This is a genomic window from Gemmiger formicilis (assembly GCF_024462815.1).
Lineage (GTDB): Bacteria > Bacillota > Clostridia > Oscillospirales > Ruminococcaceae > Gemmiger.
On the sequence record NZ_JANGCG010000001.1, the window covers coordinates 341,374 to 399,044 of the forward strand.

Annotated in this window: 54 protein-coding genes and 2 tRNA genes (2 of these 56 only partly in view); 1 reads left to right on the top strand and 55 read right to left on the bottom strand. The window is 57.7% G+C overall.

Annotated elements, in window-relative coordinates; genetic code table 11:
* The 4 genes in view from NE623_RS01670 to alaS are tightly spaced (at most 52 nt apart) and all read right to left on the bottom strand, a layout consistent with a single transcriptional unit that may run on beyond the window.
* On the bottom strand, positions 1-172 hold the start of the coding sequence (locus NE623_RS01670) for a ComEC/Rec2 family competence protein (RefSeq protein WP_256270938.1). It extends 1,898 nt beyond the left edge of the window; only the first 172 of its 2,070 coding nucleotides appear in the window; it begins with the start codon at positions 170-172; its stop codon lies beyond the left edge, outside the window.
* Positions 173-175: 3 nt separating this feature from the next.
* Positions 176-715, bottom strand: a complete 540-nt coding sequence (locus NE623_RS01675; protein ID WP_256270937.1) for a phosphoribosyltransferase family protein — start codon at positions 713-715, stop codon at positions 176-178.
* A 52-nt stretch (positions 716-767) separates the two neighbouring features.
* Positions 768-1,112 (bottom strand): histidine triad nucleotide-binding protein, encoded by a 345-nt coding sequence (locus NE623_RS01680; RefSeq protein ID WP_256270936.1) that lies wholly within the window; start codon positions 1,110-1,112, stop codon positions 768-770.
* Positions 1,113-1,149: 37 nt separating this feature from the next.
* On the bottom strand, positions 1,150-3,810 hold the full coding sequence (alaS, locus tag NE623_RS01685; RefSeq protein WP_256270935.1) for an alanine--tRNA ligase: 2,661 nt from the start codon (positions 3,808-3,810) through the stop codon (positions 1,150-1,152).
* 390 nt (positions 3,811-4,200) lie between these two features.
* On the opposite strand from alaS, the gene NE623_RS01690 reads away from it, so the two are divergent.
* Positions 4,201-4,890, top strand: coding sequence for a DUF421 domain-containing protein (locus tag NE623_RS01690; protein WP_256270934.1), 690 nt, complete (start codon positions 4,201-4,203; stop codon positions 4,888-4,890).
* Between the two features lie 74 nt (positions 4,891-4,964).
* Here the strand turns inward: NE623_RS01690 and NE623_RS01695 are convergent.
* The 51 genes from NE623_RS01695 to NE623_RS01945 form a co-directional block, all read right to left on the bottom strand.
* Positions 4,965-5,041 (bottom strand) — tRNA-Pro (locus NE623_RS01695).
* A 148-nt stretch (positions 5,042-5,189) separates the two neighbouring features.
* Positions 5,190-5,265, bottom strand: a tRNA-Ala gene (locus tag NE623_RS01700).
* A 175-nt stretch (positions 5,266-5,440) separates the two neighbouring features.
* Positions 5,441-6,415, bottom strand: a complete 975-nt coding sequence (pfkA, locus tag NE623_RS01705) for a 6-phosphofructokinase (RefSeq protein ID WP_215691938.1) — start codon at positions 6,413-6,415, stop codon at positions 5,441-5,443.
* Between the two features lie 164 nt (positions 6,416-6,579).
* Positions 6,580-10,107: a DNA polymerase III subunit alpha gene (locus tag NE623_RS01710; protein ID WP_256270933.1), complete on the bottom strand. Its 3,528-nt coding sequence runs from the start codon at positions 10,105-10,107 to the stop codon at positions 6,580-6,582.
* Positions 10,100-11,032, bottom strand: a complete 933-nt coding sequence (whiA, locus tag NE623_RS01715) for a DNA-binding protein WhiA (protein ID WP_256270932.1) — start codon at positions 11,030-11,032, stop codon at positions 10,100-10,102. The genes NE623_RS01710 and whiA overlap by 8 nt, the downstream gene beginning before the upstream one ends.
* 16 nt (positions 11,033-11,048) lie before the next feature.
* On the bottom strand, positions 11,049-11,912 hold the full coding sequence (gene rapZ, locus NE623_RS01720; protein ID WP_256270931.1) for an RNase adapter RapZ: 864 nt from the start codon (positions 11,910-11,912) through the stop codon (positions 11,049-11,051).
* A gap of 16 nt (positions 11,913-11,928) precedes the next feature.
* Positions 11,929-12,855, bottom strand: a complete 927-nt coding sequence (gene murB, locus NE623_RS01725) for a UDP-N-acetylmuramate dehydrogenase (RefSeq protein ID WP_256270930.1) — start codon at positions 12,853-12,855, stop codon at positions 11,929-11,931.
* Positions 12,856-12,872: 17 nt separating this feature from the next.
* On the bottom strand, positions 12,873-13,829 hold the full coding sequence (locus NE623_RS01730; RefSeq protein ID WP_256270929.1) for an ROK family protein: 957 nt from the start codon (positions 13,827-13,829) through the stop codon (positions 12,873-12,875).
* Positions 13,826-14,575: a phosphatase gene (locus NE623_RS01735; protein WP_256270928.1), complete on the bottom strand. Its 750-nt coding sequence runs from the start codon at positions 14,573-14,575 to the stop codon at positions 13,826-13,828. The genes NE623_RS01730 and NE623_RS01735 overlap by 4 nt, the downstream gene beginning before the upstream one ends.
* Positions 14,576-14,593: 18 nt before the next feature.
* A complete protein-coding gene (gene hprK / locus NE623_RS01740) occupies positions 14,594-15,526 on the bottom strand; it encodes an HPr(Ser) kinase/phosphatase (RefSeq protein ID WP_256270927.1) in 933 nt (310 codons plus the stop codon).
* A gap of 134 nt (positions 15,527-15,660) precedes the next feature.
* On the bottom strand, positions 15,661-16,668 hold the full coding sequence (locus tag NE623_RS01745; protein WP_370866664.1) for an acyltransferase family protein: 1,008 nt from the start codon (positions 16,666-16,668) through the stop codon (positions 15,661-15,663).
* Between the two features lie 15 nt (positions 16,669-16,683).
* The gene (locus NE623_RS01750; RefSeq protein ID WP_256270926.1) at positions 16,684-18,090 is read right to left on the bottom strand and encodes a rhamnan synthesis F family protein; all 1,407 of its coding nucleotides are present in this window, start codon (positions 18,088-18,090) and stop codon (positions 16,684-16,686) included.
* A 7-nt stretch (positions 18,091-18,097) separates the two neighbouring features.
* Positions 18,098-20,041 carry a rhamnan synthesis F family protein gene (locus NE623_RS01755; RefSeq protein ID WP_256270925.1) on the bottom strand — a complete coding sequence of 648 codons (1,944 nt, stop codon included), beginning with the start codon at positions 20,039-20,041 and terminating at the stop codon, positions 18,098-18,100.
* Between the two features lie 12 nt (positions 20,042-20,053).
* Entirely contained in the window at positions 20,054-20,905 is an 852-nt protein-coding gene (locus NE623_RS01760) for an NAD-dependent epimerase/dehydratase family protein (RefSeq protein WP_256270924.1), read from the bottom strand.
* Positions 20,906-20,907: 2 nt separating this feature from the next.
* A complete protein-coding gene (locus NE623_RS01765) occupies positions 20,908-21,927 on the bottom strand; it encodes a glycosyltransferase family 2 protein (RefSeq protein ID WP_256270923.1) in 1,020 nt (339 codons plus the stop codon).
* 22 nt (positions 21,928-21,949) lie between these two features.
* Positions 21,950-23,659 carry an HAD family hydrolase gene (locus tag NE623_RS01770; RefSeq protein ID WP_256270922.1) on the bottom strand — a complete coding sequence of 570 codons (1,710 nt, stop codon included), beginning with the start codon at positions 23,657-23,659 and terminating at the stop codon, positions 21,950-21,952.
* Positions 23,656-24,546 (bottom strand): glycosyltransferase family 2 protein, encoded by an 891-nt coding sequence (locus tag NE623_RS01775; protein WP_256270921.1) that lies wholly within the window; start codon positions 24,544-24,546, stop codon positions 23,656-23,658. Before NE623_RS01775 ends, NE623_RS01770 begins: the two co-directional genes overlap by 4 nt.
* Positions 24,539-25,309, bottom strand: a complete 771-nt coding sequence (locus NE623_RS01780; RefSeq protein ID WP_256270920.1) for a DUF4422 domain-containing protein — start codon at positions 25,307-25,309, stop codon at positions 24,539-24,541. The genes NE623_RS01775 and NE623_RS01780 overlap by 8 nt, the downstream gene beginning before the upstream one ends.
* A 101-nt stretch (positions 25,310-25,410) precedes the next feature.
* The gene (locus tag NE623_RS01785; RefSeq protein ID WP_256270919.1) at positions 25,411-27,300 is read right to left on the bottom strand and encodes an ABC-F family ATP-binding cassette domain-containing protein; all 1,890 of its coding nucleotides are present in this window, start codon (positions 27,298-27,300) and stop codon (positions 25,411-25,413) included.
* 74 nt (positions 27,301-27,374) lie between these two features.
* Positions 27,375-28,130, bottom strand: a complete 756-nt coding sequence (locus tag NE623_RS01790) for a YjjG family noncanonical pyrimidine nucleotidase (protein ID WP_256270918.1) — start codon at positions 28,128-28,130, stop codon at positions 27,375-27,377.
* An 18-nt stretch (positions 28,131-28,148) separates the two neighbouring features.
* Entirely contained in the window at positions 28,149-29,837 is a 1,689-nt protein-coding gene (locus NE623_RS01795) for a GDSL-type esterase/lipase family protein (protein WP_256270917.1), read from the bottom strand.
* A gap of 181 nt (positions 29,838-30,018) precedes the next feature.
* The gene (locus NE623_RS01800) at positions 30,019-30,813 is read right to left on the bottom strand and encodes an ABC transporter ATP-binding protein (RefSeq protein ID WP_256270916.1); all 795 of its coding nucleotides are present in this window, start codon (positions 30,811-30,813) and stop codon (positions 30,019-30,021) included.
* Positions 30,806-31,753, bottom strand: coding sequence for an ABC transporter permease (locus tag NE623_RS01805; RefSeq protein WP_256270915.1), 948 nt, complete (start codon positions 31,751-31,753; stop codon positions 30,806-30,808). Before NE623_RS01805 ends, NE623_RS01800 begins: the two co-directional genes overlap by 8 nt.
* 96 nt (positions 31,754-31,849) lie before the next feature.
* Positions 31,850-32,884, bottom strand: coding sequence for an ABC transporter substrate-binding protein (locus NE623_RS01810; RefSeq protein WP_256270914.1), 1,035 nt, complete (start codon positions 32,882-32,884; stop codon positions 31,850-31,852).
* 242 nt (positions 32,885-33,126) lie between these two features.
* The gene (locus tag NE623_RS01815; protein ID WP_256270913.1) at positions 33,127-33,600 is read right to left on the bottom strand and encodes a PTS sugar transporter subunit IIA; all 474 of its coding nucleotides are present in this window, start codon (positions 33,598-33,600) and stop codon (positions 33,127-33,129) included.
* Positions 33,601-33,614: 14 nt separating this feature from the next.
* Entirely contained in the window at positions 33,615-34,442 is an 828-nt protein-coding gene (locus NE623_RS01820) for an HAD family hydrolase (RefSeq protein ID WP_256270912.1), read from the bottom strand.
* Entirely contained in the window at positions 34,439-35,371 is a 933-nt protein-coding gene (locus tag NE623_RS01825) for an RluA family pseudouridine synthase (protein ID WP_256270911.1), read from the bottom strand. Before NE623_RS01825 ends, NE623_RS01820 begins: the two co-directional genes overlap by 4 nt.
* Positions 35,358-35,855 (bottom strand): signal peptidase II, encoded by a 498-nt coding sequence (gene lspA / locus NE623_RS01830; RefSeq protein WP_256270910.1) that lies wholly within the window; start codon positions 35,853-35,855, stop codon positions 35,358-35,360. Before lspA ends, NE623_RS01825 begins: the two co-directional genes overlap by 14 nt.
* Positions 35,856-35,918: 63 nt before the next feature.
* The gene (gene ileS, locus NE623_RS01835) at positions 35,919-38,693 is read right to left on the bottom strand and encodes an isoleucine--tRNA ligase (protein WP_305146064.1); all 2,775 of its coding nucleotides are present in this window, start codon (positions 38,691-38,693) and stop codon (positions 35,919-35,921) included.
* 227 nt (positions 38,694-38,920) lie between these two features.
* On the bottom strand, positions 38,921-39,889 hold the full coding sequence (locus tag NE623_RS01840; RefSeq protein WP_256270909.1) for a DivIVA domain-containing protein: 969 nt from the start codon (positions 39,887-39,889) through the stop codon (positions 38,921-38,923).
* 71 nt (positions 39,890-39,960) lie between these two features.
* Positions 39,961-40,764, bottom strand: coding sequence for a YlmH/Sll1252 family protein (locus NE623_RS01845; RefSeq protein ID WP_256270908.1), 804 nt, complete (start codon positions 40,762-40,764; stop codon positions 39,961-39,963).
* A complete protein-coding gene (locus NE623_RS01850; RefSeq protein ID WP_256270907.1) occupies positions 40,751-41,200 on the bottom strand; it encodes a cell division protein SepF in 450 nt (149 codons plus the stop codon). The genes NE623_RS01845 and NE623_RS01850 overlap by 14 nt, the downstream gene beginning before the upstream one ends.
* Before the next feature lie 119 nt (positions 41,201-41,319).
* Positions 41,320-42,543, bottom strand: coding sequence for an HlyD family efflux transporter periplasmic adaptor subunit (locus NE623_RS01855; RefSeq protein WP_256270906.1), 1,224 nt, complete (start codon positions 42,541-42,543; stop codon positions 41,320-41,322).
* A gap of 15 nt (positions 42,544-42,558) precedes the next feature.
* Positions 42,559-43,500 (bottom strand): tRNA (adenosine(37)-N6)-dimethylallyltransferase MiaA, encoded by a 942-nt coding sequence (miaA, locus tag NE623_RS01860; protein WP_256270905.1) that lies wholly within the window; start codon positions 43,498-43,500, stop codon positions 42,559-42,561.
* Positions 43,484-45,559 carry a DNA mismatch repair endonuclease MutL gene (gene mutL / locus NE623_RS01865; protein ID WP_256270904.1) on the bottom strand — a complete coding sequence of 692 codons (2,076 nt, stop codon included), beginning with the start codon at positions 45,557-45,559 and terminating at the stop codon, positions 43,484-43,486. The genes miaA and mutL overlap by 17 nt, the downstream gene beginning before the upstream one ends.
* Before the next feature lie 14 nt (positions 45,560-45,573).
* Entirely contained in the window at positions 45,574-48,192 is a 2,619-nt protein-coding gene (gene mutS / locus NE623_RS01870) for a DNA mismatch repair protein MutS (RefSeq protein WP_256270903.1), read from the bottom strand.
* A 142-nt stretch (positions 48,193-48,334) separates the two neighbouring features.
* A complete protein-coding gene (locus tag NE623_RS01875; RefSeq protein WP_256270902.1) occupies positions 48,335-48,742 on the bottom strand; it encodes a YlbF family regulator in 408 nt (135 codons plus the stop codon).
* A gap of 51 nt (positions 48,743-48,793) precedes the next feature.
* Positions 48,794-50,161: a tRNA (N6-isopentenyl adenosine(37)-C2)-methylthiotransferase MiaB gene (miaB, locus tag NE623_RS01880; RefSeq protein ID WP_370866665.1), complete on the bottom strand. Its 1,368-nt coding sequence runs from the start codon at positions 50,159-50,161 to the stop codon at positions 48,794-48,796.
* Between the two features lie 70 nt (positions 50,162-50,231).
* Entirely contained in the window at positions 50,232-50,753 is a 522-nt protein-coding gene (locus NE623_RS01885; protein ID WP_256270900.1) for a hypothetical protein, read from the bottom strand.
* 14 nt (positions 50,754-50,767) lie between these two features.
* Complete coding sequence (locus tag NE623_RS01890) at positions 50,768-51,847, bottom strand: DNA polymerase III subunit beta (RefSeq protein WP_256270899.1); 1,080 nt, start codon at positions 51,845-51,847, stop codon at positions 50,768-50,770.
* Between the two features lie 16 nt (positions 51,848-51,863).
* Positions 51,864-54,023, bottom strand: a complete 2,160-nt coding sequence (locus NE623_RS01895) for a PcfJ domain-containing protein (RefSeq protein ID WP_256270898.1) — start codon at positions 54,021-54,023, stop codon at positions 51,864-51,866.
* Entirely contained in the window at positions 54,010-54,543 is a 534-nt protein-coding gene (locus tag NE623_RS01900; protein WP_256270897.1) for a DUF7666 domain-containing protein, read from the bottom strand. Before NE623_RS01900 ends, NE623_RS01895 begins: the two co-directional genes overlap by 14 nt.
* Positions 54,544-54,551: 8 nt before the next feature.
* Complete coding sequence (locus NE623_RS01905) at positions 54,552-55,160, bottom strand: hypothetical protein (protein ID WP_256270896.1); 609 nt, start codon at positions 55,158-55,160, stop codon at positions 54,552-54,554.
* Between the two features lie 159 nt (positions 55,161-55,319).
* Entirely contained in the window at positions 55,320-55,727 is a 408-nt protein-coding gene (locus NE623_RS01910; protein ID WP_256270895.1) for a hypothetical protein, read from the bottom strand.
* Positions 55,717-56,154, bottom strand: a complete 438-nt coding sequence (locus tag NE623_RS01915) for a DUF7659 family protein (RefSeq protein WP_256270894.1) — start codon at positions 56,152-56,154, stop codon at positions 55,717-55,719. Before NE623_RS01915 ends, NE623_RS01910 begins: the two co-directional genes overlap by 11 nt.
* 119 nt (positions 56,155-56,273) lie before the next feature.
* Complete coding sequence (locus NE623_RS01920) at positions 56,274-56,480, bottom strand: hypothetical protein (RefSeq protein WP_256270893.1); 207 nt, start codon at positions 56,478-56,480, stop codon at positions 56,274-56,276.
* A complete protein-coding gene (locus NE623_RS01925; RefSeq protein ID WP_256270892.1) occupies positions 56,477-56,692 on the bottom strand; it encodes a hypothetical protein in 216 nt (71 codons plus the stop codon). The genes NE623_RS01920 and NE623_RS01925 overlap by 4 nt, the downstream gene beginning before the upstream one ends.
* On the bottom strand, positions 56,689-57,102 hold the full coding sequence (locus NE623_RS01930; protein WP_256270891.1) for a hypothetical protein: 414 nt from the start codon (positions 57,100-57,102) through the stop codon (positions 56,689-56,691). Before NE623_RS01930 ends, NE623_RS01925 begins: the two co-directional genes overlap by 4 nt.
* On the bottom strand, positions 57,099-57,386 hold the full coding sequence (locus tag NE623_RS01935; protein ID WP_256270890.1) for a hypothetical protein: 288 nt from the start codon (positions 57,384-57,386) through the stop codon (positions 57,099-57,101). The genes NE623_RS01930 and NE623_RS01935 overlap by 4 nt, the downstream gene beginning before the upstream one ends.
* Before the next feature lie 7 nt (positions 57,387-57,393).
* Positions 57,394-57,585 carry a hypothetical protein gene (locus NE623_RS01940; protein ID WP_256270889.1) on the bottom strand — a complete coding sequence of 64 codons (192 nt, stop codon included), beginning with the start codon at positions 57,583-57,585 and terminating at the stop codon, positions 57,394-57,396.
* On the bottom strand, positions 57,582-57,671 hold the end of the coding sequence (locus NE623_RS01945) for a DUF7698 family protein (protein ID WP_256270888.1). The gene runs 660 nt beyond the window's last position; the window shows 90 of its 750 coding nt (coding positions 661-750); its start codon lies off the right edge, out of view; the stop codon is at positions 57,582-57,584. The genes NE623_RS01940 and NE623_RS01945 overlap by 4 nt, the downstream gene beginning before the upstream one ends.

The window sequence follows — 57,671 nt, forward strand, 5'->3', positions numbered from 1 at the left end:
CGCAAAGTGCCCCCAGCGCCGGGATTGCCATGTCCCTGTGCCTTGTATGGTTCCAAAAAACCAGCCATACCAAAAACGCCGCCGCGGGCACACAGACCAGCGGCGGCAGCTTGGCCGCAGCAAGCTCAGCCCCGGCAAAGCCGAGACCGAACCAACCGAGCTTTCGTTTCATTGCTTAGTGCAGGAACAGCGGCAGCGGCTCCAGAAAGAAGATGTCGGTGCGCTGGGCGGCGTCACCCTCAGCAAGGGCGGCGCAGCAGCCGACAACCGTGCCGGTGCTCTTGGCAGCCAGCGTTTCCAGAGCGTGCAGAGAGCCGCCGGTGGAGATAACATCGTCCACAATCAGGATGCGCTTGCCATCCATATACTCAATGTCCTTCTTGTCGATAACAAGCGTCTGCTTGCCAGCCGTGGTGATGGACTGATCCTCGATGATGACGGGCTCACGCATATACAGCTTCGGACCCTTGCGGGCGGGAATCCAGTATTTTCCACTCTGGCGCGCCATCTCATAAGCCAGAGGGATGCCCTTGGCCTCGGCGGTCAGGATAACGTCAAACTCTGGGGCCTTCTTCAGCAGCGCCGTGGCGCAGGCCTCGGTCAGCTCTACATCGCTGAACATAATGAAGGCTGCAATGTCCATGTGGTCATTGACCTTGCAGATGGGCAGCTCACGGGTCAGGCCCGCAATGTGCAGTGTATAGGTATCTGCCATGATGGTTTACCTCTCTTTTACTGATTCACGAATGTTCTTGCAGCGCCCGGCATCAGCCCGGAGGCCATGCAAGGCTGCGCTTTGCCAGCACATGGAAGTGCAGATGCTTGACGCTCTGGCCGCCATCCACGCCCACGTTGGTGACAACGCGGTAGCCGCTTTCGTCCACCCCCAGCTTGCGGCAAAGCTCCGCAATGACGGCGTAGATGTGGCCCAGCAGGGCGGCGTCATTCTCGGTCAGAGCCGCCGCAGACGCAATGTGCTGCTTGGGGATAACAAGGAAATGCACCGGTGCCTGCGGGTCAATGTCATAGAAGGCCAGCAGCGTATCGTCCTCATACAGCTTGTTTGAGGGGATTTCTCCCGCGGCAATCTTGCAAAACAGACAATCCTCCATCCGGAATCCCTCCTTTGTGTTGGTTTTATGGGAAATCTTACTGATTCATTTCAGCCTTGACAATCTCCGGCACGGCGTTCAGCGCGTCATCAATCTTGCTGGCATCACGGATACCGGCCATTGCGAAATCGGGCTTGCCGCCGCCGTTGCCGCCTGCAATCGCGGCAATCTTCTTGACGAGGGCACCGGCCTTCAGGCCACGGGCCAGCGCATTCTTGGAAACGCCGACTGCCATCATCGTCTTGGCACCATCGCTGCCAATCAGAACCGTAACTGCGTTGGGGGCCTTGTCGCGAATCTTATCGACCATATCGCGCAGGGTGTCAGCGCCGGTGCCAGTCAGATAGGCGGAGACAATACGCACGCCGTCGATGTCCGCAGCGTTCTCAAACAGGCCGTCAATCTTAGCAGAGGCAACCTGTGCCTTCAGGATTTCCAGCTGCTTGGCGGTTTCCTTCAGTTCTGCGTTCAGGGCCTCGGCGCGGGCCGGTGCGTCCTTCAGGTTGTTGGCCTTCAGGGCAGCGGCGGTCTTGGCCAGCAGCTCGGTGCGGTCATCCAGCAGATCCAGCACGCCAAAGGCGGTGGTGCCCTCAATGCGGCGGATGCCGGCGGCCACGCTGGACTCGTTCAGAATCTTGAAGCAGCCAATCTGCGCAGTGTTCGTCACGTGGGTACCGCCGCAGAACTCGGTGCTCCAGCCGCCCGCGTCCACAACGCGGACAACACTGCCGTACTTCTCGCCAAACAGCGCCATAGCGCCCATCTTCTTGGCTTCCTCGATAGGCAGATTCTGGACGGTGACAGGCAGAGCCTCGTAAATCTTCTCATTGACGCGGCGCTCAACCTCAGCCAGCTCGGCGGGGGTCACAGCGCTGAAATGCGTGAAGTCAAAGTGGGTAATATGGTCATCCTGATAGCTGCCGGCCTGATGCACGTGCTCACCCAGAACCTCGCGCAGAGCCTTCTGCAGCAGATGGGTAGCCGTGTGATTGCGGCAGATAGCGGCGCGGCGCTTCTCGTCAACCGAGGCAGTGACCTCGTCATCCACGTGAATCGTGCCGTCCAGCAGCTCACAGGTATGGACAAAGTAGCCCTTCGGGGTCTTTTTGACCTGTGTGACCTTCAGCTTGGCATCGCCGCTGACCAGATAGCCGTGGTCAGCAACCTGACCGCCCATCTCGGCGTAGAACGGGGTGTGGTTCAGCACAACCAGAACGCCGTCCTTGACCTCGCCCGCCTCATCGGTGGCAATGGCATCGACCAGCTCCTCACCGTCAGACAGTGCCAGAACCTTGGCCTTCTCGCTCAGGGTCTCATAGCCGTCAAAGCGGGTGGTCTCTGCCGTCAGCTCACCGAACAGGTCCGCGCTCCAGCCGGAGATATCCTTAGCCAGACGCTCGGCACGGGCGCGCTCACGCTGCTTGGTCATTTCGATGTGGAAGGCGGCCTCATCCACGGCAAAGCCTGCTTCAGCGGCAATTTCGCGGGTCAAGTCGAGGGGGAAACCGAAGGTATCGTTCAGCTTGAAGGCCTCGATGCCGGACAGAACCTTCTCATGGGTCTCCTTCAGATGGCTCATCATACCGGTCAGAATGTTCAGACCAGCGTCAATCGTGCGGCCAAAGCGCAACTCCTCGGTACCGATGACCTTCTTGATATAGGACTCATGCTCGCGCAGCTCGGGGTAACCGGCCTCACTGGACTCGATAACCGTGTCCACAAGCTCGGTCAGGAAGGGACGGTTGATGCCTAGCATACGGCCGTGGCGGGCAGCGCGGCGCAGCAGGCGGCGCATAACGTAGCCGCGGCCCTCGTTGGAGGGCAGGATGCCGTCAGACGCCATAAAGACGGTGGCGCGGATGTGGTCGGTAATCACGCGGATGGAAATATCATCCTTCTCATTTTCGCCGTACTTCTTGCCGGCAATACGCTCCACATGGTGCAGAACGGCGGCAACGGTGTCAACCTCAAACAGGTTGTTGACATCCTGCATGACAACGGCCAGACGCTCCAGACCCATGCCGGTATCAATGTTGGGTCTGGCCAGCAGCTCATAGTTGCCCTTGCCGTCCGCGTCATACTGGCTGAACACAAGATTCCAGATTTCCATAAAGCGGTCGCAGTCACAGCCAACGCCGCAGGTAGGCTTGCCGCAGCCGTACTTCAGGCCGCGGTCATAGTAGATTTCAGAGCAGGGGCCGCAGGGACCGGAGCCATGCTCCCAGAAGTTGTCCTCCTTGCCCAGGCGAACCATATGGTCCTCCGGGATGCCGACTTCCTTCGTCCAGATGTCATAGGCCTCATCATCGTCCTGATAGACAGAGATATACAGGCGGTCTGCAGGGATTTCCAGCTCCTTAGTCAGGAACTCCCACGCCCAGGGAATGACTTCCTTCTTGAAGTAGTCCTGGAAGCTGAAGTTGCCCAGCATCTCAAAGAAGCAGCCATGGCGGGCGGTGATGCCAACGCGCTCAATATCCGGGGTACGGATGCACTTCTGGCAGGTTGTCACACGGTGGCGGGGCGGCTTCTCCTGACCGAGGAACCATTTCTTCATGGGGGCCATACCGCTGTTAATCAGCAGCAGGCTGGGGTCATCCTTCGGAACCAGCGGGAAGCTGCCAAGGCGCAGATGGCCTTTGGTTTCAAAATAGTGCAGGTACTTCTCGCGAAGCTCATTCAATCCGGTCCATTGCATAGGTTGTGTTCTCCAATCCATAAAATTGCGATTGAGCTGCCACAAAAAGATACAGCCCTCGCCCCCATACAGGGACGAAGGCTGTTATGCTTCCGTGGTACCACCCGGTTTGCGGTGCACACAGTGCACCACCGCTTTGTGTCTGCGTTAACGCCGCAGGTACGCTCAGCTCACCGCTGAAAGCTCCGGGGTGGCTCTGCCGTGTTGCCGCGTGGAAGCCTTACACCATACAGCTTCCTCTCTGAAAGGCGGAACGGGCGGCATTGGCCCTTTCATCGCTATTTTCCTTTTTACAGGCTTATTATATGCCGTTTTCTGCGCCTTGTCAACCGTTTTTTCCGTATAAACCGCCCGGATTGTGCAAAACCTAGCGTTGAGAGGAGTGTTTTTATGTCTGACATTTTTGCGGAGGTCGGGCAGGTTGTGCTTACCAGCCTGCTGTCGCTGGCGGTGATGTTCCTGTTCACCCGCATCGGCGGCAAGCGGCAGATTACACAGATGAGCCCCTTCGACTATCTGAACGCTGTGACGGTGGGTTCCATCGGCGCAGAGCTGGCAACCAATCTGGAGCAATGGCTGCGTCCCCTTTCGGCGCTCATCATCTATATTCTGGCCACGTGGTTTGTCCACTATACCGCCTGCAAAAGCAACGCCATGCGCAGCTTCTGGAGTGGGCGCAGCCTGATTCTGATGGACGGTGGCACCATTTACAAAGCCGCTTTGCAGCGGGCAGCGATTGACGTCAACGAATTTCTGGGGCAGGCCCGGGTGGCCGGATACTTCGACCCCAACGAGATTGAGACGGCCATCCTGGAGACAAGCGGCCAGATCAGCTTTCTACACAAAAGCCGGAGCCGTCCCCTGACGCCCGAGGATATGCAGCTGCACCCAGCCGCGGCCAGTGCGTGGTATGACCTTATCATTGACGGCCAGCTTATGCAGGATAATCTGAAGGCAGCCGGGCGGGACGAGCGCTGGCTGAATGCACAGCTCCACGCGCAGGGCATCGGCCAGCGGAGCGAGGTTTTCTATGCCGCCTGCGACAAAGCGGACGGCTTCTATGCCTGCCGTATCCAGTAAGGAGTTTAAAAAAAGCAAAAACCACCAAACCCTTTCGGATTTGGCGGTTTTGCTGATTCCGACAGCCCATTGTTTGGTCCGAGTGGCGAGAGTCGAACTCACGGCCTCTTGAACCCCATTCAAGCGCGCTACCAAACTGCGCTACACCCGGTCGAACCGAGCTGTCAAAAGTCAGCCTATATAGTATAGCGGACTCTTGCAGAAATGTCAATACCTAAATTCAAGTTTTTCGAGATTTCCTGTCAAGACCCGCCCGCAAAGCAAAACGAACACATTGCAGAGCAATGTGTTCGTTTTGGTGGTGGAGAATACCGGGATCGAACCGGTGACCTCTTGCATGCCATGCAAGCGCTCTCCCAGCTGAGCTAATCCCCCATGCTGGCGTCATCCGGATGCGTTCGCTCCTGACGACGCTTGCTATTATAGCAAAGCTGTTTGCAAATGTCAACAGTCTTTTTCAAAAAAATTCAAAATTCGCAAAATTATTTTTGCTTGCCAGTTGTTCAAACAAAAAACCGCACCCATGCGGATGCGGCTTGCGGTATTGTAATCAGATGGAAATTGCCTTGGCAATCTCAATCATATCACGGTCAATGGTCTTGTGCATGGACAGGGCCACGTTGACATCGTAGTCCACAATCTTATCGCCGGAGACGGCAACAACACGGTTGTAGATGCCCTTATCCAGCAGGTCAATGGCGTGGTAGCCCATCAGGGAGGCGTTCACACGGTCACGAACCGTGGGAGAACCGCCGCGCTGGATGTGGCCCAGAACCGTTGCACGGGAGTCAACGCCGGTAGCGGCCTGAATCTGGTTGGCAAGCTCCTGTGCACCGACAACGCCCTCGGACACAATGATGATAAAGTGCTTTTTGCCGGTCACCTGCGTCTGACGCATACGGTCCAGAATGTCGCGCTCAAAGTCGAACGGAATTTCCGGCAGCAGAACGGCCACAGCGCCGGTGGCAATGCCCACGTTCAGAGCAATATAGCCGGCATGGTGGCCCATAACCTCAACAACGCTGCAACGGTCATGGCTCTGGGTGGTGTCGCGCAGCTTATCAATCGCCTCCACGGCGGTGTTCATGGCTGTATCGTAGCCGATGGTATACTCACTGCAGGCAATATCGTTGTCGATGGTGCCGGGCAGACCGATGCAGGGAATGCCCTGATTGGCCAGTGCGCGGGCACCCATGAAGGAGCCATCGCCGCCAATGACAACAAGCGCGTCAATCCCCAGCTCCTTGCAGCGCGCAAGGCCCTTAGCTTGACCTTCCTTCGTTTTGAATTCCAGGCAGCGTGCCGTATACAGAATCGTACCGCCGCGGTGGATAATCTCCGACACGCTGCGCACGTTCATTTCATAAACCTCGCCGTTAATCAGACCATTGTAGCCGCGCTGGATACCCATCATACGGTAACCCTTGCTGATACCGGCACGGACGATTGCACGCACTGCGGCATTCATGCCGGGTGCGTCACCACCGCTGGTGAGAACACCGATTGTTTTAATTTCCTTAGCCATAAAGCGAGCCCCTCCTGTTTCGGGAACTATGGACCCACCTGAAAAAAGGATTTATTCAGGCGTGGCCATCACGTTACAATAATTTTTTAACAATCTTGTGACCATCCACATTATACCACACTTCTCCGCCGTAATTATGGACAAAACACGCAAAACTTATGGATTTATTTTGCAGAGTGCTCCACATCCTGCACTTTTACGCAATCCTTGCCCAGTATGCGCTCCAGCTCTGCGCGCAGAAGCGGGTCATCCTTGACAGCCATATGCCGCGCCAGCATCGCCTTGCCGGTATCCTGAAAGCGGAAATACACCCGGACGGTTCCCCCATCGAAAATGTTGCACAAGAGATTCTCTACCTTGTGCATCTGGGGGCAGTCCCGTGCAGGCACCGTCAGGAAATACCCTGCTGCTCCCCCGCTTGTCTCGCGTTTCACGCGCTCTACACGGTTCATACCAAAATTCTTCGCAGGGTCATAGCTTTCAATGGGCTGCACGCCCTCCACAATCAGGCGGGCGGCCTCATCCTCCTTGATAGAGACGCGGCCGTTTGCCACCACAACGGCATTTTCCTGCAGCGCCGCACGGCACTCTGCCAGAATCCGCGGGAACACCAACAGCTCCATGCTGCCGGTCAGATCCTCCACGGTGGTGAAGGCCATGAGCGTGTTGGATTTTGTTGTCATAATCTTGTTTTTTACGATGGTGCAGACAAGAGTGACCGTCTGATTGTCAAACTGCTTGGCATCCTCGCCCATAAGCTGAGCGATTGTACAGTTGGATATCTGGGCAATCTGAATCCGGTAGGCGTCCAGTGGGTGGCCGGACAGGTACAGGCCGGAGACCTCCTTCTCCATTTTCAGCAGCTCAGAGGCAGAATATTCCGGCAGATTCGGAACCTTGTAATCGTTCACCGGCTTTTCCTCGCCGCCGCCCATCAGGCCGAACAAATCCATCTGGCCGTCCAGATTCTGCCGTGCATCGGTCTCCACGCTTTTCAGGATGCCCTCAACGCTCTCCAGCATACCATGCCGGGTGGGCTCCAGATTGTCGAACGCACCCGCCTTGACAAGATTTTCCAATGCACGGCGGTTGAGGCCTGTGCCGTGTAGCCGCTTGCAGAAGTCATACAGGCCGCGGTAGGGCTGGTTGACGCGTTCTTTAATCACTGCCTCAATCAAATCGCGGCCCACGCTCTTAACAGCGTTCAGTCCGAAGCGGATGCGCTCACCATCGGCGGTGAAGCCGCCGCGGGAAATGTTGATATCCGGCTGCTGCACCTTGATGCCCAGACGCTGGCACTCGGTTGTGTACTCGATGACTTTGGACGTGTTATCCAGCACGCTGGTCAGCAGGGCCGCCATAAATTCATGAGGATAGTGACATTTCAGATAAGCCGTCTGGAAGGCCACATAGGCATAACAGGCCGCGTGCGATTTGTTGAAGGCGTAGGACGCAAAACTAATCATATCATCGTAGATTTCGTTTGCAACGCCTTCCGGCACGCCGTTGGCCACACAGCCCGCGCATTCCTTGCCCGGCTCCTTGCAGCCATGGACAAAGTGCTCACGCTCCGCCTCCATAACCTTGAGCTTTTTCTTGCTCATGGCACGGCGGACGTTATCTGCCTGACCGAAACTGAAGCCTGCCAGCTCGCGGCAAATCTGCATAACCTGCTCCTGATAGATAACAACGCCATTGGTAACATCCACGATATGGGCCATCTTCGGCGTCTTGTAGGACACCTTGGTGGGGTCCTTGCGGTTGCGCAGATAGGTCGGGATGGAGTCCATCGGGCCGGGGCGGTACAGCGAAATCAATGCGATAATGTCTTCAAGGTTTTTGGGCCGCATACTGACCAGCACCTGAGTCATACCCGTGGATTCAAGCTGGAATATGCCCTCCGTCTCCCCTTTTGCCAGCATGGCGTAGGTGTCGGGGTCATCGTAATCAATGTGGGCCACGCGGAAATCAGGATTCTTACGGCGGACAGCCATCTCTGTGTCATGGATGACCGTCAGCGTGCGCAACCCCAGAAAGTCCATCTTGAGCAGGCCCAGGCGCTCGATTTCCACCATATTGAACTGGGTGACCGGCAGGCCGTCATTGGTGGACAGCGGCACATACTCGGTAGCGGGGTCGCGGGTAATGACAACGCCCGCCGCATGGGTCGAGGCGTGGCGCGGCATCCCCTCCACCTTCAGAGAGGTGCTGATCAGCTCATGCACCTGACTGTCCGAGTCATAGAGCGCCTTCAGATCCGGGCTGACCTCCAGTGCCTTTTTCAGCGTCATTTTAAGGTCAGTCGGAATCAGCTTGGCCACCCGATCCACATCCTGATAGCTCATACCCATAACGCGGCCGACATCACGCACAGCGGCGCGGGCCGCCATGGTACCAAAGGTCACAATCTGGGCCACGTGGTCACGGCCATACTTTTCGTTTACGTAGTCAATGACCTCCTGACGGCGCTCATAGCAGAAGTCAACGTCAAAGTCCGGCATTGAGACGCGCTCCGGGTTCAGGAAGCGCTCGAAAATCAAATTGTAGCGGATGGGGTCAATGTCGGTAATGCCGACACAGTAGGCCGCCAGACTGCCCGCGCCGGAGCCACGCCCCGGGCCGACCGGAATATCGTGGCTTTTGGCGTAGTTGATAAAGTCATAGACGATGAGGTAGTAGTTTGTGTAACCCATCGTTTTGACCACATTTATCTCATAAGTCAGGCGTTCCCGCAGCGCGTCCGTGACCTTGCCCGGGTAGCGGCGCTCAAGGCCCTCCCAGCAGAGCTTTTCAAAGTAGGCCTGGTTTTCCATACCGTCAGGCGCTTTGAAGTACGGCAGCTTTGTCTCGCCAAAGGTAAATGCAAAGTTGCACTGCTCGGCAATTTTGTTCGTGTTCTCGCAGGCCTCCGGCACCATCGAGAACAGGTCATACATTTCCTCGGTGCTTTTCAGATAGAACTCATCGGTCTGGAACTCCATGCGGTCCATATCGTTGATGGTCTTGCCGGTCTGGATACAGAGCAGGATGCTCTGCATCTTGGCGTCCTCTTTTGTGATATAGTGGGCGTCATTGGTGGCCACCATCGGTATGCCGGTTTCCCGCGCCAGACGGATAAGCTGCGGCAGTACAACCTGGTCCTCCTCAAGGCCGTGGTCCTGCAGCTCGATATAGTAATTTTCTGCACCGAACAAATCGCGGTACCAAAGGGCCGTCTGCTTGGCGCGGTCATAGTCCCCTGCCAGAATGGCACGCGGGATTTCACCGGCCAGACAGGCCGAGAGACAGATAAGCCCCTCGTGGTGTTTTTCCAGCAGTTCCTTGTCAATGCGCGGCTTGGAGTAAAAGCCCTCCGTGAAGCCGGCAGAGACCATCTTAATCAGGTTTTTGTAGCCAGTTTCATTCTTGCAGAGCAGAATCAGGTGCGTGTTGCCGTCAATACGGTTGACCTTGTCAAAGCGGGTGCGGGTTGCCACATAGACCTCACAGCCGATGATGGGCTTGATGCCTGCAGCCTTGGCGGCGTCAAAGAACGCCACACAGCCGTACATAACGCCGTGGTCCGTGATGGCGCACGCGGTCTGCCCCATTTCCTTCAAGCGGTCAAACATACGGTCGATGCGGCAGGCACCGTCCAGCAGGCTGTACTCGGTATGCACGTGCAGATGGGTAAATTGTCTGTTCTCAGCCATTGGGTGTTTCCTTCTTTTCGGGTACGGCGTCGAGGCGTGCAGCGGCCTCCTGAATTTTCTTCATGCGGTGGGACAGCCCCGCTTTGCTGACCGGCGGGTCAAACTTCTGGGCCAGCTTGGCCAGCGGCAAATCCGGGTACTGCATCCGTAGCTTTGCGGTCTGGCGCAGGTTTTCCGGCAGAGTGTTCATTGCCCCCGCCGCCTGCAGCTTTTCAATCGCAAGCTGCACCTGTACCGCGGCCTGCACGCTTTTACCGAGATTGGCCGTCTCGCAGTTGGAAAGGCGGTTGGTCTTGTTGCGCATTTCATTGTAAAGGCGCTGATTCATGATGCGCATAGCCGCACCGCCTGCCCCCATAAAGGTGAGCAAGTCCTCAATGTGGTCGGCCGCCTTGATGTAGATGGTGTTGGCCCCTTTGCGCAGTGCGCGGTGGGGGTGGAAATCATGCTCGGCCAACATAGCCTCCAGCTGCTGCGAGAGGTAATGCCGGGTGGAGAGAAACTCCAGATTATAGCTCTTTTCCGGGTCTGTCATCGTGCCGCAGCACAGAAAGGCTGTGGAGATGAACGCCTGCATACAGCTCTGGCATTTGAAGTTTTCCGGCCGGATGCGCAGGGTCGGCTCCTTGCCGGTATGGCCGAACAGGGTCAGCAGCTTTGCGACCTCCGCCGGCTCCTTGACGCTGAATTCATACACAGGGCCAGTGGTGCGCTCCTTGCTCAGCACAGTGCCCTGCACGCCGCAGCGGCGGTAGAGCTTCTGGGCAAAGGTGGCCACGCCCTCATTTTCGGTCTGCAGAACTACACCGCGGTCATCAAAGTATTTGCCAAAACAGGCCACCGCATACGCGGCGGCCATATTGCAGCAGGGCTTTGAAATTTTGCGGCGCAGTATCTCGTTTTTCACTTCTTGAGAAAAGCTCAAGTTGGTGTTCTCCTTATTATAGACTTCGATTCACATCGCGGTGCTGCACGCTGGGGGCATAGCCCAGCTTCTCACAGAATTCACCGATTTTCCGCGCAAAGGTAATCGAACGGTGCTTGCCGCCGGTGCAGCCCACCGCAATCATCAGCTGGCTTTTCCCCTCCTTGACATACAGCGGCAGGGCAAATTCCAGCATATGCTCATACCGGCGCAGCAGCTCGCGGGAATCCTCGGAATCCATGACGTAATCCACCACGTCCTGATCCAGCCCGGTCTTGTGCTTGAGCTCCGGCAGATAGAAGGGGTTCGGCAGGCAGCGCACATCCAGCACAAGGTCTGCCTCCTGCGGCAGACCATATTTGAAGCCAAAGGATACCACCGTCAGCGCCATCGGGCTTTCGCCCTTATCCAGGAACAGGCTGCACACGCGCTCCCGGTTCTGTGCGGCGGAAAGCAGTGATGTATCAATGACATATTTTGCTTTATCCCTCAACGGCTGCAGCAGCTTACGTTCCCGGGCAATCGCCTCGGAGATGGGCACCTTTTCCGCTACCGACAAAGGGTGTTGGCGGCGGGTCTCCTTGTAGCGGCGCTGGATAACCGAATCATTGGCGTCCAGAAACAGAATATCATAGTTGATTTTCTTGTCATCCAAATCCGCCAGTGCTTCCTTCAGCTGCTCAATGCTGCGCACACCGCGCACATCCATAACAACCGCCACGCGGTTGAGCTGGTTTTCGCCCTGCAGGGCAAAGTCCACGATACGCGGCAGCAGCGCCACCGGGATATTGTCAATGCAGAAAAAGCCGATGTCCTCCAGCGCATTGACAGTCATAGACTTGCCCGCGCCCGAAAGGCCGGTCACAATCAGAAAATTCATCTTTCCCACCGTTCACTTATCTCACCACGCGGATTTCGCGCTCCAGAACAAAGCCGGTTTTGTCCCTGACAATCCGGCTGACCTGCTCGGTCAGGGCCACCACATCGGCGCAGGTCGCGCCGCCGCGGTTGATGACAAAGCCGCAGTGCTTCTCACTGATTTGCGCCCCGCCGACGGTAAAGCCGCGCAGGCCGCACTCCTCAATCAGCTTGCCTGCAAACGCGCCCTGCGGCCGCTTGAAGGTGCTGCCCGCACTGGGCCATTCCAGCGGTTGCTTATCCTTGCGCCTGCCTAGAAGCTCCTGCATTCTGGCCAGCACCGCTGCCCCATCGCCATGGCGCAGCACCACCGTGGCGGACAGAATACACCAGTCGGGGTTTTCCTCAAACAGGCTGGTACGGTAGCCCATCTTCAAATCGGCGGCAGGCAAGGTGCGCAGCTGCAAATCGCTGTCCAGAAAGGTCACGCTTTCCAGCACGTCCTTCAGCTCCCCGCCGTAGGCCCCCGCGTTCATATAGACAGCACCGCCCACCGTGCCGGGGATGCCGCAGGCAAATTCCAGCCCGGTCAATCCCAGTGTCTGGGCCTTGCTGCAAAGGCGTCCCAGCGTCTGCCCCGCCCCGGCGGTAATACGCACAAGGTCGGTATCCGCGTCGGATGCTTTCATCTCATTCAGGCCGCGCATATCCACAACAGCGCCGTCAAAGCCGGCATCGTCAAACAGCGTGTTGGAGCCATTTCCCAGCAGATAGACACGCACGCCCTGTGCACGGCAGTGCTGCAAAATACGGCGCAGCTCTGCTGCATTGCGCGGGGCGCACCAGAACGCCGCCGGACCCCCGATTTTAAACGTCGTGTGCCCTGCCAGTACCTCCTGCTGCACAAAGGGCAGCTGCTCTGCTGCCAGAGCCTTGGCCAACGCCGCAGTTGTCTTTTCCTGCATAGGTTTCCTCCGCTGAATCAGATAGAATTACCGAGGGCTGCTGCGCCAATGACGCCTGCGTCGTTGTGCAGCTGGCAGGCGCAGATAACCGGGAACTTGCCAGTGGTAATGTTGCGGGTCTCGTTTTCTGCGTAAGTGCGAACCGGTGCCAGCAGAACCTCGCCCTGATTGGACACACCGCCGCCGATGCAGATGACCTCCGGCTCAAAGGTGTTGATGACGTTGGCAATGCCAACGCCCACATACTCAATCCAGCTGTCCACAACCTTCTTGGCGGTCTCATCGCCCTTGGCCATGGCATCAAAGGCCAGCTTGGCATTGACGTGGTCAATGTCCTGCGTCATTTTCCACATAATCGTATTCTTGTTGGCCTGCATGGCGTTTTTCGTCTCGCGGGTCAGGGCGCTGGCCGAGGCATAGCGCTCCCAGCAGCCCTTGCGGCCGCAGGTGCACTGGATGCCGTCCTTGACAATGACATTATGGCCCATCTCGCCCGCGGCAAAATTGAAGCCGCGCAGAATTTTGCCGTCCAGAATGATGCCGCTGCCGATGCCGGTGCCCAGCGTGATAACCACGGCATCCTTATAGCCCTTAGCACCGCCTGCAATGTACTCGCCGTAGGCGGCGGCGTTGGCATCGTTCTCAACATAGACCTTGCAGCCCAGCAGCTTTTCCAGGTCAGGGCCGAGGTTCCAGTCATAGTAGCCAAAGTTGGTGTTGAAGCCGACAAAGCCGGTGGTGAAGTTCACGCTGCCCGGGGTGCCGATGCCGACATAGGCAATATCGGCAAAGTCAATCTTATTCTCGCGGGCCACCGTGCGGCACAAATCGGCCATGCCCTTTTCCAAATCCTCCGCCGGGCGGGGCAGGCGCGTTGCCCAGGTCAGCTTGCCAATGATTTCATAGCTCTCGTTGACAATACCGGCGGTCATAGTGGTGCCGCCGAGGTCAATACCAATGGTGTACTTGCTCATAACAGAATTCCTCCTACTTCTTTAGCGCAGGGCTTTTTGTGCTCCTGCAGTTCACGTACCAGATTTTCCCGCGTGGCGTTGATGATGAGCTCCTGCGGAAAGTCCAACTCCTCCAGCATTGCATACAGCGCCATAAGACCGTTTTTGAGCTGGAGGGTGCTGTGGGCATCGCTGTCCACCGAAATGCGGCAGCCGTTTTCAAGGCAGGCTGCCAGCAGTGCGCGCATATTGGGGACACCGTCCTTGCGGACGTTGAACGAGTTGCCGTTCAGCTCCACAACCTTATGATTTCTGACAAAGGCCTTGGTGACAAGGTCATAGTCATAGCGATAGTTTTCCTGCTCGGAATGGCCGATGATATCCACATAGGGGTTTTCTGCCACGGCCAGCCAGAGACGGTTTGCTTCCTTGCGGGTCAGCAGCCCCGGCACACAGGCGCTGTGGATGGACGCCACCACCCAATCCTGTTGTTTGAGCAGGCTTTCGGGCATATCCAGCCCGCCCTTCGTGTCCATAACGTTGACCTCCGCGCCGTAGAGCATAACAACGCCTTCCACAACACGCGGCAAGGCCTTCCAGTTCTGGAAGTGCCAGATATGCGCAGAGTCCGGCATGGAGGAGGCGTGGTCGGTGACAGCCAGCGCGCAGTAGCCGGTTTCTCTGGCGGCTGCGGCCATTTCGTTCAACGTGTTGTAGGCGTGGGTGGCACACAGCGTGTGGGTGTGCAGGTCTGCAATCATCTGCATGGGATGGGAATACCTCTTTTACTTTGTGATATCGTCCTGAAGGCCCAGTTGGGTCAGCAGCTCCTTGGCTGCATTGTAGCCCATCTCCTTCTGGCGGTTGTTGATGGCCGCCGTTTCCAGAATGACGGCCAGATTACGGCCCGGCATAACCGGGATAAGCATACTGGGCACCTTGACGCCGAGGATGTCATAATACTCGGTTTCGAGGCCCGTGCGGTCATAGTTCTTGGTGCGGTCCCATGGCTCAAGCTGGACCACCATCTCCACCTCAACGCTGGAGCGCACCGAGCCGATGCCGAAAACACGCGCCACGTTGATGATGCCAATGCCGCGCAGCTCAATAAAGTGGCGGATGTTGGCGGGTGCCGTGCCCAGGATCTTGCGGTAGGATACCCTGCGCAGCTCAACGGCATCGTCGGCAATCAAACGGTGGCCGCGCTTGACCAGCTCAATGGCCGTCTCGCTCTTGCCGACGCCGGAATCGCCCAAAATCAGGATGCCCTCGCCGTAGACCTCCACCAGCACACCGTGTCGGGTAATGCGGGGTGCAAGCTCGGTGTTCAGGGTTGTGATGAGCTGCCCCATCAGGGCCGAGGTCATCTCGGTGGACATCAGCAGCGGTACGCCGTACTTCTTGGCAAACTGCATCATCTCCGACAAGGGCTGCATACCGCGGGTCAGCACAACGGCGGGCGGCTGGAAGGAGAACAGCTTCTCCAGATGGGTGTTGCGCAGCGAGGTGGACAGCTCATCCAGATAGGACATTTCGGTCAGGCCGATAATCTGGATGCGCTTGTTGTCAAAGTTCTCATAGTAGCCGGCCAGCAGGATGCCCGGGCGGTACACCTCCGTTGCTGTGACCTGGATTTTATCCAGCTCACAGGGGGTATAGGCAATCGTCAGGTTAGCCTCCTCCGCCAGCTTTGCGAGGGAAACAGAGAATTCAGACACAGTGGAACGCCCCTTTCCTTTTTCAAAACATTATTATCTATTATACCGTAACCGGCGTTTTTTGTACAGGGGGAATAGCCCCCGCTTTGTCAAAAAAATGCCCGCCGTTTTTGTGTGAAAACGGCGGGTCGGTTTCAGTTGTTCCGGGGGCACATAGCCGCAACGGCGGTGCGCAGGGTTCTTTGCAGCCAGAGCAATGCCTCTGCCGCGGCAAAGGTGGCAGCCAGATAAATCACAAACAGGAATGCGGTGTCCCGGCGGGACAGTGCCCCCAAATCAAAGTGTGCGGCCATATCCTGAATCAGCACATGGTGGACAAGAAAAACCGCGTAGGAGATTTTGGCCAGCCGTGCCCCCACCGCACAGGGCCACGGGCGCTCGAGCAGCGGTGCCGCAAGCGCCAGCAGGATAAAGACCGTCATGCTGACCAGCGCACAGGTGATTTTCCCGTCCAGACGCTGCGCCGCCGCACCGGCCAGAAGAAGCACCGGGGCCAGCAGATACTGCGCCTTTTTGCCCAAGGTCAAGAAGGTCATACCAAACAGAAATTCCGGGATATGCACCGCCACAAGCCGTGCATCCCAGCCCATCAGGTGCACCGGGATGCAGACCGTCAGCGTCACCGCCCATGTCAGCACCAGGTGCTTGCGCATTGCACGCTGCAAAAGCGGAAAGAGCGCATATAAAAACAGAATGCTGCCGAGGAACCACTCGCCGACACAGGCAAAGTCCATGCCGACCCAGCCCGCAGCCACCGCAAAGTTATCCAGCCCCAGTGCGGTAAGCACCAGCGTGACCGTCCTTGCCCCGCCGAAGCTGCCGGGCTTTGTCACAAAGCGGAACGCAAAGACCACAAACCACGCCAGCCAGAACAGAGGATAGACGGCCCTTGCCCGCTTTTTATAAAACTGCACCGGGCTCTGGTCAAGCGGGACGGTCAGCGCCAGCGAGGCACCGGACACGATAAAAAACAAGGACGAGCCAAAATCCCCGAGATAAATGCCCAGCGGCAAAGTGCTGGTGAACAGCTTGTGCGGCATGGTAAAATACCCGGTGACCGTTGCATTGAAATGTACGATCAGGATGCAGGCCAGCGCCATGGCGCGGATGAAATCCAGATAGAAAAGACGTTGCTTTTTGATTGGGTATCTCCCCTTTTATTTTTGCAGTCTGTGCTTGATAAGCCGTCCCAGCTGCTTTGCCACATCGGCGGGCCGGGCGGCGGCGGTTTCGTAGGCGTTCAGGATATCTGCGCGGGCCACTGCCTGCGCCGCCGTCTCAAACGGCGCTGCATACGCACCGTTTTCCTGCGCCGTCAGCGCCAGCCGCCACGCATCCAGCTGGGTTTTACATTCCGGGATTCCGTCCGGGAAGGCAGATTCGCGCACCAGCATCCAACCGCAGTTGGGCGCGGGCAGGGGTGCCTCATCCACCGGGACAGGTGCTTTTTCCCTCAGTGCGGGCAATGCCGCCAGCCACTGTGCGCGGCGGGCTGACGTACAGCCCGCATACAGCGGCACCGAGGGGCTCAGGATGCCCAGGAGCGGCTCTTTTTCAAACCACGCGGCGGCCTCGCCCAGCAGAGCATCCGCCTCGGCGGCGGCCTGCTGGTTGTACCAGTCTGTCACCGGGTCCGCGGCGGGCAGCTCATAGCGGATGAGCTTCAGCCCCAGCGCGGCAGGGTCGGCCGGTGCAGTATGCCGTTTTTCCACAAGATAGCGCCAATGCAGATTTTGTGCCAGCGCCGCCAGCGGCTGCGTTTTCAGCAGCGATACCACCAGCAAATCCAGCGGGAAATCCGTTTCTGACTGGATATACCCGCACAGCTCCCGCGCCGCCATACCGTCCGTGCGGCGCAGCTCGTCCGCATAGGGCGTGAAAAGACTGCGCCGCTTGAAAAACGGACAGCCGCGGTTCTGCAGCAGTTCCCTCGGGCAGGCCATAATGGGATTGACAAAGACGTCCTTCATATCGTCCGTCTGCACATAGGTATCCCAGACATAGCCCTTGGCAGCAAAGTACGGTGTAAACCGCGTTTCGTGGCAGATGACCGACTGCTCATAGCTTTCCGGCAGCTTCATTTCCTGCCAGTAGCGCCAGAAATCCTCACTGTTGAAAAGCCGCGGGCGCAGGGCGAGAAAATGTGACTGGATATGCTCCAGCACATTGCCGCCGAACCGTGCGCTTTTCATCGCGTAGTGGCGTGTCAGCCCCCAGAAATCCAGCTCCCGGCGGGCGTCCATCGCCGCCAGCATCGGCTCCAGCGTGCAGACCGGACCCGCCAGCGTATAGTTCATCAGGATGACTTCCTCATACCCGGCCAGCTCCTCGCGGCCAAGTGAGAGCAGCGCCTCCCGGTAGGCACCGACATCGAAGCCGGTGTTTTCTCTCTCGATACGCCCTGCGCCGGACTGGCGCACCCAGACGCGGTCTGCCGGGTTCAGCGTACCGTTTGTGACAAAGATGACCCTTGCATATTTCTGCATTGCCTGCACAGCAACGCGGCAGGCTGTGTCAATGCGGCCTGCCGGGTCATAATGAAAATAGATGACCAGTCGTTTCATCGGCGTGTCAGTCCTCATAGGGGCCGTGGTGCGGGCCAAGGATGGCGCGCTTTGTGCTGATAATCACTTTATAAGAGCCCGCGGGCAGATTATCCCGCAGCCAGTTGCGCGCATGGCGGCGTTTGCTGGCCGAATATGGGCCGTAATGGCTGAACAGGTGGTGCTTTTTGCAGGCAAAATCCACCGCCGAGCTGCTGGCGTTATAGAAGGTCGTGCACTCAAAGACGCGGGCCAGCGGGCGAATCAGACCGTTGGCGTAGGCCTGCATTGTATCATTGCGGGTCACGGCGTAATTCTGGCTCATAACCACCGCCGGGTAGTAGCCTGCCCCCTGCGCCACAAACGGATAGACACGCTCAATGGCGTGGCTGATGGTGCCGTCCTGCGGCAGCGGCTCCGGCGGGAAATCCGTATGCTTCCAGCCGTGGTCAAACAGCGGGGCCAGCGCCTTGGGGCGGAACCAGAACACACTGCCGTAGGGCGCAATCGGCGATTTTTCACCGCTGATGGGCACATCCACCCCCAGCTCCTTCATCAGCTTTTTGGTGTTCTCAAAGTTCGGGCCCCAGCCGCCGGAGCTCATATTCATAAAATACACGCCGTGGGTCGGGAACGGCGGGCAGAGGATGCCGAGATACGGGTCTTTTTCAAACTCGCACAGCACGTTCAGCACATGGGCGGCGTTCTTGCAGACGTTCTCATTGCAGACATAGCCGAAGCTGGCACCCACGCTGCCGGGCTTTGTCTGGATGGCTTTTTTATCGTGCATAAAGCAGGCATAGTCATATTCCCGCAGTTGGGGGGCCAGATCACAGAGGAAGGCGGCCACATCGCGGCCCTGATTTTCCACCACAGTCACGGTGACGCTGTGCACCCGCAAATCCGCAAAAGCGGCTTCAATCTGCGGCTTTTTGTCGGCGCTGCTGGTCGAGATGAAAACATCCGTCTCCGGCGGGAATTTGGCCGCAAATGCCTTGCTGGAATCCAGCATATCCATAAAATACAGGTGCATCGCCAGCGCAATGCGGCGGTTCTTGCGAATGTCCTGCACCATAGCGGTATCCTGCACGGTGGGCGCAATGATGCGGGTCAGCGCCAGATTGCGGGTGAAATCATGCGGGTGCATCGTGCGGATCATATTCTTCCAGATAAGGTCAATGGGATAGTCCGTCTCGGTGCGCAGATAGTCATACAGCTCCTGCACCGGCTCCCCCGCCGTATCGTTGAGATAGGCCTCCAGCTCGTGCATAAAGCTGCGGCGCTTGAAAAGCGGGCATTTCTTCTCACGCAGCAAAAGTGTCGGGCAGACAAGCAGCGGATAGTCTGTAAAGTCCTTCAAATCGTCGGTCTTGACGTAGACATCCCACTTGAAGCCCTTATCCTCAAACTGCTTGGTGAAAACCGCCTCATACCGCTGCACGGAGTCGGTGTAGCTTTCAATCATCGGCATATTGTCCCAATAGGCCTGCAGCTCAGCGCTCCTGACAAAGCGCTGGCGGTAGACGATGAAATGGGACTGGATGTGCACCGGCAGATAGTCATACAGGTGCTTACCCTTGAAGGGGTTGGACTGTGCGCCGTGATGAATGGAGAGGCCCCAGAAATCCAAATCCTGATTTTCCCACATGGCGTCGAACATTTCCTGCAGCGGGCGCACCGGGCCCATCAAGGTGGAGTTCGTCATGACAATCTCGTCAAACTCGGCCAGCCTTGCCCAGCCGTAGGAGTCAAGCGCCGACTTGTACGCCCAGACATCCAGGCCCTTGTTCTCGCGCACGATGATATTGTCCGTAAAGCGGGAGAAGGCTGCACGGCCCTGCTCACTGAGCTTGCCATTGCAGACAACGACCAAATCGGTCAGGTTCTTATTCAGGTCAGCAAGATAGTAGGTGATGAAATCATCCACATCGCCATTTTTTTCATAGAAGAAAAAGATGCCCAATCGTTTCATTGCGTTTTTTCCTTACTGTTGAGGTTTGTAGGTGTCATTGGCCAGTATCCGGTTGATTTTGGCCGGGTCGCCCCAGGTGCCCGGGCTGTCATAGGGGCGGTCCGGGAAGGCGCCGTAGTCCAGTTTAATCGTATAGTTTTTGTCGCGCAGGAACTTCTCCACACGGTCAGCCAGGCTCATGGGCTTGCCGGTGCAGACGTTGATAATGCCGTTGATCTCCTCCTGCACGCTGGCGGCCACAATCATATTGGCCAGCTCGTCCACGTCAATGAAATCGTAGAGATTCTTGCCGCTGGTAAAGGGGAAGGTCTTTTTTCCATCCAGCTCTGCCTGTGCAATCTTGGCAAAAATCGAGCTGCCGTGCGCCTCGTCCCCGGTGATATAGTAAGCGCGCAGCCAGTGCAGCTTGCAGGGGGAATCTGCAAGGGTCAACATCATACTCTGGCGCAGGGCGTTTTTGGCAATGCCGTACTGGCTCTGCGGCTTGCAGGGGGTGCTCTCGTTGATAGCGCCCTCCCAGTAGCCGACCTCGTGCATCGTGCCCATAACACTCAAGTCCTTCAAGCCGCCGTCAATCAGGGTGTTCAGAAAGACCACATGGCTGGACAAATCCTTCATATGGGCGCTGGAGTTATGGCGGAAACCATCCCTCCATGCCAGATGGATGCAGACATCCGGGCTGCCCAACTTACGGTATAAATCCGGGTCGCCGCTGAACAGCGGCACATCACAAAATTCGGCGCGTTCATCCACGCCCTTGAAGTTGAAATCCGCCGCGATGACTTTATAGCCGCGGTCCAGTGCATTTTTTACCACATGGCGGCCGATGTAGCCCGCCGCGCCGGTAACAAGAATTGTTTTCATAGCTAGTCCTCTCTGACCGGCAGCAAATCATACAGGTCTTGCAGCCGCATCTGATATAAAAGCAGTGCGATCGTCTGTTTTTTCGTGTGCTTCGCATCATGCAGAAGGTCAAGCAGGCCGCCCGGATAGGGTGCCAGCACCTCGCGCAGGGTGCGCCACGCCTTGCGGCGCAGCACGCCGGGGGCGTGGGCATCCCGCAGCTGGTGCATTAAAAAGGTCACCGCCTGAGCGCGGCGGTTTTTCCACACCGCCTGCATTTCCTCGGGGCCGCACCAGCGCTGGGCCGCGTGGTACTCGGCCTCCATCCACGGTTCCAATGCCCGGATGCGCCCCAGCATCGCCTGCGTTGTGCGTGCGCAGGAGGTGCTCTGTGCGCCTTCAAAATGCCGGTAGACCACCTGCGGGATGTACACCGCCCGGCTTATGCGCCGGTACGCGGCGGCATTGAACACGAAATCCTCCAGCCCATAGCTGCACCGTTCATTGAAGCGCAGCCCCAGCAGAGCTGTGCGGCGGTAGAGCGCGTTCCAGACGAACTGCGGGCCGCTGTTTTGCAAAAACACGCCGTACCCGCCGCGGCCCGGCTCACCTATTTCAATTGAGCAGGCTGTTCCGGCGGGATGGGGCTGCTCTGCAAAGCCGCCGTCCCGGCGCTGGCGCAAAAGCTCATAGCCGCCGCGCACAATATCCGCGTGGGTATCCTCGGCGGTCTGCAAAAGCAGCTTCAGTGCCCCCTGCCAGAACTGGTCATCATCGTCACAGAAGGCGATGAACTCACCGCCCGCCGCCTCCAGCCCGCGGTTGCGTGCGGCGCAGATGCCGGAGTTTTTCTGGGTGATGATGTGGATGCAGTCATTTTCGTGTGCCAGCGCATGGCACACGCTGTCGGTGTTGTCGGTGGAGCCGTCATTGACAATGATAATCTCCAGCCCGGGCACCTGCTGGGAAAGGATGGATTCCACCGCGGCGCGCAGGGTTCCCCCCGCGTTGTAGGCCGGGATGATTACACTGATTTTTGCCATGCACCGCGCTCCTTTCCGCAGATTATTTCTTGAATGTGAGATACAGCCTGCCATAAGGCAACGGCAGCGGGGCCAGCCGCTTCAGGTAGCCGATTTTCCACCGCGCCGCCGCAAAATCCCGCTTGGCCTCGCCGGGGTGGATTAGATAATGCCCCACGCTCTGCGGTGCGGCCAGCGGGTAGACGCCGCCATCCTCAACGGTGAGATTGCCCAGAAGCGCAAGCTGTAAAGCAGTCGGGCTTTCCACCAGCCGCAGAAACGGCGCAACGGCCTGTTTGGGAGAAATGGGCTGGCCAGACAGGATGCTTTCCCGCCACGCTGCAGCAAAGTGCAGCACACCGCGCTGCACCTCCGCCAACATGGGCTCCGGGGTGTGCGGAGCTATTATGACCCCGCCGGTTTTTGTATAGCCCAGTGTGGCCCCGGCATCCTCCGAAAGGAGCCGTTCCAGCATGGGCTGCCCTGCCCAGTAGATGCGCGGCGCAGCCTCCCCGCAGAAAAGGAACACTTCCGCCCTTTCCGGGGTGAACCGCGTGCGCAGGCGCTCATCTGCTGAAAGCTGCAGGCCGTGCAGGCTGGTGTGCAGCAGCTTTTCCAGCAGCAGTTGTGTTGTGCCGCCGCTGCCGATGTCCACGAGAATATCGCCGGGCCGCAGTCTCCTGCCCTGCAGATATGCCTTGGCTGTATCAGCCGCTTCCGGGCGCGGCAGACTGCGCAGAAATTCATACAGCTCTGCCCCGTCCGGGTGCTTCAGGTCAAATTGCCCTGCAGCCGCAGCAGGCGGGCAGACCGTGCCGCAAAAATCCGCCAGCTGCTTTCCAGTCAGAAGCTGGCGCGGCAGGGCAGCCTGCACGCAGGCAAACTCCCTCGCCGCCAGAAAGGCCGGGGCCAGACTGCGGCGGGAAACCTGCAGATAGTCGGTCTGCTCCCCCGGGTAAAGGGTGCGGTAGACCTTCTGCATCAGGTACATATCCCGCGCCAGAAAGTGTACCGCCGCGTCGGGGCGGCTTGCCCGGCAGCGGTGCAGCCATTGGCTGAACGCCACGCACAACGGCCCCAACACGGAAAAGCCCAGTGCCTCCCCCGCCGTTTTCTGCATCGGCAGGCGGTTTTCGATAAAGGCGGCCAGATTTGTTCCGGGTGCTTCGGGCGTAGGCAGATGCCACGCCGCAATGCCTGCCACAGCCGCACCAATCACATCGGCGCGCCAGCTATCCCCAATGAAAAGCACCTGCTTTGCGTCCTGCTCCGTCTCATGCAGGAACTGCCGGAACAGCTTTCCGCTGCGCTTCTGCACGCCGTAGGTGCAGGAGACAAAGCCGCCGTCAAAGAAGGTATAGCCGCAGCGGCGCAGCATGGTGTCAATCTGTGTGTGCGACAGATACATATCTGAGATATAGTAGAGCCGTTTTCCCTGCTGCTTGAGCCTTTGCGCGGCGGCAAGCACAGGGCGGTACGCCGTGCAGGCGGCAAGCTCTGCGCTTACCTCCTCGGCCGGGTCATAGCCCGCCAGACAGGGGCGGGCGTAGATTTCGGCCAGCGTCACCTCGCCGCCCTTTGCGGCGCGTGCCTCCTGCTCTGCCCGGACGCGGACCTTGTAAAAGGCCTCGCCCCGCAGGCGGAACAGCGCCGTGGGGGTAGCTGTGTCGCGCTTAATCAGCGTGTCGAACACATCGAAGGCCACCGCATCAAAGCGTGCCGCTTTATGACAAATTTGTTCCGTAATATTCATGATACATATGGTATCTGCGGGTGGAATCGAACCCCCGCGGCAAAGCCCTTCCAGATGATGCCAATACGCTCAGCGCGGCTGCCCTGCCCGTCGCGCAGAACCTGCACCGTGTGCCAGGCGTCCTTTGCCAGCAGCCACAGCCAGCCGAGGAGTCCCTCCCGGCGGTAGAGCACAACATCATTGCGGTAAAAATAACGGTAGCGCGCCCAGCGGGCAGGCACATCCCGCGCAATGTTCACAACACCGGGGTTCTGCATAGCGTGCACCACCCGGCTGGCCGGAATGACCCAACACGGCTTTGCGCGGGAAATACGGCGGGTGTACTCCCAATCATCGGACCAGATAAAAAATTCCGCGATAGGCAGCCCAAACTGCTGCACCGTCCGGGTGCGCAAAAACAGTGAGACAAAGCTCGCCATCACCGCCGGAACGGCAGACGCGTCAAAGCTGTCGATGTCCTTATACATTGTTTTGCGCTGCAGGTTCATCGGCTGGTCGGTACCGTCCGGGGCCAAAGCCCGGCTGGACAGCCAGCCGTAGTCCCCGCTGGCCGCATCGGCTTCCAGCAGCTTTTCCAGCGCGTCCGGCTCCGGCAGGGTGTCATCGTCCATAATCCAGACCGCCTCGCAGCCAAGGCGCACGGCTTCTTCAAGGCCGCGGGCAAAGCCGCCCGCGCCGCCGAGGTTTTCCCCGGTGTTGTGGTAGATAAGCCCCGGCATGGTCAGCGCTTTTATATAGTCCGCTGTGCCGTCATTGGAAGCGTTATCTACCAGCAGCACGGTAAAGCCCTGCACGGTCTGCGCCCGCAGCGCCGTCAGACACTGCCTGAGCAGCGGCAGGCGGTTATAGGTCACGACCACTGCCGTGACAGCCTTTGCATCAATCATCTTTTTTCGGGAAGAATTTGCGCTTGAGGAAGGCTGTGCCCTTGTGCAGCCAGTTCTGGTGCTCCATATAGACGATGTCCAGCTCCTCAAAGCTGATGTTGTTTGTAGTCAGCCACGCATCCAGCAGGCGCTCACTCACAAAGCCGAAAACACGCCGGTCATTTGCGGTGTAGCCGGTCATATCCAGTTCCTTTTCCAGCTCAAACAGGATGTCAAACAGCCACGTGCAGTAATGCTGCAGCAGCTCCTTTTTCATGACAAACATATTGAAATGGTGGCCATGCGTCTTGGACATATACATATCATACGCAGGCAGATACTCCGGGCATTTGCGTGCGATGATGGCGCGGGTTGCGGTCAAGTCCCGCTTGTGATGGGCGTGGATATACTGGGTATAGTTGGTCTCAATGAAATAGTGCCGTTCCTTCGGCAGTACAACGTTGGTTGTAGCCAGAATGGAGCACAGCTCCTCATGGCTGATGACGCGATCCTTTTTGGCGGCAAAGCGGCTTTTTCTGCGGCTGGCAAAATAGCGGCGGTAATGCACAATACCGATATAGTCAGAATCTATATTGTGTGCTGCCCAGTACAGGCCGGTCAGCTCACAGAAATTGGCATTTCGCTCCGAAATATTCTCGCCGGTGTCATCGCCGATATAGCCGATAGCCGGGTGGATGGCGTGTCCCATCTGTACCGGCAGATACATGGGGTCATCCGGCACCCAGTACGGTTTATGCGTTGCTACGATAATGGTGGTCTGCAATGTGTTCTACCCGCCTTACGTTCCTTTCCTATATTTTCTTGCTAACCCTATAGTATAGCGTTTTTTTGCAGGAATACAAGTTACAGAACGGTAAAACGCGGTCATTCACCCTCGTTTTCAAAGCCTTCCTGCTCCTCGGCCAGCTTTTCCCACTCGTCATACAGCTCCTGCTGGTGAAAGCGCGTATCGTCCAGCTCATCGCATTTGTCCCGCAGCAGCAGATGGTCGCGCAGCACCTCGGGGTCATTGATTTCGTTTTCCAGCTCTACAATGTGCGCGCCCAGTTCCTCAATCTCAGTTTCTACCTTCTTGAGACGAGCGCGCACCTCGGCACGGCGCTTGCGCTGCTCTCGTCCGTAGGCCTGCTTTTTGGCAGTCTCCTCGGTTTTCTGCTGCTCCTGCGTTTTGCCATTTTCGCGGTTCTGCAGCGCGGCGAAGTTCGGGTAAAACGACGCTTTACCGTCCTCCAGATACATAATGGGGCAGCCCAGTGTCTGCATCAGGTAACGGTCATGGGTGACAAGCAGCAGCGTGCCGGTGTAGGCAGCCAGTGCCTGCGTCAAGCTCTCGCGCATATAAATGTCCAGATGGTTGGTCGGCTCATCCAGGAACATCAGGTTCGGGCGTTCCAGCGCCAGCTCTGCAAAGCGCAGGCGGGCCAGCTCGCCGCCGGAGAGCAAAGCGCAGTCCTTGAAAACCTCCTCGCCCCGGTAGCCGAAGCGCGCCAGATGACTGCGCACCTCCAGCTCAGTAAAGCGCGGATACTGGTTCCAGATAGCGTCAATGACGCGTCCGGCCCGGCGGGCCTGCTGCTGGGTGAAGATGCCGGGCTTGGCGCCGCTGCCCAGCCGCACCATACCGCCGGAGGGGCGGCGCTTGCCGTCCAGCACCTGCAAAAGGGTCGATTTACCCGCGCCGTTGGGCCCCGCGATGACCAGCTTGTCCCCGCGGTGCACCACGTAGTCCAGCGCGTCAATCAAGGTGCGTTCGCCGATACGCACGCTCAGGTTTTTCATAATGACCAGCTCATCATACGGCTCAATGTCATATTCAAAGCGGAAGTTCAGCTCCCACGCCTCCGCTGTGGGGGCCTCGACAATTTCCAGCTTTTCCAGCTGCTTGCGGCGGCTCTGGGCCATCTTGGTGGTGGAAGCACGCACAAGGTTGCGGTCAACGTAGTCCTGCAGCTTTGCGGCCTTCTCCACAGCGGCATCATGCAGCTTCTGCTGGCGCTCATCGGCGGCCTCACGCTGCGGCAGATACGCCGAGTAGTTGCCGCGGTAGGTCTTGATGGTCTTTCCGCGCAGCTCCCAGATGCGGGTGCAGACGGAATCCAGAAAATAGCGGTCATGGCTGACAACCAGCACCGCCCCGCGGTAAGCTTTCAGGTAGCTTTCCAGCCATTCCATTGTCTCGAGGTCAAGGTGGTTCGTCGGCTCGTCCAGTATCAGCAAATCGGGGCGTTCCAGCAGCAGACGCGCCAGACGCAGGCGGGTCTGCTCGCCGCCGGAAAGCACCCCCGCCAGCTTTGTCCACGTTTGTGCCGGAAAGCCCATACCGTTGAGCACCTTTTTAATCTGGGTGTCCATATTGTAGGCATCCATGGCATCAATGACCGCTGTGCAGTGGGCGATTTTCTCGGCCAGGGCGGCATCATGCGGGGCGGCTGCCAGCTGCTTCTGCAGCGCTTCCATCTCCTGCATGGCGTCCAGCGCCGGGGTGAATACCAGCTTCATCGTGGCGTAAACATCCAGCGCCGGGTCCAGCCGGGCATTCTGCTCCAGATAGCCGGTGGTCACCCCGGCTCCAAAGGCGGCATCGCCCGCGTCTGGCAGACACTCTCCGCAGAGAATCCGCAGCAGCGTGGTCTTTCCGGTGCCGTTTGCACCAATGATACCGATGCGGTCACCGCGCTCCACACCGGCATTTACATCCTGCAGTACCTCGTGTTCGCCGAAGCTCTTGCCTAAATTTTGAAGTTCCAACAACATAACGGTACGTTCCTCTATTCCAAAATGATGCCGCTGCCTTTCGTATGGGCAGCGGCAGTATACCCCTGCCTTGCTCAGAGCAGAGCCTCGTTGCTGTGGCGGCGGTTGCGCACGCCCAGATTTTCCAGTTCCTCCGGTTCCATCACAATGCGGTACAGCTCCTCATAGGAGCCGACCGTATACTTCGGCGTGATGCCGGATTTATTTTCCTCGTTCTTGGGGTTGAACCAGCAGGTGTCCACCCCGGCATTCTGGCCGCCCTTGATGTCTGCCAGCAGGTCATCACCCACCATCAGCACACGGCTTTTGTTCGTGATGCCAAGGTCGCGGAAGGCGTGCTCAAACAGCTTGGCGCTCGGCTTGGCTGCGCCGACCTTCTCTGAGATATAGATGCCGTCCATATAGCGGCCAATGCCGGAGGCCGCAATGCGGGACTCCTGCACGGCAAGGGCACCGTTGGACACAATAGCCAGCGTTGCCACCTCACCCAGCTCCTCCAGGGCGGTCAGGGCGCCCGGCAGCAGGTCGGCATGGGTGGCCAGCAGCTCCTCATAGCGGTCATTCATTGCCTTGCTCTTGCCGTTGTCCGGCAGCTGCATGGCCTGCATAAAGCGGCCAAAACGAATCTGGAACAGCTTCTGCTTGTTCAGCTGGCCCTTGGCCAGAGAATCCCACAGCTCGCGGTTCACCTTGTGGTAAACCGCGCAGGCATTTTCATCGTGGGGCAGCTCATACTCTGCCAGCATATCGGTCAGTGCCTGACGCTCCGCAGCGTCAAAGTCCAGCAGTGTATTGTCAATGTCCAGCAGGACACAGGTATAAATTGCCATTTTCTTACCTCTGTAAAATCATTCCCCCGCATGCTGGTCAGTCGAGGTCGAAGTCGACTCCGGTGTCGGGGCCGGGGTCGGTGTCGGGGCCTGCGTGGGTGCCGGGCTTACGGTCACCGTAAAGACGGCATCCACATTGTTGTTGACCGCGTGGATGTGGTAGGTGCCAGCCTCGTTGGCGGTAAAGGTAACCTGATTGCCGGTCATACGCCAGGAGGTTTCCTCACAGCCCCAGACGGTATCGCCATTGCCGTTCGTGACAGTGGCGGTCAGGGTGGTGCTCTGGCCGACGGTCAGCGTGTTGCTGCCGCTGATATTCACGGTTGTGGGGTCAGCCGCCACCGTAACCACCAGCTGCGCGGTAGAGAAGGTGCCGTTGATTTCAATCCCGGCCTTGATGGTGTAGCTGCCCGCATTGTCACCGGTAAAGGTGAAGCTGCTGCCGTTCTGCTCCATCTCGCTGTTGACGGACCACTGGACGTTTGTAGCGTCATAGTTCTTGCCGCCCAGCTTGACAGAGGCGTTGATGGTCAGTTTCTCGCCCTTCTTGATGGTGGTGTCCGCCTTATCCAGCGTCAGCTCCACGCGGGCATCGTTGAACATAGCCTTGACGGAGATATCCTTTGTGATGTTGTCATAGCGGGTCGCCGTGGTGACGCCGTCGCTCCATTTGTAGAACACGAAGCCCTCCGCTGCCACGGCCGTAACGTTGACGCTGGTGCCGGAGGCTGCCTCAATCTCCAGGCTGGAGACGCCGGTCTGGCCGTTGCCGGTCAGCGTGCCCTTGGTCGCGTCCTCCACCTCATAGCTGGCGGTGAGCTTTTCCGGGGTAGCTGTCGGCTCAGCCGTATTCCCGCCGACTGACTGGGAAGCACGCTGCGGAATATCACTGGTGTCGGGGCGGCTGTCCATTGTGTTGTAAGCGTGGCTCTTGGCGTATTCCAGCACAACACGTGCGCCGGAGGCACTGTAGCCGCTGCCCTCAAAGTACGTGCTTTCCGCGTAGCCGTCGCTGTTTTTCAGCACCTCGGCGGTGTTCAGGTACTTGACGTCCAAATCGCTGCAGGCCGCGGCCAGCGCCTGATTGAACTGGTCAATGTAGGTCTGAATCTGGGCGGCATCAGTGCTGTCCTGCTTCACCGGGGGCACCGCCACGGCAATGATATCGCAGTACGAATAGGCGGACCGGATGCTCTGTAAAAACTGCTTGTAGTCCGCAATGTAGGACTCCACACTGACCGTGCCGTCTACATCATTGGAACCAAGCTGTACAAAGACGCGGCGTGCCTTCATCTTCGGGATGGCCTGCACGATGGTATAAGTGCTGGAATCCGAGGCGAAGTTCACGCAGGAGGTGGAAAGAGCCTTTGCGGTTTTCAATCCCTCCTGCCCGACAAATTGGTTCAAGGTAATGCGGCTGTCCTTCTGCAGGCTGACCGCATACTGGTCGCCCGCAAAGACACTGGCCGTGATGTAGGCATCATCCGCCGAGGCCTGCGGCAGGATGCAGTCCAACGTGGTATCCAGCGGGAATGCCTCCGGGTCATAGGGATCCTTGGAGCCACCGAAAAGCCCTAGCTTGCCCGGCAGCACCCACGCCACCAAAATACTTAAAATGAGTGCCAGTGCACAAAGGGCCAGCACCACACACGCCTTGCGCTGTATAGGGCTCAGGCCAACTCTTTCCTCTTGACGTTCGCGGCTCATAGGAAAGCCTCCTCCTTTGATATGTGAATGGGGAGCTGGCCACAGGCCATATCCCACCTAGTATACATACTTGGAATTATATCATATTTTCAGAGCTTTGAACACCGTTTTCAAAAAATTGTCACGAATTACAATTTTATTACAAAAAAGCCCGGGAGGCAATTTTCCCGGGCAAAGCATTTTATGAGAGCAGCATTCTGTCATTGGCAAAGCCGCCGTCGCTCACCTGCTCAAAGCGCTTGAGCAAATCGCTGACCTGTAGGTTCTTCTTCTCTTCACCGCGCACATCATAGATGACGTGGCCTTCATACATCATAATCAGGCGGTTGCCGTATTTGATGGCATCCTTCATATTATGGGTAATCATAAGGGTGGTCAGGTGGTTTTCCTCCACGATTTTTTCCGACAGGGTCAGCACCTTGGCCGCCGTCTTGGGGTCAAGGGCCGCGGTGTGCTCATCCAGCAGCAGGAGCTTGGGCTTCTTCAGGGTGGCCATCAGCAGCGTGACCGCCTGACGCTGTCCGCCGGAGAGCAGGCCCACCTTGCTGGTCATACGGTTTTCCAGCCCCAAATCCAGCGTTTTGAGCAGCTCATAATATTCCTCATGCTCCTTTTTGGTGATGCCGGTTTTCAGCGTGCGGGCCAGACCCCGGCGGGCTGCCAGCGCCAGATTTTCATCAATCTGCATGGTTGCCGCCGTGCCCATCATCGGATCTTGAAAAACGCGGCCGATGTACTTGGCGCGCTTATGCTCCGACAGGCGGGTCACGTCCTGTCCGTCAATGATGATTTTGCCCATATCGACCGGCCAGACACCCGCAACCGCGTTCAGCATAGTGGACTTGCCCGCGCCGTTGCCACCGATAACCGTGACAAAGTCACCGTCCTCCAGCGTAAGGTTCAGGTCCTTCAGTGCCACCTTTTCATTGACGGTGCCTGCGTTGAAGGTCTTGTACACATTTTTGATTTCAAGCATTGTCCTTGCCTCCCTTTTTCACAGGCGTCTTGGTGAAGTATTTGCCCTTCCAGTACGGAATGGTCAGGAATACAGCCACAACCAGTGCGGTGAGCAGCTTGAGGTCATCGGTGGACAGACCCATGCGCAGCACGAAGTTCATAACAATGTAGTAGATGATAGCGCCAATGACGGCCGCCAGCAGCTTGAGTGCGAAGTTGCGGAAGATTTTGCTGAAGATAACCTCGCCGATGATGACCGCCGCCAGACCGATAACGATTGCGCCGCGGCCCATATTGATATCCGAGAAGCCCTGATACTGCGCCAGCAGGCCACCGGCCAGTGCAACCAGACCGTTGGAAACCATCAGCCCCAGCACAATGGTGACATTCGTGTTGATGCCCTGTGCGCGGGCCATATGCTGGTTTGCGCCGGTGGCACGCAGCGAGCAGCCCATTTCAGTGCCGAAGAACCAGTACAGAACACCAATCAGGATAGCGCAGAAAATGACCAGTACAATAATCGGGTTATTCGCTGCCAGCGCACGCACATAGCGGGCCGAAACCAGCAGGCTGTACTTGTCCACGCTGATAGGCAGGTTGGCTTTACCGCCGCCGGTGCCGGTACCCATAATGCGCAGATTGACCGAGTAGAGCGCCAGCTGTGTCAGGATACCGGCCAGAATAGCCGGTATACCGCAGGCGGTATGGAACAGACCTGTGACCAGGCCTGCCAGCATACCGACCAGCGTAGCCGCCAAAAGCGCCACACCCACCGGTACGCCGTTCAGAACCAGCACAACACAGACCGCGCCGCCGGTGCCCAGAGAGCCGTCAACGGTCAAATCGGCCACATCCAGAATACGGTAGGTAATATAGACGCCGATGGCCATAATGCCCCAGATGAGACCCTGTGCCACAGCACCGGGCATGGAGTTTATCAAAGAGGTCAGGAAATCCATAAAACATCCTCATTTCATAGGCACCAAAACAGCGGGGAAAGAGAACAGCACTCCCCTTCCTCGCTGTTATGATGTTTTTTTACTGCTGCTTTCGTCTTAGTCGATGGCCACGTAATCAGCCGGCGGCGTGATGCCGAGGGCCTCGCAGTTGGCAGCGTTGTACTTTTTGGTAACGTTGGGTGCATACTCAACCGGCATGGTGGAGACGTCTGCACCCTCGGCCAGAATCTTGGCGGCCATCTCACCGGTGGCGTAGCCCAGATCGTAGTAGCTGATGGACAGCGTAGCAACGCCGCAGCCGTTGCAGATGCCTTCCTCACCGGCCACTACAGGAACCTTGGCGGGAATGACCACGTTGGCGATGGCCTCGGTGTTGGAGGCTGCCGTGTTGTCCGTGGGGATGTAGATAACGTCAGAGTTGTCAGCGGCAGTCTGTGCCACAGAGGTAACATCATTCGTATCGGTGAAGGCATAGCGGGCCACGGTGTAGCCCTCCTCGGTCAGGTAACCCTCAATGACGTCACACTGGTAGACGGAGTTCGGTTCGGCGCTGCAGTAGAGCAGGCCGACATTCTTGGCGTCCGGGAACAGCTCCTGAATCATAGCAGCCTGCTGGTCCAGCGGCGCAAGGTCAGAGGTGCCGGAAATGTTGTTGCCGACCGTGCCGGTCCAGCCACTGATATCCAGCGCCGTGGCGTAGTCCGTGACAGAGGTGCCCAGCACCGGGATGTCTGCGGTAGCCTGTGCAGCAGCCTGCAGCGGTGCGGTGGCATTGGCCAGAATCAAATCCACATTATTGGAAACAAAGCCGTTCACGATGGTGGCGCAGTTGGCAGAGTCGCCGGAGGCGTTCTGCTCGTCAAACTTGACGTTGCCCTCGCCCAGCTTCTCGGTCAAGGCGTCTTTGAAGCCCTGCGTAGCGGCGTCCAGTGCCTCGTGCTGGACAAGCTGGCAGATGCCGACGTTGTAGACCTTGCCATCCGCAGCGGCGGTGCTGTCGGCGGCGGCTTCGCTGCTGGAAGCGGCGGTGTCAGCGGTGGATGCTGCGGTATCCGTGGAAGCGGAAGATCCGCAGGCGGCCAGGCCCATCGTCAGGGCGGCGGCCATCATGAGAGAGACTGCTTTTTTCATTGTATATTCCTCCAATGCACCCGCTGCGCACCTTTTGTTTCAGGTGTACACCCACATTCCCTCACGTGGGTCCCTCCGCGCAGCCGGTTTAGTGCTTTAAAGTATAGCACACTTTAGTGGTTTAAAGCAAGTGCAAATCCGTATAATACAGCAGCAAAATTTTATATTGTTTTGTGCAAATCGACGGTTTTGTCTGAACTTGCAGGCAAAAAATATCCCGGCCGCGTTGGGCCGGGATGGGTTTACTCTGCAAAGCAGGCGTTTTCGGTTTTGGCAATCAGCTCCACAAAGCGTTGGGGGTTGCTGGCGGTGTGCAGAGCCTCCGTCAGCTCACTGCGGCTGAGCAGATTCACCAGCCGCGCCAGAATCTGTAAATGCAGGCTTTCGCTTCCCGGCGGAACGGCAATCATAAAAATCAAATCCACCGGTGCCCCATCAGGTGCGCCCCAGTCCACGCCGCGGCGCAGTAGCACCGCCGAAATGCCCGGCGCGGACACACCCGCGTTGCTGGCATGGGGCAGCGCAATGCCGCCGCCTATGGCTGTGGTTCCGCCAAAGCTCTCCCGCGCGGAGACAGCCTTGTAATAGGCGTTTCCGTTTGTGATAACGCCTATTCCCTCCTGCAGCTCCACCAGAATTCCCAGTGCATCAGCAGAATTATCTATCTTTGCCTGAAGCAGTACACCCTTCGGGTTCATGAATTTGCTGACTTTCATCGTCATGCCCTCTTTTACGCTTCGGCCTTGCCAATCAGGCTGTACAGGTACTCGCCCACTGCGCCCTCGGCGCAGGTGCAAGTCGTCACGTGGTCGGCGGCCGCCTTGACCTCAGCCGGGGCGTTGGCAACCGCCACCGCATACCCGGCCTCCCGCATCAGCTCCAGATCATTGTAGTAATCACCGATAACCACCGTGTTTTTCATGGATTTGCTCATCAGTGCGCAGAGGTCATGCAGGCCGCTTGCCTTGCTGACACCGCCAGGCATAATTTCCAGATAGATGCTGTTGGTGGCCAGGAAATAGTTATCCCTGCCGTAATATTTCGTCTTGGCGTACTGGCCCAGCTTGCGGATGCTCTCCGGGTCGGAGGCGAACACCACCTTGACCCAGCCATCCGGCACGGACTCCACCGGGCAGGCAATGCTGCCTAGCTGCTCATCCACCTGATGGGCGTGGGTCACCTCGTTGGCGTGAATCACGTACATTTCGCCGTTGCCCGCCATAACCTCAACACCCATGCGCGGGAACTTGTTCAAAATATCCAGAATCGCCGTGGTGGCCTGCTCCCGGTTCAGCGTGGAACGGTGGAGCACCGAGTCCGTGGAGAAATCATACAGCAGCGCACCATTGCAGGAGATAGCCGGCAGAGACAGCTTGATGTCCCCCAGCGCCGCACGGATGGACTCCGGCGGGCGGCCTGTGGCCACTGTAAAAAGTCCCCCCATGCTGGTGTACAGCTGGATGACGGCCCGGTTGCAGGCAGGGATGCCCGCCTTGGCCGTCAGTAGGGTGTTATCCATATCACAGATTACAAGGGTATCGCTGAGGGGTGCTTTCATGTGCGATGTTCCTTTCTTAACCGTGTCAGAAAATCTGTAAAATAAGGCGGCAGGGGTGAATCAAACTGCATCCACTGCCCTGTTTTCGGGTGGACAAAGCCCAGCTCCTTCGCGTGTAAGCATTGGCCGCCCAGTGCCTTGATGCAGTTTTTGGGACCGTAGACGGCATCCCCCGCCAGCGGGTGGCCTGTGGAGGTCATATGTACGCGTATCTGGTGGGTACGCCCGGTTTTGAGCTTACAGGCAATGTAGGTGAAGTTGCCGTACCGTTCCAGTGTCTGCCAGCCCGTATAGGCATACTTGGCCCCCGGTGCGTTCTCCGGCAGGACCGCCATTTTCTTGCGGTCTCTGGGGTCGCGGCCCAGCCACGCTTCCACATAGCCCTCGTCCTCCTTCAGGTTGCCGTAGACAACCGCGTGGTAGACGCGGTGGATGCTGTGCACGCTCATCTGTTCACTGAGCGCATGGTGGGCTGCGTCATTTTTGGCCACCACCAGCAGGCCGCTGGTGTCCTTGTCAATACGGTGCACAATGCCGGGGCGGATGGCGCCGCCAATGCCGGACAGCTGCCCCGCACAGTGGTAGAGCAGCGCATTGACCAGCGTGCCGTCCGGGTTGCCGGGTGCCGGGTGGACAACCATCCCCTTCGGCTTGTTGACCACCAGAAGGTCCTCGTCCTCATAGACAATATCCAGCGGGATGTTCTGGGGTACGGCCTCGATGGGCTGCGGGTCGAGCAGGTCAATGGTATAGACAGCGCCGGGAAGGACCTTTTCCTTTTTGTTGACCGGCGCGCCGTTCCGCGTCACAAGGCCCTGCTCCATCAGCCCCTGCAGCGCACTGCGGGACAATGTCGGGCACTGCCCTGCCAGCCACGCATCCAGGCGGCCTGTGTCACCGGGCGCAGCCGTAAACTCAAGCCGTTCCATCGTCCTCCGCCTTCTGCTGTGTCGGCGCATCCTTTTTGGTGGAGTCCAGAAGCAGCACCAGCATCAGCAGGCCAACGCCCACACAGACGCAGATATCCGCAAAATTGAAGATGGCAAAGTGCATAAACAGCACGTTGATGTAGTCCACCACAACGCCGTTGAGCACGCGGTCAATGAGGTTGCCCACGCCGCCGCCCAGCACCAGCGTCCATGCAATGCGCTCTGCCAACGGCATTTTACGCACAAACAGCATAACCAGAACGGCCACCAGCATAACGGATGTTACACCAATCAGCAGCCCCTGCTTGCCCGCCAGCATCGAGAATGCCATACCGTCATTCAGGCAATAGCGCAGCTCCACAATGCCGGGCAGTACCTCCATACTGCCCACCGGCAGCAGCGCCGCCGTGGCCCAGTGCTTGATAAGCTGGTCCAGTACGACCAGTACGGCCGCCCCCAGCAGAGATAACAAACCAGAAATCATACGTCACCTTATCCGAAAAAATCAGCGGTGCTTACACGTATAAGCACCGCTGACGGGTAAAACTTACTGTTTCAGAACCTTAGCGCAGCGCGGGCACAGACCGTCCTCGCCAACGGAAGGCTCATACTTCCAGCAGCGCAGGCACTTGTTGCCGGCCGCATGGGCAGCACTGACGCCAAGACCCTCAACCAGGCCCTTGACGCCGCCCTCACCCTCAACGAGGTCAACGTGAGAGACGATGAACAAATCAGCCAGCTCATCCATCGGGATGGCGTTCAAGAAGTCATAGACCTCCTTGCTGCAATAAAGCGTCAGGCTGGCTTCCAGCGCAGAGCCAATGACCTTATCGGCACGGGCCTGCTCCAGAACCTTCTTGACATCGTCACGGATGGCCATGATGCGATCCCACTTGGCCTCAAACGCCTCATCGGCAGCAGCCTTTGCCTCGGGCATCTGCTCAAAGACAACATAGTCCTTCATGCCGGGCAGCTTCGGGATATAGCTCCAGATTTCCTGGCTGGTGAAGCACAGGATGGGTGCCAGCAGCTTGGTGAAGTCCACCAGAATGCGGTACAGGGCACTCTGGGCGCAGCGGCGGGCATGGTCATCGGCGCAGTACAGGCGATCCTTGATGACGTCCATATAGAAGTTGGACATATCAATGACGCAGAAGTTGTACAGTGCGTGGTAGGCGCGGCTGAAGTCATAGTGGTCATAGGCATCGCGCAGGTTGGCGGTCAGCTTGTTGCAGGCCTCCAGTGCCCAGCGGTCAATCTCAAACAGCTGATCCTCTGCAACCATATCCTTGGCGGGGTCAAAATCGTTGATGTTGCCCAGCATGAAGCGGGCGGTGTTGCGCATCTTGCGGTATGCCTCGGACAGCTGGCGGAAGATTTCCTTACCGGCGCGGACGTCAACGGTGTAATCGCTGGAAGCAACCCACAGGCGGATGATATCCGCACCATAGTCGCGGATAATCTCGCTGGGCTCCATGCCGTTGCCGGCGGATTTGTGCATCTGCTTGCCCTGTGCGTCCACAACCCAGCCGTGGCACAGAACCTCACGGTACGGCGCAACGCCCTGCGTGGCCACACTGGTCAGCAGGCTGGACTGGAACCAACCGCGGAACTGGTCGGCACCCTCCATATACATATCGACGGGCCAGCGCAGCTCGGGACGTTCACGGCAGACAGCGCTCCATGTGGAGCCGGAGTCAAACCAGACATCCATGATATCGGGGTCCTTCTCCCAGTCGGAAGCACCGCACTCGCAGACCTCGGATTTCGGCATGATGTCATTGGCATCATACTTGTACCAGGCATCGCTGCCTTCCTTGCGGAACAGGTCAGAGACAGCCTTGATGGAGGCGTCGGTGATGTGGTACTTGCCGCACTTCTTGCAGTAGAACACCGGGATGGGCACGCCCCAGACGCGCTGACGGCTGATGCACCAGTCACTGCGGTCGCGCACCATGCCCGCCATACGGTCATGGCCCCACGCCGGCTGCCAGTGCACGCTGTCGATGGCCTTGTAGACATCCTCCTTGAAGGCATCGATGGAGCAGAACCACTGCTCGGTAGCGCGGAAGATGATGGGATGATGGCAGCGCCAGCAATGCGGATACTGGTGGGTGATGTGCTGCACGCCCATCAGATGGCCGCTTTCCTTGATGTGCTCCAGAATGACCTTGTTGGCATCCCAGACCTTCAGACCGGCAAACTTTTCACCGGCTTCAGCGGTCAGGCGACCGGCGTCATCGACAGGAACCACAACGGGAACCTGCGGATAGTGGTTGACGCAGACCTCAAAGTCCTCCACGCCGTGGCCGGGAGCCGTGTGGACGCAGCCAGTGCCGCCTTCCAGCGTGACATGGTCGCCCAGAATGACCAGACCCTTGCGGTCGAGGAAGGGATGCTGATACTGCATCAGCTCCAGCTCGCTGCCCAGAACGGTCTCAGGCAGGATTTCATACTCGTCGATGTGGCAGCCATTCATCGTGGACTCCACCAGCTCGCGGGCCATGATGTGGTAGGCATCGCCAATCTTGACGAAAGCATATTCCAGATTGGGGTTCAGGCAGGTGGCCACGTTGGCGGGCAGCGTCCAGGTGGTGGTGGTCCAGATGACAATCCAGGCCTTTTCCAGCGGGATGTTGTGCTTGGCCAGCACGCCGTTGGGGTCGTCCGTCAGCTTGAAGCGGACGTAGATGGAATCGCACTCGTCCTCGGCGTACTCAATCTCGGCCTCGGCCAGCGCGGTGCGGTCCTCGGGGCACCAGTAGACAGCCTTCATGCCCTTGTAGATGTAGCCCTTCTTGGCCATCTCGCCGAAGATTTCCACCTGACGGGCCTCAAACTCGGGGCGCAGGGTCAGATAAGGGTTCTCGAAATCGCCCTGCACGCCCAGACGCTTGAACTGCTCGTTCATAACGCCGATGTGCTCGGTGGCAAATTCCTTACAAATCTGACGCAACTCCAGCTTGGAGACGCCCGCCTTCTTGTCACCCAGAGAGCTGAGTGCCTTCAGCTCGATAGGCAGGCCGTGGGTGTCATAGCCGGGCACATAGGGTGCCTGGAAGCCAGACATATTCTTATAGCGGATGATGATATCCTTGATAATCTTGTTCAGGGCCGTACCCATATGGATATTGCCGTTGGCATACGGAGGGCCGTCATGCAGGATATACTGCGGCTTGCCCTCATTGTTTTTAATCATCTGCTCGTAGACGTGGTTTTTCTCCCAGTCCTCCAGCATTTTGGGTTCCTTTTTCGGCAGACCAGCCCGCATTTCAAATGGGGTCTGCATCTTGTGGATGGTGTCGTTATAGTTCTGCGCCAAGGTTTCCTACTCTCCTCTATTTTATGGATTCTTCAGGCCATACCACATAATTCTAAGTGTCGATGCAGCAAGCGAGAAGTACAAGCTGCTAAGCAAAAAGCGCAGATAATACTGGAGTATTATCGAGCATTTTCGCAACGCAGATTGTGCTTCACAGCCACGGCAGCGGTGCTTAAGCCGTAAGGCGCGAATTGTGCGGTGTTGCCATAGTTATATCACATTCGGTGTCAGCTGTCAAAGTCAACGCCTTCAAAGTTATCGAACGCCGGGGAGTTCAGCTCCTCCTGGGGTTCGGCACTTGCTTTTTTGCGGGTGGTGCGCTTGGCCGTGGTGCCGGTCTTGCGGGTGCGGCGGGCAGGTTTTGCCTCCGGCTCGTCATACAGGCCGGACACATCCTGAAAACGGCTCTCGTCAATGGCGGACTCCTCCGGGGCGCTGTAGGCCGGGGCCTCGTCCGGCTCCTCCGGGTGGGGCGCAATGGCAAACTCCACCGTGTCCACCTTCTCGGTGTTCAGCGGGGTGCGCTGCGGCTCTGCCGCAGGCTGTGCGGCGGGCTCCTCATAGTAGGCCGTGGGCTGCTCCTGCACCGGGGCAGGCTCGGGGGCAGGCTGAGCGATTGGCTGCGCGTAGACAGGCTCCTGCGCAGCAACCTGCTGCACGGGAGCCGCCTGTGTAGCGGGCTGTACCGGTGCTGCTGTCTGCTCCGGCGCAGGCTGGGCCGGGTGGGCAGGCTCTTCCTCGGGCTGCGGGGTGTAGTCCGGCAGCTTATTGATGAGGTTGATGTGCTTGCGGTACATCTCAATCAAGGAGCGCTTGAAGCTGTCCGCCTCACTCTTGAGGGTGACAATCTCCTGCTTGGCCAGCTCCACATCATCGCGGGAGCGCTGCTCACGGTCCTCCGCCTTGATGTTGGCGGCGCGGATAATCTCGGCTGCCTTCTGCTTGGCCTCGCGGATGACATTCTCGCCCAGACGCTGGGCGTTAATCATCGTGGTGCTCAGGGTATCTTCCATCGTGCGGTACTGTTCAATGCGCTGGGCCAGCACAACGAGCTTTTTCTGCAAATCATCGTTCTGGGCGGCCAGATCATCCATCGTCTGCGCCACCTCTTTCAGATAAGCATCCACGTCCTCACGGCGATAGCCCTGAAACGCCTTGTCAAAGGTTACATGGCGGACATCCTCAGAAGAGATCATGATTTTCCTCCTGTATGCAGGGCGCGGTGCCCTGTTATTCCCGGCCCGCGGCCTGCGGGCAGATCATGCGCTCAATATTGGTAAAAGGATATGAACAGGCGGTCCTTGCGACTTTTGCCGCCAATGGCCGCCAGCTTAAAGCGCCCCACACCCCGCACGGTGAAGATATCCTCAGCGTAGGCGGTCTCGTGGGCGGCCTTCAGCGGCAGATGGTTGATTTCCACCCGGCCAGCCGTGATATATTCCGCGGCGCGAGTGCGGGAGGTGTGCAGCATAACCGCCAGCACAGCATCCGCACGCAGGGAGGGCACGGTTGCCTCCTGCAGAGGGCGCTCCGGCCCTGCGGCCAGCTGCGGCGGCAGGGCATCAAGACAGTCGGTATGCACCGTGCTGTGGCCTGCGCTGGTCAGCTCGGACGCGATAAACGCCTGCTTATCAGCCAGAACCACCGCATAAAAAGTGTCCGTATGCGCAGGGTCTGCCAGCAAATCTCCCACACAGGTGCGCTCAAGCCCCAGCCCCAGAATGGAGCCAAGATAGTCCCGGTGGGTGGGCAGCTTATCGCCGTAGGCTGTAAACTGCAGATAGGCCAGCGGCTCTTCCTGCCAGGCGCCGGGCGGCTCAATGCAGAGCACCCTGCGCTCGGCGTCCGGGTAGCCGCCCCAGAAGCGGATGGCGGTGCAACCGGCCTTGTTGCAGGCGGCCTGCGCCAGACTCTGCTCCCGGTCCGAGAGAAAGCCGGTATAGCGCGGGATACCGCGAGCCTCGGCCACACGGCAAAGCTCTTCCACACGGTGCATCAGGCGGCGCTCATCATCATTCTGCGGCGGCACAAAGCCGCGGCAGGCAGACTGCGGGGTATCAGAAGAATACACCGTTATTCTCCAGCTCGTCGATGAGGTCGCCCATAATATCAACGTTGTACGGCGTGATGATGAAGGTGCTGGTGGCCACGCGTTTAATCTGGCCGTTGTTGGCGTAGGCCACGCCGGACAGGAAATCAATCAGGCGGCGGGAAACCTCCTTGCCGGTGGATTCCAGATTCAGCACAACCGTGCGCTTGGCGTTGAGCTGGTCAGCGATGGTCGAAGCATCCTCAAAGCGTTCTGGCTTGACCAGAACAACCTGCAGCTGGGTCGTGGCATTGATGTTCACGACCTTATTGCTGTGCTGTTTGACCTCCTGCTGGTTATAGTCCTGCGCGGCAGCACCCTGCCCGCCGGGAAAAATTTCATCTTCGGTATCATCCACATAGGAATCCGCATCGGGGTCAATACCGAGCTTGCTTTTCAAACTGTCAAACATGGACATGGTCGTAAAACTCCTTTAAGAAAGTAGCGCTGTTTACGTCAGCGCACTATTACAGCGATATATACTAAATATTATCTGCTATTTCGGCGGTCTTGTCAATACAAAATGCCGTAATTTCGTCACAATAGTTTGCCGTCCTGCAGATTTGTGCCCTCCACGATAATCTCATCGTAGAGACGCACCTCATTTTCGGTGCCGATTTTGCCGTTTTCGGGAATCAGAATATAGCTGTCATTCTCGTACAGCGTTGTGATTTTCAAAAAGCGCTGCAGATTGCCGTACTTGACATAGACACCGCGCTGGCCGTTCACAATGTGCAGGGCCTCCTTGTCGATGCGGATGCCCTCATAGGTTTTCAAGTCAACCTGTACGGTCTCCTGCCCAAAGCTCAGAACCTCGGCATTGATGGTCTGGCATTGCAGAACAATTTTGGCAAGGCCCGCGTCCTTGTCCTCCACAATTTCCTCCACCGTGGCGGCCAGCGGGGTGTTCTGCTTGCCCGGCACGCTGATTTTTACAGAGCTGATGTTGTCAAACCTCGCTGCCGTATCCAAATCACAGACGGCATAAAAGCGCCACGAGAAGCCGGTTGTAATCTGCCCGGCACGGTCGGTAGAGGCCGCAGGAAAGCCATTCTGGAGCAGCTGCTGCAGCGCGGCAGGGTCGGCGTCCTCCAGCGTTTGGCGGTCAACCGCAATGGCGGGCGAGGCCGCTGTGCTGCTGAAATAGCCGTTTGTGGTGGCTGTGATGGTCTGCAGCGCGTCCAGCTCGCTTTTTATCGCATCATACTCTGTCTGCAGCGCTGCAACGGAATCTGTGAATCCCGCCGTCTGGCCGGTGCTGATCTGCAGGCGGTTCTGTGCCAGCACGAAGTTATCCTCGGCGTCCGAAATGCCGCTGTACTGTGCGGTGTCCAGCTTATCCAGCAGATTGTACAGCGCCTGTCGGCGCTGGCTGGCCAGCACATTCAGGTCGCTGCCAGTGGAATTTTCGGATTTAGTCAGCAGCGTTATCGTGCGGTCCAGCCGGTCCAGACGCTCCCGCTGCAGGCCCTGTGCGTCATCGGTGTAGCACTCCGCCACAACCGTTCCGTTTGTCACGCGCTCACCGTCTTTGACAAGATAGCCAAGGTTGCCGCTGCCCGGCACATCCACCGTGTCAAAGGCAACCACACCATCGAGATTGATGCTCTCGGCCAGTGTGTACGTGATGGCGGTTTCCGTCTTGTAGGAATGGTGAAAAATCACGAAGCACTGTACAATAATGTAAATTGAGACAAGCGCCAGTGCCAGCAGACCGACTGCATGAAGAATCTTTTTTGCCGCAGGGCGGTCATTTTTCACTGTGCGCTCACCTCCTTACTGCTGCAGAAATTCCCGCACCAGTTCACAGGCGCGGTCGAGGACATTTTCCTCATCAATATAAAGCCAGACGGCATCGTTCTGGCGGCGGAACCACGTCAGCTGGCGCTTGGCGTAGTTGCGGGTAGCCTGCTTGAGCCTTGCGGTACATTCGTCGAGACTGCCTGTGCCTTCAAAATACGGAAAAAACTCCTTGTAGCCGATGGCCTGCGCCGCAGTACGGTAGGTATCGCGGTGGTCATAGACCTGCTTTGCCTCCGCAAGGACGCCGTTTTCCACCATCAGATTCACCCGGCGTTCAATGCGGTCATAGAGCACTGCGCGGTCGCGGCAGGTCAGGCAGAGACAGAGTGAACGATACGGCGGCTCTGCTGGCCGTGCGTTCACGCGCTCCTCGCTCATTCTGCGGCCTGTGGCCGCATACAGCTCCAATGCGCGGATTACCCGCGGCAGATTATTGGGGTGTACCTGTGCGGCATAGTCCGGGTCAATGCTCTGAAGCTCGGCATACAGCGCCGCACCGCCCTCCGCTTCGGCCCTTTCCTGCAGGCGGGCGCGGATGGCTGGGTCCGTCTTTTCGGGGGCAAAGGCCATGCCGTTCAACAGACTTGTAATATACAGCCCTGTGCCGCCCACCACAAGGGGCAGCTTGCCCCGGGCGGTGATTTCCTGTATCAGCGGGTCAGCGGCGGCGGTAAAATCCGCTACGCTGTAAGGCGTCTCCGGCGGCAGGAAGTCAAGAAGATAGTGGGGTACCCCCTGCCGTTCCTCTATGCTCGGCTTTGCCGTGCCTACGTCCAGATTCTTGTAAATCTGCATCGAGTCTGCGTTGATGATTTCTCCACCAAAGGCTTTGGCAAGCCCTACGGAAAGTGCGGTCTTGCCGCTGGCCGTGGGCCCGCCGACCGCGATAACGCGGGATTTAGACAAGTCGGCCAAACTGCTTTTCCAGCTCCTTCCGGGTGATTTTCAGCACGCAGGGGCGGCCATGCGGGCAGAACGGCGGCACTGTGCCGTCCATAATGTGCTGGGCCAGCACCAGCATTTCTGCAGCATTGGTGCGGTCGCCCGCCTTGATGGCCGCACGGCAGGCAATGGAATGTAACACCCACTCGGTCTTTTCGCGCAGGGCATCACGGCCGCCGTCCGCCAACTTGGCGGCCAACTCCACCAGCATATCCTCCACATCATCCACCGGTACATCGGCGGGCACGGCGCGCACCACAACGGTGGCACCGCCAAAGTCCTCGGCCTCAATGCCCGCATCGGTCAGCAGGTCAAGGTTCTGCAGAACCGCCTGCTTTTCTGCCGCGGTCAGGTTGACCTGCACCGGCACCAGCAGCATCTGGGACGGCACATTGCCGTAGTCCTTCGCCAGCTGTTCAAACAGCAGCCTTTCGTGCGCGGCGTGCTTGTCAATCAGGCAGAGTTCCCCGCCGCGCTCGGTGATGATATAGGTCTTGAACACCTCGCCCACAAGGCGCAGCGGCTCGCTCTCCGGCGGCGGGGTCAGCGTTGTCTGCTCGGGGCTCGTTATGACTTTGTCCGGCAGCGCGCTGAGAGCGTGCAGGTCATTCTGGACGTATTCCGTCTCCGGGTCAGGCTGCACCGGCTGCGGCGCCGGGGGCTCGTCCGGCATATCGGGCAGGATATCCAGCAGGGTGTCATCCGCCGCGGCGGGCGGCATCGGCTGCGGCGCCGGGAGGGTGATTTTCTCTACCGGCGGCGTCGGGGTCAGCGGCTTCGGCGCGGGCCCCGCATCGTAGGCAGGCTTTGCGGATTCCACCGTCACCACGCCGGGCAGCGGCCTTGCGGGCACAGGTGCCGTCAGACCGTTCAAGGCGCGGTATTCCGCAGCAGAAAGCGTTGTAAAACCGCCCTTTTTCGGCAAAACGGACGGCCCGGCCGCAGGCTTGGCGGGCGCGGCGGGCGTTACAGGCTTTGCTTTCTCCTGCGTCTGGCTCTCGCCGGGTGCGGTATGACCCATTTCAAACCGGCACTCACCGCTGCCAGGGGTGGCCAGCGCCGCGCGCACAGCGCGGTAGACAGCGTCAAAGACGTCACTTTCCTTGGCAAAGCGTATCTCGGTCTTGGCCGGGTGAACGTTGACATCCACCATATCGGGCGGCAGCTCCAACATAAGCACCGCGCCGGGGAACTTCCCCTGCATCATCGTGCCCTTGTAGGCGTTTTCCAGCGCCGCCATCATGGTGCGGTTCTTGACATAACGGCCATTCACAAAGAAATGCTGTGCGCCGCGGCTGGCACGGCAGGCGCGGGGCGGCGTAATCAGGCCGGTGACATGGTACAGGTCACTGCCGCCCTCCACCGCCAGCAAATCGCGGGCAAATTCCCGGCCCAGCACCGCATAGACCGCACTGCGCAGGTCGCCGTCACCGGGGGTCACATACTGCTGCTTTCCATCGCGGGTGAAGCGGAAGCTGATTTCCGGGTGGGACAGTGCCGCGTGCAGCACCGTCTCGGCCACAAAGGTGCCCTCGCTGGCGTCCTTTTTCAAAAACTTCATGCGGGCGGGGGTGTTGTAGAACAAATCGTTGACGGTGATAGTGGTACCGACCGGCCGTGCGCCTGGCTCCATCCCCTGCGGCTCGCCGCCTTCGATGCGGTAGCAACAAGCAAATTCATCCGCCTCGGTGCGGGTCAGCACCTCAACCCGGGCCACGCTGGCAATGGAGGCCAGCGCCTCACCGCGGAAGCCCAGTGTGTGAATACGCCCCAAGTCCTCCGCCGTGGCAATCTTGCTGGTGGCATGGCGGATAAACGCCTTGTCGATATATTCCGCCTCAATGCCGGAGCCGTTGTCCACAATCTGCAGCTGCTGGATGCCGCCCCGCACCGCCGACAGCGAAATCTGCGTTGCGCCCGCGTCAATTGCGTTTTCCAGCAGCTCCTTCGCCACGGAGGCAGGCCGTTCCACAACCTCGCCTGCCGCAATCAGTTCCGCGGTATGCTTATCCAGTACACGAATTTCCGCCATACTCTCACCTGCCTTTATGCTTTATCCAAAGTATTTTTGAGTTCATACAGGAAGTTCAGCGCTTCCAGTGGGGTCAGCGTCTCAATGTCCACGCTGTGGAGCTTTTCGACAACCTCACTGGGTACGCTGGGATTGTTATACGCCTCGACCGTTTCAAAATCGAGCTGCATCGCGTTATTGTGCCCTGGGGCGCTGGCCTCCAACTGGCGCAGCACAGCGTGGGCGCGCTTGGTCACGCTGCCGGGCAGACCCGCCAGCTTTGCAACCTCAATACCGTAGCTGTCATCGGCAGGGCCTGCAATGATGCGGCGCAGGAAGGTGATATCCTCGCCCCGCTTCTTGACGGCAATGTTATAGTTTTTCACGCCGTGGATATCCTGCTCCATGCTGGTCAGCTCATGATAATGGGTGGCAAAAAGTGTCTTGCAGCCGATGTTCTCGCAGATAAATTCTACCACACTGCGGGCGATACTCATGCCGTCAAAGGTCGATGTGCCGCGGCCGATTTCATCCAGAATGACAAGGCTATCCTTCGTGGCGTTTTTGAGAATTTCCGCCACCTCGGTCATCTCCACCATGAAGGTGGACTGTCCCGCAGCCAGATCATCCGACGCACCCACGCGGGTGAAAATGGCATCCACCACACCGATGTGGGCGCTGGCGGCGGGCACAAAGCTGCCAATCTGCGCCATCAGGGCAATCAGCGCGTTCTGGCGCATATAGGTGGACTTACCAGCCATATTCGGGCCGGTAATCAGCAACATACGGTTTTCGTCCTCGTCCAGCAGTGTATCGTTAGGCACAAACAGGCTGCCCTTGAGCATCTGCTCAATGACAGGGTGGCGGCCCTCTTTTATCTGCATCACACCGTTTTCATCCACGGTAGGCATCACGTAGTTGTTCTGCAGCGCAGCCTCCGCAAAGCCTGCCAGCACATCCAGCTGAGCCACAGCCGATGCTGTGCGCTGAATGCGGACAACCTCTGCCGAGATGCTTGACAGCAAATCTGCAAAGAGCTGGTGTTCCAGAACGAGCAGGCGCTCATTGGCGCCGAGGATTTTATTTTCCAGTTCCTTCAGTTCCGGCGTGATGTAGCGTTCCCCCGTTGTCAGCGTCTGCTTGCGGGTGAAGGTATCGGGCACGGAGTCCGTGTAGGAACGGCTGACCTCAATATAGTAGCCAAACACCTTGTTGAAGCCGATTTTCAGCTTAGGGATGCCGGTTTCCTCACGGTAGCGGGCTTCCAGATTGGAAAGGAAGCCCTTGCCGCCGTGCATGATGTCCCGCAGCTCGTCAACCTCACTGCTGTAGCCCTCGCGGATGGCGCCGCCGTCCTTCATATTGGCGGGCGGTTCATCCACCAGCGCCTTCTGGATATTCTGCAGGACATCCTCCAGCAGGTCAATCTGGTCGGCCAGACGGCTCAGCAGCGGTGCGCCGCAGGCCGCGGCCTGCGCCTTGACCTGCGGCAGCATGGCACAGGTATCCCCCAGCGCCTTGACCTCCCGCGGGGTGGCAGAGCCGTACAGAATGCGGGTTGTCAGGCGCTCAATGTCAAAGACATGACCAAGGGCCTCTTTCAGGTCGGCACGGGCCATACTGGCACTGTAGAGTGCCTGCACAGCGGCAAGGCGCTCGTTGATAGCGCTTGCATCGACCAGCGGCTGTTCAATCCAGGAGCGCAGCAGGCGCTTGCCCATTGAGGTCTCGGTCTTATCCAGCACCCACAGCAGTGTGCCGCGCTTCTCGCGGCCGCGCATCGTCTCGGTCAGCTCCAGATTAGCGCGGGTCACAGGTGAAAGGCGCATATACTGTGCGTCCGCGTAGTTCTGTATCGTCTTGATGCGTTCCAGACCGTGCTTCTGCGTCTCCTGCAGATAGTTGAGCAGCGCCGCCACCGCGTAGGGCACCAGAGAGTCCTTCTCATAGTGCAGGCTCCCACGCCAGTCTGTGCCGAACTGCCCTGCCATCGTGGCTTCCATCACAGAATCCTTGAAGCAGGCATCCTCCCGCAGCTCCACAAGTGCGTTGGTGTGCTGTTTGATGTAGGTGGTCACGTCCTTGAAGTCGAGCATCGGCGGGCAAATCAGAATTTCGCTGGGCATATAGCGGCACAGCTCGGTGATGATAGCCCCGCCGATTTTTTCCGCATTCAGCTCAGTGGCATAGGCCTCGCCGGTGGAAATATCGGCAAAGCAGATGCCTGCACGCCAGCGGCCGCGGATGCGCTTGCAGTAGATGCTGGCCAGATAGTTGTTCTTGTCCTCATGGAGCATACTGCTCTCAATGACGGTGCCGGGCGTGACCACGCGGATGATGTCGCGCTTGACAAGCCCCTTCGCCAGCGCCGGATCCTCCATCTGCTCACAGATGGCAACCTTGTAGCCCTTGGCAATCAGGCGGGCCATATAGGTTTCGTAGGAGTGGAACGGCACGCCACACATGGGGGCGCGCTCTTCCTTGCCGCAGTTTTTGCCGGTCAGCGTCAGCTCCAGCTCCCGCGAGGCCGTCAGCGCATCATCATAGAACATCTCATAGAAGTCCCCGACGCGGTAGAACAGAATCTCATTGGGATGCTGTTTTTTGATTTCAAAATACTGCTGCATCATGGGCGATACTGCTTGCTCGGCCATGTTTCACACTCCTGTTTTGTCTGGTTGTTACGTTGCTTTGTAATTGCGGATTCTGTATCCGTTCGAAACGTGTGCAGCCGGGTACAGCGCTGCGGGCGCATATAGAATGCGCCCCACAGCTTTTCTGCCTCGTCTCGAATTATCAGTGGCAGCCGCCGCAGGTGGAGCAGCTGCCGGTGCAGCCACCGGTGGGGGCCTGCACGGTCATGGGGTCACCGCCGTTCATGGCCGTGTTGATGATGGCGTCAATGTGGCTGACCATTGCCTCGCACTCGGCCTTGGCGGCGTTGTAGCGGACCATGCCCTCACTGGCCATAATCTGGCTGTACAGGTCGTTGACGCGCTGATTCAGCTCTGCCACGCGGGCGGCATCGGTAGCAGCCTTGGCGCTCTCGTTGTTCAGGTCAAGGCGCGCCAGATTGAACTCGCCAATCATATTCTGCAGTTCCTCGTCCGCATCGTTTTCACGGCGGGCGGCGTCCAGTTCCAGGTAGCGGGGGTCAGTCTGCAGTGCGGCAGCGGCTTTCTTGAAAAGATCAATGCAATCCATTTGTGTATATCTCCTTATTTATACTTATTTATAATTGTTTATAGAATGTACTTATTCCGCAAGCTCGCCCACCAGCAGCGCAGCGCGGGAGCCGGTAACGTGCACCCTTGCCCACTGGCCGATAAGGCTTTCCGGCGCGGCAAACTCTACAACCAGATTGTTGTCCAGCCGCCCATTGACGGTACCCGCATTGCGGCCCGCGGCCTCCACCAGAACGCGGACAGTCTGGCCGGTCATAGCAGCCGTGGCGGCAAAGGCAAATTCCTCCTGCGTTTTCAGCAAGCGCTCCATGCGGGCGGCCTTCTCGGCGTGGGTGGTGGGGTCAGGCAGCTTGGCCGCCGGTGTGCCGGTGCGCTTGGAATAGATAAAGGTAAACAGCTGCATATAGCCGACCTTGCGGATCAAGTCCAGCGTTGCTGCAAAGTCCTCCTCGGTCTCGCCGGGGAAGCCGACGATGATATCGCTTGAGAAGGTCACGCCGGGGATTTTCTCCTTGGCGTAGTTGATGAGCTCCATATACTGGGCAACGTTGTAATGGCGGTTCATCTCCTTCAGCAGCCGGTCCGAGCCGGACTGCACCGGCAGATGAATGTGCTTGCACAGATGCTCCTGCGCGGCAATCGTGTCAATGAGCTTGCGGCTGGCATCCTTCGGGTGGCTGGTCATAAAGCGAATTTGATAATCGCCGGGGACCTCGCACAAAAGATTCAGCAAATCCGCAAAATCAATCGGGTTTTCCAGCCCCTTACCGTAGCTGTTGACGTTCTGGCCCAGCAGGGTGATTTCCTTGTAGCCTTGCGCAATCAGCTGCTTGAACTCTGCCAGAATAGCGGCGGGCTCACGGCTGCGCTCACGTCCGCGGACGTAGGGCACAATGCAGTAGGTGCAGAAGTTATCACAGCCATACATAATGGGCAGCCATGCACGGAAGCCGGAATCCCGGCGGATAGGCAGTTCCTCCACCACGGCGTTGCGCTCGGTGGGCTTTTCCAGATAGCGCTTGCCCTTGCGGATGCGCTCCGCCAGCATCGTGGGCAGGCGGTCAATGCCGTCCACACCAAAGACAAGATCCACATATGGGTAGCTCTGGCGCAGTTTTTCCACGATGTGCTCCTGCTGGGCCATACAGCCGCAAATGCCAATCATCAGCCGCGGGTTCTGCTCCTTGAGCTTTTTCAGCGCACCGACATTGCCGAAAACGCGCTGTTCTGCGTGCTCACGCACGGCGCAGGTGTTAAACAGGATGAGGTCTGCGTGCTCCACGTTATCGCACAGGCCGTAGCCGACATCCTGCAGTACGCCCTTGATTTTCTCGCCGTCATTGACATTCTGCTGGCATCCGTAACTCCGAGTATATACGAGGGGCGGATGGTCGTAATACTGCATAATGATGTCTTGGTACTTCTCCCGATTTTCCATCTGGCTATAATCAATTCGTTCTACCTTTACGGCCATTTTACCACCTTTTCACGTTTCATCGTTCAGAATTTCAAAGTATATTGTGTTCGAGGTACCACTCGGCTTCCTCGGGGGTCACTGTATAAACATTCGTCGGGCAGGACGGAATATCGCTGTAAACTACCACGAAATAGAAGCCCGAGCGGTCTTGATACAACTCCCATGCGAAATGATTCTGGATGCCCTCGGGGTACTTGCGGCAGGTGAAACTCGCTGCCAGCGAGTCAGCTTTTTCTGTATCGCAAACATAGCCGTTGCACATCTTGCAAATCGGCGGGCCCACGCTGGGGGTTCTCTCCCAGAGCAAGTTCTGTTGCCCGTCGTTTTTCTCGATCTTGACGGTCGCCCCCATGATAGCCATTGCTTCGCAAAATTCTTCCGCTGTAAGGCTATTTCTCAGCAATCTGTTACCGAGACGCTGGCGGCTGTAACCCATCTTTTCGGCCAGTTCGTGAAGTGCCGTTCCCGTGTCTTTCATCCTTGCGCGAACCAAGTCGGCACAATTCATTTTATTATATCCGATATTCGTTTCCTTGTCAATTTTAGCGGACACAAAAACACCTCATTTCATGCTCTATTTTTCATGCGTACCGGGAGTACAAGGGCCGTAAAACCCTCGTTTTCAATCTTCATAGGTGAGAGTGAGCTATTCAGTAGTGCCCGGATACCCTCACCTTTGGTAGCGCTAATCCCATTCAGCAGGAGAATGTCGTCGAACGCAATGTTCATCGGCTCCGGGATGGTGCCTTGGCACAGCACGTCCTCGTGGAATTCAACGCCAGTCAGCCGGGATGTGATGTAGCAGCTTTCGCCGTCGATGTGCAGCACCACCGGCTCGCGGTGCTTCAAGTCCATCAAGTTCTTGACGCGCGTGGCGGCCCCCAGCAGACTGTCGCGGTCAAACACGACATCGTACTTGCCCGCTTTCGGGATGACGCTCTCATAGTTCATGTACTCGCCGCAAATAAGGCTGGTCGTCAGCGTGTAGTCCTCGGTGCTGAAGACCGCTTTCTTGTGGTCGCCGGTAATCTGACACTGGCCGTGCAGGTCGAGAGCGGCCAGGCTCTTCGCCGTCTCGTTGGGCAGGATGAAGTGGAAATCTTCTTCATACGGAAACTCGACCTTTGCCAGCTGGGAGCCGTCGCACCCAACGAGGTTCAGCTTTCCATTCTCGGCCTTGAAGTAAATTCCCGTCATGGCTGGGCGGTTCGGATTCAAGGACACCGCGTAGCCCACGCGCTTGATGGCGGCGATAAGTTCCTCGGCATCCACGGACACGTTTCGCGTCCCCTGCTGCGGCGGTGCAATGCGCATGAAGTTGTCGATAGTTCCCGTCAGCAACGTGGCCTTTGCGCGCTTCTTCCCCGCCCCGGCCACTTTCACGTTGTCGCCGTCTTTCTCGATAGACACCTGCGGGTCATCCAGCCCGCAAATGAGGTCAACGCCGTTCGGCGGTAGGATAAACGGCTCTGCGATGTTGTACGGAATCTTCGCCTGCGCGTAGATGACACCGTTCGACGCGGCCATCGTGTTTCCCTCAAACAACACGCCTTGCGTAATCGACTCCGCCCCGGCGCTCCGCGACTGCGGAACAGCCGCTTTCAGCGCCTTTAACTTCTGCGCAATCTCTGCTTTCTCAAAAATCATAGCTTACTCCTTTCTTTTACGCGGTGGCTGCCGCTTCCATAAGGTCTTTCATCAGTTCATCAACTAACAGCTTCCCGGCGTACCGCCCAGTGTGAATGATGTTTCCGTTTACTGTTAGTTCCTCAAATTCCTTGTTGCGCTTTTCTTTCGACTCCACGGCCAGCTTGCGCTCTTTCTCGTCCATGCGCTTCTGCACCACCTGCTGCCACTCTTTCAAGAACGGCACGGCTTCTTGCAGATCGGAATACTGCTCGTTGGAGTAAGAGCGCTTCTGCCGAATCGTACCGCCGGGTTCGATTTCTAACGTGTACCACGGGCGGTTTGGCTTGTCCGTCTGCCGCAGGAACACGATGTAACTCTCCTCGGACGAGATACGCTCATAGTAGCGGTTCGTGTTCGCCACGCAATGCCCGAGGAACGTGCTATCTTTCACGATGTCGAACAGGTCAGCGGGAACAATGATGCTGTACTTCTCGCCCTTGTACTCATACAGCTTGCGGATGCGCTTCATCACCTTTGCCACACCAAACTTCTTGTCCAAGTTCACGGCCATTTCCCGGCGACGCTCCGCGCTGGCTATTGCATCCTTTTCTCGGATGACCGCTATCATCTCATTGTGGCGGCGGGCCAACTGGAGCGGGTATCGGTTCAACTCCACTTTGAGGTCCACGCCAACTTTCTTTGCCATGCGGATGTAGTCTTCCCAGTCATACGCGATTTGCCGCTTGATTTCTCCGTTGACTGCCCCGGCGCGGCGGCTCACTTGCCGAAGATATTTAAGCGTCGGCCGCGTACCGTATTTCTCGCACAGATCCATGAGCGTGTAGTCCGAAACAACCTCGGCCAGCTGCTTCATGTTCTCCGGCGTGATTGCCACGCCCTGCCCTTTCCACCTTTTCGCATTACAGACCTTGTTGAAGTCCTTTTCACCAACAGCGTTCAGTTCTGCCCTGTTCAGGCCGAAAACTCCGTAGTACGTCTTGCTGCGGAAGTTGATTTGCTGCTGGATGTCGCCGCGCCGGGTTTCAAACACCCGCAGCAGTGACTCGCCCCACCCCGTCTTAATAAGGGATTCTGCCATCGGCATCTGCCGAGTGCGCCGCCACAAAAGCAACTTCGAGGTCAAGCTGTACTTCTCCCTGTTCTTTTTCGAGAACGGGCCGCCGTAGTCCATGTCCATGAAATCGTCCAACTCGTCAACGAGTTTTTCATCAACCCCTATCAAAGCGGTGTACATAGACCCGACAAACAGGCTTTCCGGGGCAAACGTCGTGCGCATGACCGGGTAGTAGTAGTTGCCGTGCCAGTCGTAGTTGTACCCGTAGTGGATATTCGGCCCCAGCAGATACACCTCGCGCTTGGTAACGTCCAGCGTGCAGCGTTTGCTCGTGTAGTCGAACCACACGTTATAGGCTTTCAGCCAGTATCCGTCCGCGCTTTGCTGCCCAAACAGGAACACCCTGCTCGTGTTCTTTTTCTTCGCGCCGTACCGCGCGAGTTGGACGGTAATTTCCTCTCCGCACTTCGGACACTTCGCGGGCTCTTTGTGCGCATACCACTTCGGTCCGTAGTCCTTGAAATCTGCGCCGCATACGTCGCAATGGCACTTCTGCACTTTTATCTTGTGCGCGCCGGCTGTATCCACCTCAATCTCTGTTTCAACGCCGACCCACAAAAGCATAATGTCGCTGTTGGCACGGCGGATTCGCTGCTCAAAATCTTTCGGTTCTTCCGGCTCACGAGACATCCAGTATTTCAAGCCATGCTCGCGCAGTTCCTCGCGGCGGGCTTTTTTCTTTTCGTTGCTCTGCCACTGGCCGTAGCGAATAACGTCGTCGATGCGGGCATAGTTGACGTTGCAGAAGTACGCGCGGATCTTCGTGTCATCCTCTTTCGTGACGGGGATGGAGTGCCGATTTAACTCATTGCACACGTTCTCGATTCTCAACGCGGGCAAGTACGTTTCCTTGTCGTGGCGAACGCCGGTCCAGTAGTCGCCGAAGAACCGCCACACAATAAGCGGATTTTTCTTGCCATCCCACATTGCCACGGTCATCACCTGCCCGTTGATGTACCGGCCGCTCACCATGGCCGTAGTCGCCGTCAGACTAAGCCCTGCTATTTCAGACGGCTTCGGCGGCGGACACAGTTTTTCCAGTTCTTCACTCTTTTTCATAAACTTTGCCGTCCCTCCCTATCGTGTACATCGTGTCCGGCATATATTTCTTGCCGTCAATGTGGATAATCGTGCTGGCGGCCATGCCTTTCATAAACGTATTGATGAACAGAATGTAGTCGCCCAGCTTCCCCGCTGCCGAGATGTTCTTGCCCTTGTAGACGTGAATCGGACCGCTGCTTTTGTGCGTCCAGCTTTCTTCACACTCCGGGTGGCCCAGCAGATAGGCTTGTACAAAACGCAGAAACCGCATTTCATTGAGCCGCGCCACCAAGAAAATTTCAGTACAGCTTATTTTCTTGCCATCATCGTCAATATCGCCTTTCGGCTCGACCAGCCAAAACTCGTTCTTGCCATCCCACGGATACCAGTTGAAGCATTCCAGCGGATTCTCCGCGCAATGGAAACCCGTCTGCGCACAGAACGCTTTCTCCGTTGTATTCAAACCGGGATGGTACTTGTACTCGCCGTCGCCGTGCGTTGCCACCAGCCCCGGCTCGAATCCTTTACAGGCCAGCATCACCTAAATCACCCCCACAACGTCAGCTGCATGGAATCGTCCTCGAACGCCTTTTTCTTGCGCGGCGGGATTTTCGGTTTCGGCTTCTCGGACTCTGCCGGACTTTCCTTTGCCGCGTCGGCCGATTTCTCGGCCTTGGCGGGCGCGGGCTTTGCGGCGGGCTTCGGTGTGGGCTTCGACTTCTCGGGCTCTGCCTTGATGTCTGCCGGCTTCTTCATCTCCTCCTCGCTGGGTGCTGCACCCGTGATGCGGACGTTCATCTTGAACTCCACGTCCGCGTTCGGAAAATAGAACTGCACCGCTTTGCGGTACACCTCCAAGTCAGACATAACGTCGCCACTCTTATCCACGACGGCCGCGCAGCACTCGGAGACAGTGCGCACCGTGTTGGCGAACACCTCAGCAAAGCGGTCATCTTCCTCGATGAATCCCCGCAGGGTCTTTACCACATGAGGGAAAATCATCTTTGCGCGGCCGCTGCCGACAAACGCCTTTTCTTCCTCGTCCAGCTTCTTGCTGGCTGCCGAGACAATGCCCTCCTGCGCCTTGATTTCCTCGGGCTCCGTATTTTCTACCGCCTGCATATCTGGCAGGACAACCAAATTGCTCTCGCTCATTTCTTTTTCTCCTTTTTCTCATAGCATCCGCACACTTCCGGGCGGTTCTGGCACGGATTCCTGCACACCGAGAACATCCTGCAATATGCGCAGCAGTAGCGATCTCCTTGCTTATCGCACATGAAGATTTTGCACATATCAGTCTTGGGCATCGGCTTCTTATGCTTCATCGGGGTACACCTCCCACGCCTTTTGCCAAAACCCTCTCGCGTATGCGCTGTCGCGCCGGACTTTCTTCATAACGGCTTCATAGTCTGCGTAATATTGCAACTTCTTCTCTTTCGCTGCGAGGATTTCATCACAGCACCTATCCAGCATCGACGGCGGGTAGAATATGCGGTCATAACCGTTCATGTGGCGTACTTCCCGCACCTGCTGATCCAGCAGGATATTGTACCGATAGGACAAATGTTTCTTGCCCTCGTGGTCGCTGATACGCAGGCTGTTCACGATGCCGTAGTCAAATTTCAGATAAATGCTGTTCGTCGAGTACGCATCCAGCCGGTGGATTACCACTTTCCCAATCAGCCGCTTGATGACAGCGGCGGCCACATCATCAGTCGTCATTGCACACCACCTTAATCGCCGCGTTGAGGGCCGCCCGCATTGCCGGAGAACTGTTCACGTCACCGTAGGTAAGGCCCAAAGCATCCAGCGTCTCCTCGGCATCCCCCGTGTAGCTGTACTCGTGGTTTGCCAACTCGTAGCGGAACATCTGGAACAGGTAGCCCGTGCCGTCAATATCCGCCGCCATAGCTTCCTTGCGCTCCTTTGTGTGGCGCGTGAACATCTCGTCCAGCTTGTCGGCATCCGTCTTGCGGATGAAGCCGCCGGGCGCAATCCGATAAATCTTGTCGGTGTCCGTTTCCTGCAAGCCAAGTTTCTTCATGCCCTGCGCGAACTGGTCGTTGTTGAATGCCCACATCATCGGGAACTCGTTCACCTCTTTTTGGTGACGTTCTTTCATCTGTACGTAAGTTTCTGCTACTTTCATTTCGTCCTCCTTGACTTTTTGCCGCGGAGGGTCTAACATAATAGTTGACCTCTCTGCTTCGTGACTGCTGTGGAACTGGTCTGTCGGTAGCCTCTCCTGTCCGTGGGGCTGCCGATTTTTTATACCTGTGCGGCCTCGCCGCCGTAGTCGATTTCGTACTCCTCGCTCTGCAAATCGTGCGCCATCGAGCACGGGTCAACCTCGGCCGCGCCGCACCGCTTTTCGATTTCGGAGTAGCTGATTCTGCCGTTCTCGTCTGCTGCCTGCGTTGCAAGCTCCATCATCAGATCCGCGTACCGCATACTCTCCTGCTGCTCTGCGTTCATGCTTCTGCTACCTCACTTCCTGTCCGTACTCCGCTGCGGAACACCGCCAGCGTGCTCCACCCCATGAGGACCCTTTCGCGGTACACCCAATCTGAACCTGTGATGACCGGCGCACCGCCCGGGCGGTCCATCACCCTGTAAAAGATGCCCGGGTGCTGGCGGCTCATTTCCCGGGCCCGCCGCAACGTCTTTTTGATTTCTGCTTTCTTCATTTTCCACGCTCCTTTGCTTTCCGCGCAAACGCTGCTTTTTCAAAAACACTGTGCTTGATGTTCGGTATCTCCACATACTCTGCGACAACGTCCATGACCTGCTGGCGAGCGTTCACTCCTGGCCGCACCATCGTTGTAGTTTCACGGATAACTTTCTCGCCCGAGGACAACTCAACCTCGTGCAGAACGCTAACTAAGTAGCTTTCTTGGTAGCCGCTGCCGTATGTATAGATTTTGATGCCATCCGGGGTGTACCGATACCCGCCATCTGCTTTCCATTCTTTCGGGAACGGCGGCCGCTTGGGGACTTCAATCTCAATGGTCTTGCGCTTTTCGTCGTACTCGCCGGTCTTGCACTCGCGGAAATACTTCTTGTAAAAGCTGTATGACACCTTGACCATCTTTGTCATACTGCCGACCTCTTTTCCTGCTTGAAGAACTGATGCCCGTGCTTCGCCGCCCGCCGCTCTGCGATTCTGACGGCCAAACCGTACAGGCTGTCATCCGGGAAGAAGTCAACTTCCTCGGCTTCTGCGATAGACCGCAGTTCGTGGTAGCTCATGCAGGAGAGTTTGGCCACGTCGTTCCCGCTGTACATATAGCCGTCGCCGCCGTCCACCCATTCCTCGCCGCGGGCCGAGCAAAAGCCGATAAATTCCAGCTTTCCGTTGATGTTGGCCCATGTTCGCATCATTCCCATTTCACACCTTGCCTTTCAAGTAGTCCTTAATCCACTGGTCCGCTTCCTTGCGGTTCTTGCAGAATTTGCCGGTGCCGCAGTAGAAATAATCCTCGCTGCCGTCTACGTTCACCATCGCCTGTACGTTGATGGTCGCTCCTGCTTTCTGTGCCGGATGCCCTGCCGGCAAGTCGGTCATTACGAATTTTGTCATTGTTCACGCCCCCACTTCACTGCGAATTTGTAGGCGGGCATTTTCTCATGCTTGCCGGTCATGTAGTTCGTGTTTCCGTTGACCTC

What these genes read in the sequence shown, in the direction of transcription:
- NE623_RS01765 (WP_256270923.1), bottom strand. Translation starts at nt 21,927, where the DNA reads ATGGCAAAAATCAGTGTAATCATCCCGGCCTACAACGCGGGGGGAACC.
- NE623_RS01795 (WP_256270917.1), bottom strand. Translation starts at nt 29,837, where the DNA reads ATGAGCCGCGAACGTCAAGAGGAAAGAGTTGGCCTGAGCCCTATACAG.
- miaB (WP_370866665.1), bottom strand. Translation starts at nt 50,161, where the DNA reads ATGGAAAATCGGGAGAAGTACCAAGACATCATTATGCAGTATTACGAC.
- NE623_RS01690 (WP_256270934.1), top strand. Translation starts at nt 4,201, where the DNA reads ATGTCTGACATTTTTGCGGAGGTCGGGCAGGTTGTGCTTACCAGCCTG.
- NE623_RS01750 (WP_256270926.1), bottom strand. Translation starts at nt 18,090, where the DNA reads ATGAAACGACTGGTCATCTATTTTCATTATGACCCGGCAGGCCGCATT.
- NE623_RS01680 (WP_256270936.1), bottom strand. Translation starts at nt 1,112, where the DNA reads ATGGAGGATTGTCTGTTTTGCAAGATTGCCGCGGGAGAAATCCCCTCA.
- NE623_RS01925 (WP_256270892.1), bottom strand. Translation starts at nt 56,692, where the DNA reads ATGAAGAAAGCAGAAATCAAAAAGACGTTGCGGCGGGCCCGGGAAATG.
- pfkA (WP_215691938.1), bottom strand. Translation starts at nt 6,415, where the DNA reads ATGGCTAAGGAAATTAAAACAATCGGTGTTCTCACCAGCGGTGGTGAC.
- NE623_RS01840 (WP_256270909.1), bottom strand. Translation starts at nt 39,889, where the DNA reads ATGATCTCTTCTGAGGATGTCCGCCATGTAACCTTTGACAAGGCGTTT.
- NE623_RS01710 (WP_256270933.1), bottom strand. Translation starts at nt 10,107, where the DNA reads ATGGCTGAGAACAGACAATTTACCCATCTGCACGTGCATACCGAGTAC.
- NE623_RS01850 (WP_256270907.1), bottom strand. Translation starts at nt 41,200, where the DNA reads ATGTCCATGTTTGACAGTTTGAAAAGCAAGCTCGGTATTGACCCCGAT.
- NE623_RS01755 (WP_256270925.1), bottom strand. Translation starts at nt 20,041, where the DNA reads ATGAAACGATTGGGCATCTTTTTCTTCTATGAAAAAAATGGCGATGTG.
- NE623_RS01675 (WP_256270937.1), bottom strand. Translation starts at nt 715, where the DNA reads ATGGCAGATACCTATACACTGCACATTGCGGGCCTGACCCGTGAGCTG.
- NE623_RS01910 (WP_256270895.1), bottom strand. Translation starts at nt 55,727, where the DNA reads ATGACGACTGATGATGTGGCCGCCGCTGTCATCAAGCGGCTGATTGGG.
- NE623_RS01815 (WP_256270913.1), bottom strand. Translation starts at nt 33,600, where the DNA reads ATGAAAGTCAGCAAATTCATGAACCCGAAGGGTGTACTGCTTCAGGCA.
- NE623_RS01770 (WP_256270922.1), bottom strand. Translation starts at nt 23,659, where the DNA reads ATGAATATTACGGAACAAATTTGTCATAAAGCGGCACGCTTTGATGCG.
- NE623_RS01920 (WP_256270893.1), bottom strand. Translation starts at nt 56,480, where the DNA reads ATGAACGCAGAGCAGCAGGAGAGTATGCGGTACGCGGATCTGATGATG.
- NE623_RS01890 (WP_256270899.1), bottom strand. Translation starts at nt 51,847, where the DNA reads ATGATTTTTGAGAAAGCAGAGATTGCGCAGAAGTTAAAGGCGCTGAAA.
- rapZ (WP_256270931.1), bottom strand. Translation starts at nt 11,912, where the DNA reads ATGAATTTTCTGATTGTGACCGGCCTTTCGGGCGCGGGCAAGTCTATG.
- NE623_RS01790 (WP_256270918.1), bottom strand. Translation starts at nt 28,130, where the DNA reads ATGGCAATTTATACCTGTGTCCTGCTGGACATTGACAATACACTGCTG.
- alaS (WP_256270935.1), bottom strand. Translation starts at nt 3,810, where the DNA reads ATGCAATGGACCGGATTGAATGAGCTTCGCGAGAAGTACCTGCACTAT.
- NE623_RS01940 (WP_256270889.1), bottom strand. Translation starts at nt 57,585, where the DNA reads ATGACAAAATTCGTAATGACCGACTTGCCGGCAGGGCATCCGGCACAG.
- NE623_RS01730 (WP_256270929.1), bottom strand. Translation starts at nt 13,829, where the DNA reads ATGAGCAAGTACACCATTGGTATTGACCTCGGCGGCACCACTATGACC.
- NE623_RS01895 (WP_256270898.1), bottom strand. Translation starts at nt 54,023, where the DNA reads ATGAAAAAGAGTGAAGAACTGGAAAAACTGTGTCCGCCGCCGAAGCCG.
- NE623_RS01785 (WP_256270919.1), bottom strand. Translation starts at nt 27,300, where the DNA reads ATGTTGTTGGAACTTCAAAATTTAGGCAAGAGCTTCGGCGAACACGAG.
- NE623_RS01735 (WP_256270928.1), bottom strand. Translation starts at nt 14,575, where the DNA reads ATGCAGATGATTGCAGACCTGCACACCCACACGCTGTGTGCCACCCAC.
- NE623_RS01805 (WP_256270915.1), bottom strand. Translation starts at nt 31,753, where the DNA reads ATGGATTTCCTGACCTCTTTGATAAACTCCATGCCCGGTGCTGTGGCA.
- NE623_RS01875 (WP_256270902.1), bottom strand. Translation starts at nt 48,742, where the DNA reads ATGGATTGCATTGATCTTTTCAAGAAAGCCGCTGCCGCACTGCAGACT.
- NE623_RS01825 (WP_256270911.1), bottom strand. Translation starts at nt 35,371, where the DNA reads ATGGAACGGCTTGAGTTTACGGCTGCGCCCGGTGACACAGGCCGCCTG.
- NE623_RS01775 (WP_256270921.1), bottom strand. Translation starts at nt 24,546, where the DNA reads ATGATTGATGCAAAGGCTGTCACGGCAGTGGTCGTGACCTATAACCGC.
- mutS (WP_256270903.1), bottom strand. Translation starts at nt 48,192, where the DNA reads ATGGCCGAGCAAGCAGTATCGCCCATGATGCAGCAGTATTTTGAAATC.
- NE623_RS01935 (WP_256270890.1), bottom strand. Translation starts at nt 57,386, where the DNA reads ATGATGCGAACATGGGCCAACATCAACGGAAAGCTGGAATTTATCGGC.
- NE623_RS01800 (WP_256270916.1), bottom strand. Translation starts at nt 30,813, where the DNA reads ATGCTTGAAATCAAAAATGTGTACAAGACCTTCAACGCAGGCACCGTC.
- NE623_RS01930 (WP_256270891.1), bottom strand. Translation starts at nt 57,102, where the DNA reads ATGACAAAGATGGTCAAGGTGTCATACAGCTTTTACAAGAAGTATTTC.
- mutL (WP_256270904.1), bottom strand. Translation starts at nt 45,559, where the DNA reads ATGGCGGAAATTCGTGTACTGGATAAGCATACCGCGGAACTGATTGCG.
- NE623_RS01810 (WP_256270914.1), bottom strand. Translation starts at nt 32,884, where the DNA reads ATGAAAAAAGCAGTCTCTCTCATGATGGCCGCCGCCCTGACGATGGGC.
- NE623_RS01760 (WP_256270924.1), bottom strand. Translation starts at nt 20,905, where the DNA reads ATGAAAACAATTCTTGTTACCGGCGCGGCGGGCTACATCGGCCGCCAT.
- lspA (WP_256270910.1), bottom strand. Translation starts at nt 35,855, where the DNA reads ATGATTTCTGGTTTGTTATCTCTGCTGGGGGCGGCCGTACTGGTCGTA.
- NE623_RS01905 (WP_256270896.1), bottom strand. Translation starts at nt 55,160, where the DNA reads ATGAGCGAGAGCAATTTGGTTGTCCTGCCAGATATGCAGGCGGTAGAA.
- NE623_RS01900 (WP_256270897.1), bottom strand. Translation starts at nt 54,543, where the DNA reads ATGCTGGCCTGTAAAGGATTCGAGCCGGGGCTGGTGGCAACGCACGGC.
- NE623_RS01820 (WP_256270912.1), bottom strand. Translation starts at nt 34,442, where the DNA reads ATGAAAGCACCCCTCAGCGATACCCTTGTAATCTGTGATATGGATAAC.
- murB (WP_256270930.1), bottom strand. Translation starts at nt 12,855, where the DNA reads ATGCAGGAAAAGACAACTGCGGCGTTGGCCAAGGCTCTGGCAGCAGAG.
- NE623_RS01915 (WP_256270894.1), bottom strand. Translation starts at nt 56,154, where the DNA reads ATGAAAGTAGCAGAAACTTACGTACAGATGAAAGAACGTCACCAAAAA.